The organism is Pseudomonas japonica (assembly GCF_013522925.1).
Classification (GTDB): Bacteria; Pseudomonadota; Gammaproteobacteria; order Pseudomonadales; family Pseudomonadaceae; genus Aquipseudomonas; species Aquipseudomonas japonica_A.
Map to the genome: position 1 here is coordinate 115,344 of NZ_JAAMQU010000010.1, position 57,671 is coordinate 173,014.

Annotated in this window: 48 protein-coding genes, 3 pseudogenes and 1 riboswitch (2 of these 52 cut by a window edge); of the genes and pseudogenes, 31 read left to right on the forward strand and 20 right to left on the reverse strand. The window is 64.6% G+C overall.

Translation table 11 applies throughout. The features are described from left to right. Positions 1-446: the start of an aldehyde dehydrogenase family protein gene (locus G7016_RS16880; protein WP_181116693.1), read on the reverse strand. Its footprint begins 1,039 nt before the window's first position; the window shows 446 of its 1,485 coding nt (coding positions 1-446); it begins with the start codon at positions 444-446; its stop codon lies off the left edge, out of view. A gap of 282 nt (positions 447-728) precedes the next feature. Here G7016_RS16880 and G7016_RS16885 point away from each other — a divergent pair, with 282 nt between their 5' ends. From G7016_RS16885 to G7016_RS16895, 3 genes are read left to right on the forward strand one after another with little or no spacing between them, the layout of a single operon-like run. Further along, positions 729-1,871, forward strand: a complete 1,143-nt coding sequence (locus G7016_RS16885) for a fumarylacetoacetate hydrolase family protein (protein ID WP_181116696.1) — start codon at positions 729-731, stop codon at positions 1,869-1,871. Continuing rightward, entirely contained in the window at positions 1,868-2,833 is a 966-nt protein-coding gene (locus tag G7016_RS16890; RefSeq protein ID WP_181116699.1) for a C-terminal binding protein, read from the forward strand. The genes G7016_RS16885 and G7016_RS16890 overlap by 4 nt, the downstream gene beginning before the upstream one ends. A 12-nt stretch (positions 2,834-2,845) precedes the next feature. After that, complete coding sequence (locus G7016_RS16895) at positions 2,846-3,607, forward strand: SDR family NAD(P)-dependent oxidoreductase (RefSeq protein ID WP_181116703.1); 762 nt, start codon at positions 2,846-2,848, stop codon at positions 3,605-3,607. Between the two features lie 30 nt (positions 3,608-3,637). Here the strand turns inward: G7016_RS16895 and G7016_RS25170 are convergent, their stop codons facing one another. Next, on the reverse strand, positions 3,638-3,904 hold the full coding sequence (locus G7016_RS25170) for a GDP-mannose 4,6-dehydratase (RefSeq protein ID WP_308812180.1): 267 nt from the start codon (positions 3,902-3,904) through the stop codon (positions 3,638-3,640). 59 nt (positions 3,905-3,963) lie between these two features. Between G7016_RS25170 and G7016_RS25175 the strand changes: the two are divergent. Then, positions 3,964-4,500 (forward strand): annotated as a pseudogene (locus G7016_RS25175) (hypothetical protein); the annotation flags it as partial. Further along, positions 4,497-6,097, forward strand: a pseudogene (locus G7016_RS16910) (ABC transporter ATP-binding protein). The pseudogenes G7016_RS25175 and G7016_RS16910, both read left to right, overlap by 4 nt. A gap of 18 nt (positions 6,098-6,115) precedes the next feature. Here G7016_RS16910 and G7016_RS16915 read toward each other — a convergent pair. After that, positions 6,116-6,967 carry an aldo/keto reductase family oxidoreductase gene (locus G7016_RS16915; protein WP_181116709.1) on the reverse strand — a complete coding sequence of 284 codons (852 nt, stop codon included), beginning with the start codon at positions 6,965-6,967 and terminating at the stop codon, positions 6,116-6,118. A 99-nt stretch (positions 6,968-7,066) separates the two neighbouring features. Between G7016_RS16915 and G7016_RS16920 the strand changes: the two genes are divergently transcribed. The 10 genes from G7016_RS16920 to G7016_RS16965 all read left to right on the forward strand — a co-directional run bounded on the left by G7016_RS16920 (position 7,067) and on the right by G7016_RS16965 (position 19,401). Next, a complete protein-coding gene (locus G7016_RS16920) occupies positions 7,067-8,014 on the forward strand; it encodes a LysR family transcriptional regulator (protein WP_181116712.1) in 948 nt (315 codons plus the stop codon). A 90-nt stretch (positions 8,015-8,104) separates the two neighbouring features. Then, entirely contained in the window at positions 8,105-9,418 is a 1,314-nt protein-coding gene (locus G7016_RS16925) for a chloride channel protein (protein WP_181116715.1), read from the forward strand. A 92-nt stretch (positions 9,419-9,510) separates the two neighbouring features. Next, positions 9,511-10,548, forward strand: a complete 1,038-nt coding sequence (locus G7016_RS16930) for a GGDEF domain-containing protein (protein ID WP_181116719.1) — start codon at positions 9,511-9,513, stop codon at positions 10,546-10,548. Between the two features lie 98 nt (positions 10,549-10,646). Further along, entirely contained in the window at positions 10,647-13,202 is a 2,556-nt protein-coding gene (locus G7016_RS16935) for a bifunctional diguanylate cyclase/phosphodiesterase (protein ID WP_181116722.1), read from the forward strand. 41 nt (positions 13,203-13,243) lie between these two features. Continuing rightward, positions 13,244-13,432: riboswitch (cobalamin riboswitch) on the forward strand. A gap of 118 nt (positions 13,433-13,550) precedes the next feature. Continuing rightward, on the forward strand, positions 13,551-14,558 hold the full coding sequence (locus tag G7016_RS16940; protein ID WP_375139703.1) for an ABC transporter substrate-binding protein: 1,008 nt from the start codon (positions 13,551-13,553) through the stop codon (positions 14,556-14,558). 8 nt (positions 14,559-14,566) lie between these two features. After that, positions 14,567-15,583 (forward strand): FecCD family ABC transporter permease, encoded by a 1,017-nt coding sequence (locus G7016_RS16945; protein ID WP_375139228.1) that lies wholly within the window; start codon positions 14,567-14,569, stop codon positions 15,581-15,583. Next, positions 15,580-16,353, forward strand: coding sequence for an ABC transporter ATP-binding protein (locus tag G7016_RS16950; RefSeq protein ID WP_181116728.1), 774 nt, complete (start codon positions 15,580-15,582; stop codon positions 16,351-16,353). The genes G7016_RS16945 and G7016_RS16950 overlap by 4 nt, the downstream gene beginning before the upstream one ends. Positions 16,354-16,488: 135 nt before the next feature. Continuing rightward, positions 16,489-16,914 carry a DoxX family protein gene (locus tag G7016_RS16955; RefSeq protein ID WP_181116732.1) on the forward strand — a complete coding sequence of 142 codons (426 nt, stop codon included), beginning with the start codon at positions 16,489-16,491 and terminating at the stop codon, positions 16,912-16,914. Positions 16,915-17,063: 149 nt separating this feature from the next. Then, entirely contained in the window at positions 17,064-17,969 is a 906-nt protein-coding gene (locus tag G7016_RS16960; protein WP_181116736.1) for a glyoxalase, read from the forward strand. A 16-nt stretch (positions 17,970-17,985) separates the two neighbouring features. After that, positions 17,986-19,401, forward strand: a complete 1,416-nt coding sequence (locus G7016_RS16965; RefSeq protein WP_181116739.1) for an alginate export family protein — start codon at positions 17,986-17,988, stop codon at positions 19,399-19,401. Between the two features lie 39 nt (positions 19,402-19,440). On the opposite strand, the gene G7016_RS16970 is transcribed toward G7016_RS16965, so the two are convergent. Next, entirely contained in the window at positions 19,441-20,856 is a 1,416-nt protein-coding gene (locus G7016_RS16970) for a Dyp-type peroxidase (RefSeq protein ID WP_181116742.1), read from the reverse strand. 471 nt (positions 20,857-21,327) lie between these two features. On the opposite strand from G7016_RS16970, the gene fes reads away from it, so the two are divergent. Further along, entirely contained in the window at positions 21,328-22,941 is a 1,614-nt protein-coding gene (fes, locus tag G7016_RS16975) for an enterochelin esterase (protein ID WP_181116750.1), read from the forward strand. A gap of 10 nt (positions 22,942-22,951) precedes the next feature. Here fes and G7016_RS16980 read toward each other — a convergent pair. Continuing rightward, a pseudogene (locus G7016_RS16980) lies at positions 22,952-23,179 on the reverse strand (catalase); the annotation flags it as partial. Between G7016_RS16980 and G7016_RS25620 the strand changes: the two are divergent. Then, positions 23,124-23,312, forward strand: a complete 189-nt coding sequence (locus G7016_RS25620; protein ID WP_375139231.1) for a hypothetical protein — start codon at positions 23,124-23,126, stop codon at positions 23,310-23,312. The pseudogene G7016_RS16980 and the gene G7016_RS25620 overlap by 56 nt on opposite strands. Here G7016_RS25620 and G7016_RS16985 read toward each other — a convergent pair. The 9 genes from G7016_RS16985 to G7016_RS17025 all read right to left on the reverse strand — a co-directional run bounded on the left by G7016_RS16985 (position 23,267) and on the right by G7016_RS17025 (position 32,170). Next, positions 23,267-24,265: an MBL fold metallo-hydrolase gene (locus G7016_RS16985; RefSeq protein WP_181116753.1), complete on the reverse strand. Its 999-nt coding sequence runs from the start codon at positions 24,263-24,265 to the stop codon at positions 23,267-23,269. The genes G7016_RS25620 and G7016_RS16985 overlap by 46 nt on opposite strands. Positions 24,266-24,417: 152 nt before the next feature. Next, positions 24,418-25,605, reverse strand: coding sequence for an ABC transporter substrate-binding protein (locus G7016_RS16990; RefSeq protein ID WP_181116756.1), 1,188 nt, complete (start codon positions 25,603-25,605; stop codon positions 24,418-24,420). Next, a complete protein-coding gene (locus G7016_RS16995) occupies positions 25,602-26,591 on the reverse strand; it encodes a CobW family GTP-binding protein (RefSeq protein ID WP_181116759.1) in 990 nt (329 codons plus the stop codon). Before G7016_RS16995 ends, G7016_RS16990 begins: the two co-directional genes overlap by 4 nt. After that, complete coding sequence (locus G7016_RS17000; RefSeq protein ID WP_181116762.1) at positions 26,588-26,887, reverse strand: hypothetical protein; 300 nt, start codon at positions 26,885-26,887, stop codon at positions 26,588-26,590. Before G7016_RS17000 ends, G7016_RS16995 begins: the two co-directional genes overlap by 4 nt. Before the next feature lie 66 nt (positions 26,888-26,953). Continuing rightward, complete coding sequence (locus G7016_RS17005) at positions 26,954-27,700, reverse strand: SDR family NAD(P)-dependent oxidoreductase (protein WP_181116765.1); 747 nt, start codon at positions 27,698-27,700, stop codon at positions 26,954-26,956. Positions 27,701-27,709: 9 nt separating this feature from the next. Next, positions 27,710-28,477, reverse strand: coding sequence for an SDR family oxidoreductase (locus tag G7016_RS17010; RefSeq protein ID WP_181116768.1), 768 nt, complete (start codon positions 28,475-28,477; stop codon positions 27,710-27,712). Positions 28,478-28,490: 13 nt separating this feature from the next. Next, a complete protein-coding gene (locus G7016_RS17015) occupies positions 28,491-29,816 on the reverse strand; it encodes an MFS transporter (RefSeq protein WP_181116953.1) in 1,326 nt (441 codons plus the stop codon). 54 nt (positions 29,817-29,870) lie between these two features. Next, on the reverse strand, positions 29,871-30,752 hold the full coding sequence (locus G7016_RS17020) for a polysaccharide deacetylase family protein (RefSeq protein ID WP_181116771.1): 882 nt from the start codon (positions 30,750-30,752) through the stop codon (positions 29,871-29,873). Between the two features lie 77 nt (positions 30,753-30,829). Next, positions 30,830-32,170, reverse strand: a complete 1,341-nt coding sequence (locus G7016_RS17025; protein ID WP_181116773.1) for an amidase — start codon at positions 32,168-32,170, stop codon at positions 30,830-30,832. 295 nt (positions 32,171-32,465) lie between these two features. On the opposite strand from G7016_RS17025, the gene G7016_RS17030 reads away from it, so the two are divergent. Both G7016_RS17030 and G7016_RS17035 read left to right on the forward strand, forming a co-directional pair. Beyond that, entirely contained in the window at positions 32,466-33,470 is a 1,005-nt protein-coding gene (locus G7016_RS17030) for a GntR family transcriptional regulator (RefSeq protein WP_181116776.1), read from the forward strand. 67 nt (positions 33,471-33,537) lie between these two features. Next, a complete protein-coding gene (locus G7016_RS17035) occupies positions 33,538-34,050 on the forward strand; it encodes a VOC family protein (protein WP_181116779.1) in 513 nt (170 codons plus the stop codon). Here G7016_RS17035 and G7016_RS17040 read toward each other — a convergent pair. Beyond that, positions 34,034-34,777, reverse strand: coding sequence for an IclR family transcriptional regulator (locus G7016_RS17040; RefSeq protein ID WP_181116782.1), 744 nt, complete (start codon positions 34,775-34,777; stop codon positions 34,034-34,036). The genes G7016_RS17035 and G7016_RS17040 overlap by 17 nt on opposite strands. A 147-nt stretch (positions 34,778-34,924) precedes the next feature. On the opposite strand from G7016_RS17040, the gene G7016_RS17045 reads away from it, so the two are divergent. From G7016_RS17045 to G7016_RS17060, 4 genes are all read left to right on the forward strand, one after another. Beyond that, positions 34,925-36,424 (forward strand): MFS transporter, encoded by a 1,500-nt coding sequence (locus G7016_RS17045; protein ID WP_181116955.1) that lies wholly within the window; start codon positions 34,925-34,927, stop codon positions 36,422-36,424. Beyond that, positions 36,421-37,452 (forward strand): HlyD family secretion protein, encoded by a 1,032-nt coding sequence (locus G7016_RS17050; RefSeq protein ID WP_181116785.1) that lies wholly within the window; start codon positions 36,421-36,423, stop codon positions 37,450-37,452. The genes G7016_RS17045 and G7016_RS17050 overlap by 4 nt, the downstream gene beginning before the upstream one ends. Then, entirely contained in the window at positions 37,449-38,846 is a 1,398-nt protein-coding gene (locus tag G7016_RS17055; RefSeq protein ID WP_181116788.1) for an efflux transporter outer membrane subunit, read from the forward strand. Before G7016_RS17050 ends, G7016_RS17055 begins: the two co-directional genes overlap by 4 nt. A gap of 94 nt (positions 38,847-38,940) precedes the next feature. Then, complete coding sequence (locus G7016_RS17060) at positions 38,941-39,273, forward strand: hypothetical protein (protein ID WP_181116791.1); 333 nt, start codon at positions 38,941-38,943, stop codon at positions 39,271-39,273. Positions 39,274-39,336: 63 nt separating this feature from the next. On the opposite strand, the gene G7016_RS17065 is transcribed toward G7016_RS17060, so the two are convergent. The 5 genes from G7016_RS17065 to tpx form a co-directional block, all read right to left on the reverse strand. After that, a complete protein-coding gene (locus G7016_RS17065; protein WP_181116794.1) occupies positions 39,337-40,794 on the reverse strand; it encodes an efflux transporter outer membrane subunit in 1,458 nt (485 codons plus the stop codon). Beyond that, on the reverse strand, positions 40,791-43,898 hold the full coding sequence (locus G7016_RS17070) for an efflux RND transporter permease subunit (RefSeq protein WP_181116797.1): 3,108 nt from the start codon (positions 43,896-43,898) through the stop codon (positions 40,791-40,793). The genes G7016_RS17065 and G7016_RS17070 overlap by 4 nt, the downstream gene beginning before the upstream one ends. After that, complete coding sequence (locus tag G7016_RS17075; RefSeq protein ID WP_181116800.1) at positions 43,895-47,083, reverse strand: efflux RND transporter permease subunit; 3,189 nt, start codon at positions 47,081-47,083, stop codon at positions 43,895-43,897. The genes G7016_RS17070 and G7016_RS17075 overlap by 4 nt, the downstream gene beginning before the upstream one ends. Beyond that, positions 47,080-48,378, reverse strand: a complete 1,299-nt coding sequence (locus tag G7016_RS17080) for an MdtA/MuxA family multidrug efflux RND transporter periplasmic adaptor subunit (RefSeq protein WP_181116803.1) — start codon at positions 48,376-48,378, stop codon at positions 47,080-47,082. Before G7016_RS17080 ends, G7016_RS17075 begins: the two co-directional genes overlap by 4 nt. Positions 48,379-48,543: 165 nt before the next feature. Further along, a complete protein-coding gene (tpx, locus tag G7016_RS17085) occupies positions 48,544-49,044 on the reverse strand; it encodes a thiol peroxidase (protein WP_181116805.1) in 501 nt (166 codons plus the stop codon). A gap of 311 nt (positions 49,045-49,355) precedes the next feature. On the opposite strand from tpx, the gene moaA reads away from it, so the two are divergent. The 8 genes from moaA to G7016_RS17125 form a co-directional block, all read left to right on the forward strand. Next, positions 49,356-50,354 carry a GTP 3',8-cyclase MoaA gene (moaA, locus tag G7016_RS17090; RefSeq protein WP_181116808.1) on the forward strand — a complete coding sequence of 333 codons (999 nt, stop codon included), beginning with the start codon at positions 49,356-49,358 and terminating at the stop codon, positions 50,352-50,354. Positions 50,355-50,484: 130 nt separating this feature from the next. Then, entirely contained in the window at positions 50,485-51,444 is a 960-nt protein-coding gene (locus tag G7016_RS17095; protein WP_181116810.1) for an AAA family ATPase, read from the forward strand. 8 nt (positions 51,445-51,452) lie between these two features. After that, entirely contained in the window at positions 51,453-52,418 is a 966-nt protein-coding gene (locus G7016_RS17100) for a DUF58 domain-containing protein (protein ID WP_181116812.1), read from the forward strand. Further along, positions 52,415-52,927 carry a DUF4381 domain-containing protein gene (locus tag G7016_RS17105; RefSeq protein WP_181116814.1) on the forward strand — a complete coding sequence of 171 codons (513 nt, stop codon included), beginning with the start codon at positions 52,415-52,417 and terminating at the stop codon, positions 52,925-52,927. Before G7016_RS17100 ends, G7016_RS17105 begins: the two co-directional genes overlap by 4 nt. Further along, positions 52,920-53,981 carry a vWA domain-containing protein gene (locus G7016_RS17110; RefSeq protein ID WP_181116816.1) on the forward strand — a complete coding sequence of 354 codons (1,062 nt, stop codon included), beginning with the start codon at positions 52,920-52,922 and terminating at the stop codon, positions 53,979-53,981. The genes G7016_RS17105 and G7016_RS17110 overlap by 8 nt, the downstream gene beginning before the upstream one ends. Further along, positions 53,978-55,699: a VWA domain-containing protein gene (locus G7016_RS17115; RefSeq protein WP_181116818.1), complete on the forward strand. Its 1,722-nt coding sequence runs from the start codon at positions 53,978-53,980 to the stop codon at positions 55,697-55,699. The genes G7016_RS17110 and G7016_RS17115 overlap by 4 nt, the downstream gene beginning before the upstream one ends. Positions 55,700-55,701: 2 nt before the next feature. Then, positions 55,702-57,315 carry a BatD family protein gene (locus G7016_RS17120; protein ID WP_181116820.1) on the forward strand — a complete coding sequence of 538 codons (1,614 nt, stop codon included), beginning with the start codon at positions 55,702-55,704 and terminating at the stop codon, positions 57,313-57,315. A gap of 14 nt (positions 57,316-57,329) precedes the next feature. After that, a protein-coding gene (locus G7016_RS17125) for an exonuclease SbcCD subunit D C-terminal domain-containing protein (protein WP_181116822.1) crosses the window boundary here: on the forward strand, positions 57,330-57,671 show its start. It continues 891 nt past the right edge of the window; 342 of the gene's 1,233 nt are visible here — the first part of the coding sequence; the start codon lies at positions 57,330-57,332; the stop codon falls past the right edge of the window.

A 57,671-nucleotide genomic window follows, 5' to 3' on the forward strand; every position in this document is an offset into this window, starting at 1 on the left:
TCGCGCACCACCAGGCTTTGGAACCCGGGCTGGTCGTTGGGTACGATCTCGCCATGTACACGGGTGGCCTCTTCGGCATAGAAGTGGCACGCCTCGGCAAGCTTGAGTATCTCGCCCTTGGCTTCGTTGACGGGCTTGCCCTGCTCCAATGTCATCACTTGCGCCATGTCAAGGGCGTCCGCCGCGATCAGGTCACCCAAGCGGTGCAGGGCCGTGGCACGCGCCTTGGGCAGTTGCCGGGACCAGCCGCGAAAGGCGGTGCGGGCCGCTGTCACGGCATCATCCACTTCATCGGCCGTGGCAGCCGCGATATGGCCGATCACCTCTCCGGTAGCCGGGTTCTCTACCGCCAGACGCTCGCCGGTGCCTTGGCGAAACTGGCCGTTGATGAACAATGCGCCGTCAAGCGCGGTAATCGAATCGAACAGAGCATTATTGTTATTCATGAGTCTCCGTCGCCGTCCTCTGTGGAATGGGCCAGTGATGCAACCGAAAATATAGTATTGCTAGCTTTTTGCAAGCGGGTTTTGGTGGCCGATGTGCCCGCCGCCAGCCAGACCACAGCCGCCAAACCTTCTCGAAAATCGTATATATCTCGAATAATCAGCGGCTTATCGCTTCAAATGGTGCCAAACCCGCTACATCCTCTATCTTTGCGTTACAACACTGCTTGACCGAATTCAAAATCGAAACGTAGCATTGCTAGATACCAACAACGAGAAACGTCGATGCTGCCCACCTCCCTTAACAACGCGAAACTGGTCGGCCGGGTCTGGCTTCCCGGCAAAGGCCCTTCAGTGGTTATCCTGCGTGAGAACGTGCTGATCGACGTGACCCCTACGGTGGTCTCGATGGCGGATTTCCTTGATAACGATCCCGCCCAGCGCTTCGATGCCCTTACCGGAGATGCCGTGGGCACCGTCGAGCAGTTGATTCTCGATGCCGAACAGATGGGTTATCACTCGCAGCGCCCGTGCCTGCTGGCGCCGTGTGATTTCCAGGCGCTCAAGGCCTGCGGCGTAACCTTCGCCAGAAGTATGGTCGAGCGAGTGATCGACGAACGCACGTCCGGCGATCCGGCCCGCGCCGATGAACTGCGCGAACGCATCGGCACGCTGATCGGAGGCACCTTGTCCAATGTGCAGGCGGGCTCGCAGAAGGCAGCCGAGGTCAAGGCAGCGCTGATCGCCGAGGGCTTGTGGTCTCAATACCTTGAAGTGGGTATTGGCCCGGACGCCGAGGTATTCACCAAATCGCAGCCCATGTCGGCGGTCGGCTACGGTGCTCAGGTGGGGGTGAATCGGATCTCGCAATGGAACAACCCTGAGCCCGAAGTAGTGCTGGCGGTGGACAGCCAAGGCACCATCAGAGGGGCCACCCTTGGTAATGATGTAAACCTGAGAGACGTGGAAGGCCGTTCGGCGCTGCTGTTGGGCAAGGCCAAGGACAACAATGCCTCGTGCGCCATCGGGCCGTTCATCCGGCTGTTCGATGACACCTTTACGCTCGGTGACATCGAGAACGCCACCTTGACCATGGCAGTCACTGGCGAAGACGGCTTCGAGATGACCGGCCGCTCCAACATGGCCGAGATCAGCCGCAAGCCCGCCGAACTGGTTGCCCAGACGCGCAGCGATTCGCACCAGTACCCCGATGGTTTCATGCTTTTCCTCGGCACCATGTTCGCCCCTACTCAGGACCGCGGCGAAAAAGGCTCCGGGTTTACCCACAAACGCGGCGATGTCGTGGAAATCTCCACGCCATTGCTGGGTACCCTGCGCAACACCGTGGTGTACGCCCACGAAGCGGCGCCCTGGACCTTCGGTACCCGGGCGCTGATGCGCAACCTCGCCAAGCGAGGCCTGCTATGAGCACGCCCTCGTTGAAGCTTGTGGTCACCGATCATGCCTTCGCAAACACCCACTATGAAAAAGCGGCTGCCGAGGCGGCCGGCGCCGAGTTTGCCGAGCACCAGTGCCGGTCCGAAGACGAGGCTCTGGAGGCGGTACGGGCGGCGAATGCCGTGGTCAACAATTTTGCGCCGATGACCCACCGGGTGATGCAGGCCATGGCGCCTGGCGCGGTGATCGTGCGTTACGGGGTGGGGGTGGATAATGTCGACCTCGCCGCCGCCAGAGCACTCGGGGTGCGAGTATGCAATGTGCCGGATTATGGCGTGGAAGAAGTGGCCGATCATGCGGCCGCCATGACCCTGGCACTGGCCCGCAAGCTGGACCACTTCGGCAAGGGGATCCGCGGCGGTGACTGGAAGATCGGCCAGATGGTCGATGGTTTACGTTCCCTGCGCGATACCACCGTAGGCCTGATCGGCCTGGGTCGAATTGCCCGTGCCTACGCGGCGCGCATGGCGGTATTCGGCTGCCGCGTCGTCGGCCACGACCCCTACGTGGACGAGGAGCAGGCACGGGCGGCTGGCATCCAACCCCTTTCGCGGGATGAAGTGATCGCCTGCGCCCATGTGCTGTCGCTGCATGTGCCGTTAACCCCTGAAACGCGCCACATGATCGGCGCCGATGCCATCGCGCGAATGCCTGATGGAGCGATCCTCATCAATTGCTCTCGCGGTGGCCTGGTAGATGAGGCCGCGTTGAGCGCCGCGCTGGTGAGCGGGAAACTGTCGGGCGCGGGGCTGGATGTGTTCGAACAGGAACCGCTTCCCGCCGACTCGCCTTTGCGCACGGCTCCGCACGGATTGCTATCGCCCCATGCTGCGTTTTTCTCTGACGCATCGGTCGACAAGCTGCAGCGGCTGGCCGCTGACGAGGCGCTGCGAGGCCTTCGTGGCGAGCCCCTTCGCTGCGCGCTGACCTGAGGAGAAAACCGGATGAACTACCGCGACAAACTCGACCTTACAGGGAAAACCGCGCTGGTCACCGGTGCCGGTCAGGGCATCGGCGCCGCCATCGCCGAGGCGCTTGCCGAAACCGGCGCGCGGGTGGTCTGTACCGACATCCTGCGCGAGCGCGCCGAAGCGACCGCGCGGTACCTTGATACCAAGGGTTACCACGCGCGTGCCGAGGTGCTGGATGTGACGGACACCGCCGGCATCAACGCCCTCGCTGATGCCTTGCCCGCCCTGGACATTTTGGTGTGCAACGCCGGTATCGTTTCCAATACGCCGGCCGAGGACATGCCAGACACGGAATGGGATCGGGTGATACAGGTGAACCTGACCGGGGTATTTCGTACCTGCCGGGGGTTTGGGCGGCGGATGCTTGCCGCCGGGCGCGGTTCGATCATCACTATCGGTTCGATGTCCGGGCAGATCGTCAACGCTCCGCAACCCCAGTGTCACTACAACGCGTCCAAGGCTGGCGTACACCACCTCACCAAGTCGTTGGCGGTGGAGTGGGCCACACGTGGCGTGCGGGTAAATGCAGTAGCACCGACGTACATTGAAACGCCTTTGCTGCACGGTCTGGAAAGCCAGCCAGGGCTGATTCAGAAATGGCTCGACATGACCCCCGCCGGGCGCATGGGCCAGCCCCATGAAGTGGCATCAGTGGTGCAGTTTCTGGCCTCTGACGCCTCTTCCCTGCTGACCGGCGCCGTTATCACAGCAGACGCCGGGTATACGTGCCTGTGAGGAACACCAGGGCGGCGGGTGCAGGCAGCCTTAACCCACCCCCTGCTCTTTCGCCGCCACCCTGCTCGCCGGCACGGGCCGGGCAGTTTCCTCGTAACCCATAGGGTTGGCCTGCTGCCAACGCCAGGCGTCGCGCATCATGGTGTCCAGGTCCCGTTTGGCCACCCACCCCAGCTCTTCGAAGGCCCGTGTGGGGTCTGCCCAACACTGGGCCACGTCGCCCGGCCGCCGCTCACATCGGTCCAGGGGCAGGCTTACCCCACTCACCCGTTCGAAGGCAGCGACCAATTCCAGCACGGAGTAACCCAGCCCGGTGCCCAGGTTCCACGCGCGAAGCCCGGCGTGTTGGCGATGCCGTGCCCTACTACTGCCCTGTCAACGAGATCTCCTTCTGGGCCTGGGCCGGAGGGGATGTCGCCTATTTCAATCCGGGCGCCACAGGCAGGGGCCTGGAACTCAAGCACCAACTGGTGCGCGCCAGCATTGCGGCAATCGAGGCGGTGCGGGCGATCGAGCCGAGGGCGCGCTTCGTGCAAGCTGACCCCCTGATCAACGTGCGCGCTGCACCGGGCCGGCCGGGTGATGCGGAACCGGCCGAGGGCGACACCCGCGAACCGTGGCTGGACTATATCGGCCAGCAGGTTGCTCAGGCCATGGCCGCTGGCGTGCCGCTGGAAGGCGTGTGCCTGTACCCGGTGCTTGATTACCTTGGCTGGGATGACGATCGCCATTGTCACACCGGCCTGTTGGGGTTCGCCGATATCCACGGTCACCGGCAGGTGCATGGCCCGTCCGCGGCCGCGCTCAAACGGATGGCGCAACGCTGCGGTATCGCCGCCAACCCGAATACCGCCGATCCATTGCCAGAAGAAGGAACTGCGGAGGTGTCATGAACAGGGGTATTCCGCCGCGCGGCGCAGGCCGGTTCCTGTGGCAGTACGTGTGTCGGCACCCGGTGGCCTATGGCAGCCTGGCGGTGTTCATTGTCGGCGGCGCCAGCTGCACGGTCGCCGTGCAATACGGCATGAAACTGCTGGTAGACACCATGAGCGAGGCAGGCCCGGCCAGTAGTCGCGTATGGATGCCGTTCGGCCTGTTCATTGCCTTGATCGCCGTGGAAAACGTGTTCTGGCGCCTGGGTGGATGGCAGGGCTGCCGCACCGTGGTGAGAAGCTGCGCGCAAATGCGCGTAGACCTGTTCAGCCACCTCACCGGCCACCCCATGCGCTACTTCGCTGAGCATTATGCCGGCGCACTGGGTAGCCGTATCTCCGCCACCGGCACCGCCGCTGGCGCGGTGTATGGCGCACTCATCTGGAAAATCACCCCCCCCCGTGCGTGGATTTCATCGGTGCGGTGGTGGTGCTTGCCACCGTCAGGGTTGAAATGGCCTTGGCACTGGTCGCGCGCGTGTTACTGGTAGCGGTGATCATCACGTATTTCGGCATACGCGGGCTGTACCTGGAAAAGGCACGGGTATTCCATGACGTATGCGTAGCGCTGATGGCGGGTGGGATGCTGGCGTGGGCCATCCAGTTATGGACCCGGCATCAGGTCACCGCCGGCGACGTAGTGCTGGTGAGCGCGCTGACCTTTCGCATTCTGCATGGCTCCCGCGACCTGGCCCTGGCGCTGGTGGACACCACCCAGCACTTGGGGGCGATCGCCGAAACCCTGAGCATTATCGCCCAGCCACATGGCCTGCCCGACCACGACATGGACTGGCCGGTGCGCCAGGGCGCGATCGACATCGACCAGGTGAGCTACGCCTACCCGGGCGGCAACGGGGTGCTGGACGGCGTGAACATACGCATCGAGCCAGGCCAGCGTGTGGGTATCGTCGGCCCCTCTGGCGCCGGCAAAACCACCCTGATCGGGCTGCTGCAGCGGTTGGATGATGTAAGCCGAGGGGCGATTCGCATTGACGGGCGGGACATTCGCGAGATGAGCCAGGACAGCCTGCGCCGCCTGATCGCGGTGGTGCCGCAGGAGCCGGCGTTGTTCAACCGAACCATCTACGAAAACATCCTCTACGGCCGCCCCGAGGCCACCCGCGAGGAGGTATATGCCGCGGCGCGCAACGCCTACTGCCACGACTTCATCGACCAGCTGCCCCAAGGCTATGACACGCCGGTGGGCGAGCGCGGGGTGATGCTGTCTGGCGGCCAGCGACAGCGGCTGGGCATTGCCCGGGCGTTTCTCAAGAACGCGCCAATCCTCATCCTCGACGAAGCCACCGCCGCCCTGGATTCGCGCTCCGAAGCCGTGATCCAGGCGGCGCTCACCGACCTCATGCAAGGGCGCACCGCACTGGCGGTGGCGCACCGCCTGGCGACCATCGCCGCGTTCGACCGGGTGCTGGTAATGCGCGCCGGGCGGGTGGTAGAAGACGGCCACCCTGACCACCTGCGCCGGGGCGGGGGGCTGTTCGAAGCGCTGTGGCAGGCGCAAACCATGCCCGAGGTATCGCCGGGGAACGAGGTTGGTTGAGCGAGATTCAGCCCGTGCTCAACCTATCGCTTCCAGCCGCGTCACCACTTCCGGCGCCAGCTGTAGTTGCCCTGCGGCGATGTTCTCCCGCAAGTGGGCCACACTCGACGTGCCAGGAATCAGCAAGATATTCGGCGAGCGCTGAAGCAGCCAGGCGATAGCCACCTGCATCGGTGTTGCGGCCAGTTCTCCGGCCACCGCCTCCAGCGCGGTGGACTGCAACGGGCTGAAGCCTCCCAGCGGGAAGAACGGCACGTAGGCAATGCCCTCGGCAGCGAGCGCGTCGATAAGCGGATCGTCGCCCCGGTTCGCCAGGTTGTAGAAGTTCTGCACGCAAGCGATGGGCACGATGCTTCGCGCCTCGGCTACCTGCGCGGCGGTCACGTTACTCACCCCGATGTGCCGGATCAACCCTTGGGCCTTGAGCTCGGCCAGCGTGCCGACCGCTTCGGCGATGGAGCCTTCTGCCGGGCTGTGCAGCCCGTGCATGCTGCGAAAATTCACCACATCCAGCTGTTCCAGGCCCAGGTGGCGCAGGTTGTCATGCACGGCCGCGGTCAGCTCGGCAGGGGAAAGCGCTGGCAGCCAGCCGCCTTGCGCATCGCGCCGGGCACTGACCTTGGTGACCAGTGTGAGTCCCTCCGGGTAAGGGTGTAGCGCCTTGGCGATCAACTGGTTGGTCACGTGCGGCCCATAGAAGTCCGAGGTGTCGATGTGATTCACCCCAAGCGTTACTGCCTCCTGAAGCACGGCAATGGCAGCGTACGGGTCCCGGGGCGGCCCGAACACTCCCGGGCCGGCCAGCTGCATGGCGCCGTAGCCCAGGCGGTTGACCTGCCGATCGCCCAGCACATAAGTGGTAGTGGTCATGGAACACGCTCCGTCAGCCAAGAGAGTGGCCACTATAGGCGGGAGGTGCCTGCGCGATAATTGGCTATAGTGCGCACACCCTGTACGGAGCGGCGAACAATGACGGTGGACCTCAACGACGTGCGCGCCTTTATCGCCATTGCCCAGGCGAAGGGCTTTCGAGACGCGGCAAGGCGCACTGGCGCCAGTGCGTCGAAACTCTCCGATGCCCTGCGCCGGCTGGAGGCGCACCTGCAGGTGCGGCTGTTGCATCGAAGCACGCGCAGCGTGGTGCTGACCGAGGCAGGCGCCAGGCTGCTCGAAGCGCTGGGGCCCGCGATAGCAGACGTCACCCGCGCACTGGACGCCGCGCGGGGCACGGACGAGCAGCCTGCCGGCACCTTGAAACTGAACGTGCCGGTGGTGGCCGCGCGGCTGATCCTGCCTCGGCTGTTGCCGGGTTTTCTGGCCCGCTACCCTGCCATCAAGGTTGAAGTGATCGCCGATGATCGCTTCGTGGACGTGCTGGCCAGTGGTTGCGATGCGGGTATCCGCTACGAGGAAGGGCTGCAGCAGGACATGGTGGCCGTGCCCATCGGCCCGCGTACCCAACGGTTTGCCCTGGCGGCCGCGCCCGCATACCTCGAACGGCACGGCATTCCGCAGCACCCCAACGACCTCGCGGGGCACGCTTGCCTGCGCGCCCGCTTCGCCAGTGGTGCCGTGCCCGCCTGGCTGTTCGAGCAGGATGGCCAACAGCTGGAGGTGGAGCCCGAAGGCCCGCTGGAGGTCCAGATCGGCGGTGCCGCCGAACTGCTGGTGGACATGGGGATCGCCGGCAGCGGGCTGCTGATGCTCTTCGAAGACTGGCTGCGCCCGCATTTTGCACGTGGGTTGCTGGTACCTGTGATGGAAGCCTGGTGGCCAACGTTCAGCGGGCCGTTTCTCTATTACCCGGGCCGCCGCCACCTACCCGCCCCGCTGCGGGCCTTCGTGGATTACATCCGCGCGCATGGCCCTGCGACAGGCGACCTGAAAACGTTACGCGAGAACCTGCCGCCCCTATGAAACCAGCGAGGCCAAACACCACCGTTTGGCGTTCACGGCACGTTTGGCTAGGCTTGCCGCACTTTTGCGCTGTTGTGAGGAACCCTGCCAGTGACTAATCCCATAACGCTCCTGCGTCGTCGTTTCGCGTCCCTGCGTTGGCGCACCCGTATCACCCTTTGGGCGGCCGCCACCGTGGCCGGGTTGCTGGTAGTGATGTTCGCTCGGCTGGCGGATATGGCCTTGGCACAATTCACCGAACAGACGGCGAACCGACCATGGCTGCCGTTCCTGTACACGCCGGTGGTCGGCATGCTTGTGGTGTGGCTGACCACGCGCTTGTTTCCAGGCGCCCAGGGCAGCGGAATCCCTCAAGTGATCGCCGCTACGCGATTGATACATCAGGGCAAACCGGTCGACAAGCTGGTTTCGCTGCGTATCGCGTTCGGCAAGATAGCGCTGGGGACACTGGCATTGACGGGGGGCTTTTCCGCGGGGCGCGAAGGCCCCTCGGTTCAAGTGGCGGCGTCCATCATGTACTTCTTTCACCGCTTCCTGCCCAATGCCCGGATTGTAAGGGCGCAGGATCTCATCCTGGCGGGAGGCGCGGCAGGCATCGCCGCCGCTTTCAACACGCCGTTGGCCGGTATTGCGTTCGCGGTCGAAGAGCTGGGGCGCAAGCTTGAAACCCGCACAAGTGGCGTACTGTTGAGCACCATCATCCTTTCCGGCCTGGTAGCCATTGCCTTGCAAGGTAACTACAACTATTTCGGCCATTTCAATATTCAAGATGTCGGCCTGGACATCGTGGCGCCCGTAGTGGTGATCGGGATCGGTTGTGGCCTGGCCGGCGGCTGGTTCAGCCGAATGCTGCTCTGGCCGCAACGGTACCGCCACCTCGCGGTGTGGGAATGGCGCCGGCTTCACCCCGTATGGTTCGCTGGTGGCTGCGGCCTGCTGGTCGCAATCCTGGGCTGGGCCAGTGCCGGGACGTCCTTTGGCAGCGGTTACGGCATTACCACGCAAGTGATCGCATCTCACGTCGGCCTGCCCTGGCATGCGCCCATTACCCGCTTTCTGGCCACAGTCGTGACCTATTTTTCCGGTATACCGGGGGGCATCTTCGCCCCATCACTGGCGGTTGGCGCTGCGATCGGCACCAACGCAGCTGCGCTGTTCAACCTCGCCGCCCAGCCCACCATTGCCTTGTGCATGGTGGGCTTTCTGGCTGCGGTCACACAGTCGCCCATCACCTCGGCGATCATTGTGATGGAGATGATCGACAGCCACGGCCTGGTGATCAGCCTTATGGCCGTGGCGCTGATTGCCAAAGCCGTCAGCGCACGGATGGGCCCTGAGTTGTACCAACAACTGGCCCGCGGTTTTGTTCACGCCGCCGAGCACGCGCCGCCGGCAATGCGATAATCGCCAGGCGGCGTGCCTATTCACTTCAAGCCGCCTCGCCTCAGGTCGATAACCCGTCAAGCAGCTACCTGCCTTTTCAGCGAGAGCGTTTGATGGACACCCTGTCGGCCAGTGACCGTGAGCATGTGCTCGAGAATGCCACCGCCCAGTTCTGGAAGCACATCGCGCCCGTGGTGAAGATTGCTTTCGGGATTCACGTGGTGCTGTTCGTGCTGTTTCTGGTGCTGGACCTGCGCCCGTTGTGGCTAGGGAACATAGCGAGCATTGCCGCCTATGTGGCCTGCCTGCGCGCTATCGGCCAGAAACGCTTTCAGCTGGCGGGCATGGTGATGTGTTCGGAGATCATCCTGCACGCGATGCTGGCGACCTGGGTGCTGGGCTGGGAAAGCAACTTCTACTTCTACCTGTTCTGCATCGTGCCGATTCTGTCGTTCAGCTTTCAAACCGCGCCGTTGCGCCGGATGCTGCTGAGCATGGCGATCCTGCTGGTGGCCATTGGCGGTTTCGCCCTGCGCCACCGCCTGGGAGGGGCCTACGCCGTCTCGCCCGTGTTGATGGAAACATTCGGCTTCATCAACCTGTTCACCGCCACAGCGCTGCTGCTGCATGCCACTGTGTTATCGGTACGCTACTCGCTGACGATGCAGTTCCATCAGTTTCATAGCGCCAACCGCGACAGCCTTACCAACCTGTATACACGCCGGCGGATACTCCAGCAGGCACGTCAGCTTCCGCAGAGCGTGCCGGTATCGGTGGTGTTGCTGGACGTGGACCATTTCAAGCAAGTCAACGACCGCCACGGCCACGACCAGGGCGACCGTGTATTGCAGCGGGTGGCCCTGGCGATCAGCGGCAGCGTGCGGGATACCGACATGGCCGCGCGCTGGGGCGGAGAAGAGTTCCTGGTGTTGATGCTTGCCACGCCGCTGGGCGAAGCGCGGAACGTAGCAGAGCGGATCCGGGCGCGCCTGAGTGATGCAGCCGATGCCCAGGCACTAACCGTGACCGCAACACTCGGGGTGGCGCAGCTCCGCCCGGGCGAGACGTTTCGTGAGCTGTTCAGCCGGGCGGACCAGGCCTTGTACCTGGGTAAACAGCAGGGCCGCGACCGGGTGATGCTGGCGGACTGACGTCGCCGTTGGTCGCGCAACGGCCATCGGCGCTGTAGCGCAACGGTGATACGGCCGATAGCCCGTTACAGCACTTTGCCACCTTTGAGCCGAGCCGTATGTCAACCGCCCTTCAGTCGTTCGAACCTCCGCGTTCCGGCAGCCATGCTCGGTTGGCCCGCCGTTCCGCCTGGCTGGTCACAGCCCTTATGCTGTGCCTGTTCCTGGGCGCCAGCAGCGTGGTCACCCAAGTGGCATCCACGCTCAACCACGATGAAATACAGCGCAACAAGCACCTGGCCAAGACAGCAGGCGAGGCCTGGATTACCAATATCACCTTCACCTTGCTGGACTTCGCGTTCTGGGACGAAGCCTACGAACACACCCACGGCAAAGTGGACACTGCGTGGACCACTCACCAGGTGGGCATGGGCCGCTCTCTGTTGTCGCAATATGGCCTTAACGGCGTGTTTATCGTGGATGCGCGGCAGGTCACCCGCTACGCTTTCGTGGCCGGCGAATTCGGTGATCGACAAGCCTCAGACTGGATCAAGGGTGACCTGTCGGCTCTGCTGGCGCAGGCCCGCGCCAAGGCTGGCCAACGCGCCGCAGTAACAGGGTATTTTCTCGTGGACGGTCGACCCGCCGTTGTCGCAGCCGCCGCTATCCAGCCGCTGTCCTACACACTGACTACGCCCACCAGCGAGCTGGCCTACCTGGTGTTCGTGGACGTACTAGGCCCGGTTTCGCTGCAGCGCATGGGCAGCATCTATGGCTTGCCTAACCTGCGCCAAGGCAGCGCGCAGTCGCCGGTCAGCCTCCAGCTGTCAGACGATCCGCCGGTGTATCTCACCTGGGACATCGCCACCCCCGGCGCCACCTTCCTCAGGATGGTGCTGCCGCTGGTACTCCTGACGTCGCTGATCTTCAGTGGCGGCGCCTGGTTGCTGCTGCGCCGCTCCATCCGCGCGGCCGAGCAGATCGACCGAGGCCGTGAAGCCATGCGCTTGAGCGAGGAACGCTTTCGCGATATCGCCGAGGGCGCCTCGGACTGGATCTGGGAAACGGACGCTACCCTGCGCCTGACGTACCTTTCAAGTCGCTTTCGCACCGCCACGGGCTTCGACACTTCGCAGTGGTTGGGCAAGCCGCTGCACCTGTGTCTGAACCTCAGCGCGGGTGTATTTGACACCTTGGCCTCGCAGCCTGAAGGCCATCGCCAGGTAATGCCCTGCGCCCATACCGATGCCCTTGGCGGCCAACGGCTGGGCAGCCTGCACGCGCGTGCCATCCGTGAGAATGGATGTGTGGTTGGCTATCGCGGCACCGTAAGCGACGTGACCGAGGAGGCCGAGGCGCAGGCGCGCATTGCCTACTTATCCGGCCATGACGCGCTCACCGGGTTGCCCAACCGCGGGCAGGCCTATCGGGTGCTTCAAACCCGGCTTGCCGATGGCACCTGTACCAGGGCGTTTGCGATCCTGTTCATCGACCTCAGCGGGTTCAAGCAGATAAACGATTGCCTGGGGCATATCGCAGGCGACCAGGTGTTGGTAAAAGTGGCGCGGCGCCTGGGTGAGGCCTTGCAACCCGACGATGTGCTGGCCCGGCTGGGCGGGGACGAGTTCCTGATCATCACCCCCAGGGTTACCCAGCACTGTTTGAGTGAGTTGTGTGAAGGTTTGCTGGGGGACTTCACCCCGCCGATCGTCACCGCCGAGCACGAGCTACGCCTTGGGCTGTGCATCGGCATCGCCCAGGCGCCGGTGGACAGCACCGATGCCGAGGAGCTGCTGCGCCTGGCCGATATTGCGCTGTATGAAGCCAAAAGCCGTGGCCGTCACGGCTGGCAGCTGTACAACGCCGAGATGAAAACGCGCATCCAGGAACGCCGGCAGCTGGAGCAGGACCTCAAGCACGCCGTTCAACACGATGAATTCACTGTGGTGTTCCAACCACGCTTCGATATCACCGGCGCGCGCATCCTCGGCGCCGAGGCACTGGTGCGCTGGCAGCACCCGGAGAAGGGCCTGCTCAGCCCCGCGGTGTTCATTCCGCTGGCGGAGGAAACCGGCCTCATCGTCGCCCTCAGCGACATTGTGATGCGCCGCGCCTGCGCGCTGGTGGCCAGCTGGCCGGAGCCGGTGTTTGTATCGGTGAACCTTTCGTGTATCGAATTCATGCGCAGCGACCTGGTCGCCCGCATCGAGCGAACCTTAGCGGCCACCGGGCTACCCGCCTCCCGGCTGGAGGTGGAAGTGACCGAAAGCGTGATGATCGACAATGCCGACGGGGCCCTGGCGTTGATGGTCCAGCTCAAGAAGCTGGGCGTGAAACTGTCCATGGACGACTTCGGCACCGGTTATTCATCGCTGAGCTACCTCAGCTGCTATCCGTTCGATGGCATCAAGATAGACCGCAGCTTTGTGATGAACCTCAGCGACCCCAAGGCCAACAACCAGGCCATTGTCAGCGCGGTGGTAGCCATGGGCAAAAGCCTGGGCATGGTGGTCACTGCCGAGGGTGTGGAAACACCCGAGCAACTCGAAGTACTTGCCACCCTGGGCTGCGACCAGGCGCAGGGTTACCTGCTCGGCCGCCCCATGCCTCCTGACGCCCTGGCGACCTTGCTGCTGGCGCAGCATGCCGTGGCCGCGCAAAGCGAGACCAGCTAATAACCGGCGAACTGCCTTGCGGTTGCCAATCCTTTCGTTTCGGTTACTATCGGCCCGCCGGTTTCCGAGAGGAACTAACAGGGAATCCACCAGGCCACGGCCTGAAACGGAACTGCCCCCGCAACTGTAGGCGGCGAGCGTGCTCTACACATGCCACTGGGAACACCCGGGAAGGCGTGGGCACGCCAGGACCCGCCAGTCAGGAGACCTGCCGGCCACCTATACAACCACTGACCGGCGGGGTGACCGGGAAGGGCATTTCCGTGACCCCGGGCCGTGGCCAGGCGGGGCTTGCGGCCATGTGCTTTCCAGCGCTTGCCGCGACGGCCCAACGCTGGAGACCTGCCGTTGAACATGCTCTGCCGCCCTGCCCTTACCCTGTTGCTCGCATTGCCAATGGCTGCCCTGGCCGCGCCGGTGCACTACCCGCTCACGGTTGAAAACTGCGGCAAGTCCCTCACGTTCACTCAAGCGCCCCAGCGCGCGGTGACCATCGGCCAGGCCGGCACCGAAATGCTCTATGCGCTGGGGCTGGGCGATCGCTTGGTGGGCACTTCGCTGTGGTTCGATCAGGTACAGCCTGAGTACGCGGCGCAAAACGCGAAGGTGGAACGCCTGGCGGACAACGAGCCAAGTTTCGAGGCCGTGCTGGCCAAGCGGCCACAGCTGGTGGCGGTGCAGTTCGAATGGATGGTGGGCCCTCAGGGAGCGGTAGGTACCCGGGAGCAATTCCACGACCTGAACATTCCCACCTACCTGCTGCCTTCAGACTGCGAAGGCAAGGACAACCTCAGGGGCGCAGACGGCACCCGCCTCGAAACCTTCGACATCGCAAGCGTATACAAGAGTGTGCGCCAGCTGGCCGAAATCTTCGACGTCACGGCACGTGGCGACGCACTGGTGGAGCAGTACAAGGCGCGGCTGGCCCAAGCGGTTATCCGTGCCAGGCAACACCCGGGCAAGGACGTTTCAGCGGTGGTGTGGTTTTCCAGCGCGGACCTCGCCAGCGATCCCTTCGTAGCCGGCAAGAAGGGCGTGGCCGACTTCATGCTGAGCACGCTAGGCATTCATAACGTGGTCGAGTCCAACGAAGAATGGCCCACCGTTGGCTGGGAAACGCTCGCCCGCGCCAACCCCAGCCTGATCGTGATCGCCCGCATGGATCGCCGCCGCTTCCCCGCCGATGACTATGAAAAGAAGCTGGCGTTTCTGAAAACCGACCCCGTTACTCGCAACATGGATGCGGTGAAAAATGACCGCATCGTGATACTCGACGCCGATGCGATGCAGGCTAGCACGCGGTTGTTCACCGGCATCGAGCAACTGGCCGAAGCCAGCGAGCGTTACGCCCGATGAGGCATGGCATGCTGGCCCTCGCCAGGCCCCTGTCGTGGAGCCTACCGCTGCTGTGCGGCGCATTGCTGCTGGCAACTGTCATCGGCGAGACCTCCCTGGACATGAGCGTGGTGCTGAAGGTGCTGGCCAACAAGCTCACGGGCGCTGTTTGGGCAGTGGACCCGATCGACGAAGGCATCGTATGGAATTACCGCTTGCCCCGCGCCCTGGTGGCCGGTGCTTGCGGCGCGGGCCTGGCGATCTGCGGGGTGATTCTCCAGGCATTGTTGCGCAATGCCTTGGCTGAACCCTACCTGCTGGGTATTTCCGCAGGCGCTTCCACCGGGGCGGTGATGGTGTCCGTGCTCGGCGTGGGCGGCGGCATCGTTTCGCTGTCGGCGGGGTCGTTCCTTGGCGCGCTGTTGGCATTCGGGCTGGTGGTTTTACTCGCCCGCTCCTCACGGCTGAGTGGCAGCGCGGGGTTGATCATCCTGGCGGGAATTGCCAGCTCGCAGCTGTTCAACGCACTCACCGCGTTCGTGATCGCCCGCTCGGCCAATGCCGAGCAAGCCCGCGGCATTCTGTTCTGGCTGCTGGGCAACCTCAGCGGCGTGCGCTGGCCCTCGGTGGGCCTCGCCGTGCCGGTCGCCGTATTGGGCCTGGCCTTATGCTGGTGGCAGCGGCGGGCATTGGACGCGTTCACCTTCGGGGCAGATTCGGCCGCCTCGCTGGGCATCGCGGTGGGCCGGGTGCAGGTGCTGTTGATGACCTGTGCGGCGCTGGTTACGGCCGTCATGGTGTCCCTGGTGGGCTCCATCGGGTTCGTTGGCCTGGTGATTCCTCACGCGCTGCGCCTGTTGGTGGGGCCGGGCCATGCCCGGGTGGTCCCGCTGTCTGCTGTGGCGGGCGCGGTATTTCTGATGGCGGCGGACGTGGTGTCGCGCACCCTCATCAAGGGTCAGGTATTGCCGATCGGAGTGATCACCGCGCTGATCGGAGCGCCGGTCTTCGCCGGGTTGCTGTTGTACGGAGAGCGGCACCGATGAACAGCGCTCCGCTGCTCGCCTGCCACGGCGCAAGCTTCCACCGCAACGGCGTGCCATTGCTGGCAGGTGTATCGCTCGAGGTCTACCCCGGCGAACGGCTGGGCATCGTAGGGCCCAACGGCTCGGGGAAATCCACCCTGCTCAAGCTGATGGCCGGGATCGCCATGCCCAGCACCGGCCACGTTCAACTGACGGGCCGGTCAATGGCTGACATGAACCGCCGGGATGTGGCGCGCCTGCTCGCGCTGGTGCAGCAGCACGCAGACACCCGCGAACGCATCAGGGTATGGGATGCGGTGGCGCTAGGGCGCACACCGTGGTTGTCGGCGCTGGCCCCGTGGTGCACCGAGCACGACCGGGCCGTGGCACAGGCGCTGGAAGCGGTAAACCTGGCGCACCTGGCCCAGCGGCCCTGGCACAGCCTTTCCGGCGGGGAACGGCAGCGGGCACATCTGGCCCGGGCGCTTGCCCAGCAGCCGCGGTTACTGCTACTGGACGAGCCCACCAATCACCTGGACATTCGCCAGCAGCTGTCGCTGTTGCGGTTGATCCACAGCCTGCCGGTCACTACGGTAATCGCCTTGCACGATCTCAACCAGGCGCTGGCCTGCGACCGGGTGGCGGTACTGGACGGCGGGCGGCTGGTGGCGATCGGGGCACCTGCGCAGGTGCTTAGCCCAGAGTGCCTTGCCCACACGTTCGGGGTGCACGGGCGATGGCTGGAAGACCCCGGGCAGCGCCCGGTGCTGGTACTGGCGCCGCTCGGCTGAACCGGTACGCACACTGTATCTCAAAAAGAGACAGTGAAGTTCATTTCAATAGGATTGTCCCCATCGCTACCGCTCCGTAAGCTTCTCTCCATCGCCGGCACACACGGCAAACCTTGAACTTACGGAGCGACACACATGACCATCACCACCAAAGACACCACCGCTACTGTTGGCCGCGTTCTGCTGGCCACTCTGTTCCTGCTCAGCGGCGCCGCCAAGGTTGGCGCACCGGCGGCAACGCTTGCGTACATCCAGTCCAGCGGCATGCCCTTCCCTACGCTGGGCTATGCAGGCGCCATTGGGGTAGAGCTGGGGTTGGCCAGCCTGTTGGTAATCGGCGCGCAAACCCGGCTGGTGGCTTTGCTGATGGCGGCCTTCGCGGTGGTTACGGCGGTGCTGTTCCATAACTCGCTCGGCGACCAGGGCCAGTTCATCAACTTCTTCAAGAACATCTCCATTGCCGGTGGCCTGTTGCAGGTTGCAGCCTTCGGCGGCGGCGCCCTCAGCGTCGACGGCTGGCTGGCCCGCCGCCGGGCTAACACCTCCCTGCAAGCGGTGTAGGCCTGGCAAAGCCAAGGAACAACGTGGCGCCAAGCCAAAAAAGCACAGAGGTACAAGCCGTACCCTCACCCGCGCTCTAGCCTTGCTTCCAAAGCCAAAGCCCCGGGGCAGAGCGCTCCCCTTTCCGAAATCCTGTTCAGGCGGTTCCCATGAAAGCATTTCGTTGCAAACCCTTGCTGCTAGCCCTGGCACTGACTGCCGCCGGCCCCTTGGCCGCCCAGGCGGCGCCTACCCCTGCCGTCGCCGTGGCGCCGCAATACGACACCAGCCATGTGTATGTGGCGCCTGCCGACGTGGACCGCTTCGTGCAAAGCTTTATTGGCACCTTCGGCGGCAAAAGCACCCCACAAGTGGTGGTGAACGTGCTGCCCGTGCCTAGCAGCACCACCTCCCAGCTTCTGCAAACCCCGGTAGGCACGGTGTCGCTGTTCGGCTTTACCACCCCGGTGCCCTACCCCTTCGGCCAGGAACGCAACGGTTATCTGGTGAAGGACATGGACGCCGCGTTGGCCGCTGCCAAGGCCAACGGCGCCGACGTGATCGTCCACGACTTCCCGGACCCGATCGGCCGCGACGCTGTGGTGCAATGGCCAGGCGGCGTGAATATGCAGCTGTACTGGCACACCAAGGTGCCTGATTACGCCGCCTTCCAGAGCGTCCCGGAGAACCGTGTGTACGTCTCGCCCGAGCGCGGTGACGCGTTCATCAAGTCGTTCGTGGGCTTCGCTCACGGCAAGGTTGTGGCCGATGATCGCCGCGCCGCGGGTGAACAGGTGGGCCAGCCAGGCAAAACGTTCCGCCGCGTGAGCCTGGCGTCGGATTTCGGCAAGATGACCGTGTTCATCACCGACGGCCACCTGCCGTATCCGTATGGCCACGACACCACGGGTTACGAAGTGGCGGACCTTTCGGCCACCCTGGCCAAGGCACAGGGTTGCGGCGCGACCGTGCTGGTGCCAGCCACCAAGCAAGCGGACCGTACAGGAGCCATGGTGCAGTTCCCCGGCGGCTACGTGGCAGAAATCCACCAGCTCACCAACCCTGGGAAAGCCTGAGCCCGTGGTACAGCGCATGAGCCAGCCCTTGCGGCGTGTCACCTGTTCATGGGCACTGGCGCTGCTGTGCCCGCTGGGCTGCGCTGGCGCCCATGCGGCAGAGGCCAGCGCCACGCCCGAGAGGCCCGCCTTGAAGGCCAACCGCTGGCAGGAGGATTGGTCTGTTCTGCAAAACCCCGACGTGGCCCGCGAGCCGCTGGACAGCCTCAAGTACATCCCGTTATCCGCAGACGACCCCCAGCGCTACCTGTCGCTGGGGGCTACCTTGCGGGAGCGCTTGGAGATGAACGACGCCAAGGATTTCGGCACCCGGAACGCTCAGCGCGACACTTGGCTGATCCAACGCTTGCAGGTGCATGCCGACCTGCACCTGAACGAACACTGGCGCGTGTTTACCCAACTGGAAGACGCCCGGGCGTTCAACAAGGCATTGGTAGGTGGCGCCGACCAGAACCACCTGGACCTGCGCCTGGCCTTCGCCGAATACGTGAACCACATGGGCGACTACACCTTCAAGGCACGGGCGGGGCGGCAGGACTTTGCCTTCGACTTGCAGCGGTTCATTTCCAGCCGCGACGGCCCGAACGTGCGGCAATCTTTCGATGCCGTGTGGGCCGATTGGGAAACCCCGCTGTGGCGCTTCATCGCCCTGGCCAGCCACCCGGTGCAGTATCAGGACGAACGCCACTTCGACGACAAGTCCAATTCGGACGTGGCCTTCCACATGCTGCGGGTGGAGCGCCTGCTTGGCGGCAAGAACGAACTCTCCGCCTATTACGGGCTGTACGAGGAGCGCGACGCCAGCTACCTGGACGCCGAGGGCAGCGAGCACCGCTCGATCTTCGATGCGCGCCTGGGCGGCAGCGCGGCGGGCTATGACTGGGACCTGGAAGCGATGCTGCAACAGGGCTCGGTGGGCGCCAAGGACATCCACGCCTGGGCTGCGGGCAGCCGCACGGGGTACACCTGGGCGTCACTGCCCTGGGCGCCCCGCCTGGGCTTGCAAATTGATGCCGCCTCCGGGGACCGCCACGCTGGCGATGGCGCCCTGGGCACCTTCAACCCACTGTTCCCCAATGGCTATTACTTCTCGCTGGCGGGCTACACCGGCTACAGCAACCTGTACCACGTGAAACCCTCGCTCACGGTAAAGCCGCTCGCGGGCCTTTCCGTGCAAGCGGCAGTGGGGCTGCTGTGGCGGCAAACGACCGAGGATGCGGTGTATACGCAGCCTAACCTGCCGGTGGCCAACACCGCGGGGCACGGTGGGCGCTGGACCGGTTACTACAACCAGCTGCGCACCGATTACGCCTTCAACAAGCACCTGTCCGGTGCGGTGGAAGCCGTGCATTACGAGGCCGGCCAGGCGCTGCGTGATGCCGGTGGGCATGACAGCAATTACCTGGGCGTGGAAATGAAGTTCATGTACTGACATCCCGCGCCCGGCCTTACAGCCGGGCGCGCCTGGGCGTCAGAGGTTCTTCAGCCCCTGCGGCGATGGCGTGTAGAAGTATTCGCCGCCTTTGAGATGAACGAAGCCGCTGAAATCCGACGGCGGCGGTATGGGAATGCCCGGCCATACATGATCGGTTTGGGCCACTACGGCGTTTACCGCCTGCATCTGGCCAATGATCGGGTCAATGCCAACGGGAGCATCTGCTTCACCGAGCTTTGGAAACTTGCGATCGTTGGCCCACCGCACCTGCATGAAGTGAAATTGCCTGGCGATGGAGGCCTGATAGCTCATGAACAGTAGCCCTACCCCGTCATTGGGTTTGTCCACGAACTCTGCGGTGTCCGGGTCTTGCATCCGCACCCCGTAGGGAATGCCGCGCCGGGCCATTTGCACGCTTTTGTCGAAAGGCTGCTTGCCGGGGCTGGAGCCTCTGGGGTTGGTCTTGCGGATATGCCCCTGGAACGGGCAGCGCTCGCCCTCCTCATCCTTGCTGTAATCGAAATCGTTGTTGACCGGGGCAGCTCTGGGCGCTGGGCTCATGGTGACCGGCACGCCATTTTCGAACCGCCCTACAACCTGGGCACCGGCGATTTCCTTGTTGCTCGGGACAGGAAATATACGCTTCTGGAGCGATTCCTCCGTCTGTTTGAATCCGGCCACGTCCTGTTCCAGCTTGCGAAACACGAACAGGCTCGCCAAACCTTCTTCAGGTGCAAGGGGGTCTTCGAACATGAATTGTTCCAGCGGCGATTCCGGGTCATACACGAAACGCTCTTTGCGCCCTTTTTCGCGCGCGAGATCGCTTTTGGTCATGAGTGGTTGAGAACGGCCGTCCACATAACCGAAGTGCTCGATGCCCTCCTTGGCCTTGTTGAAGTACGCCCGCCCTTCCTGGGTAAGTAGCACGGCGAAGCCGCTGCCTGTCTTCTCAAGGGCGCTTACGCTGCGCGAGGTTGCGCGGGCAAGGTCGTCTTCGTCGTCATGGGCCAGCAGCAGCAAAACATCCACGGGCGTGGAAAAGGCCGACTGCCACGAATCGGTGGTTTGTTGGTCCAGCACTTCGGTATCCGCCGCCATGCCGCCTTCGAAGAACTCGTCCAGGGGCGTGTCGTCTGCGTCCTTGAACGCTGCGGCCTTGCCCAGCTTCACCAACCCGGCATGGCTGATGAATACCAATTGCACCAGACCGCCCGGCTCACCCGTTTCCTTGAAGCGCTTGGTTTCCCGAAACTGCGTTGCGGAGTCGGTGACGTTGTAGTGGTGAAGAAACGTGCGGGCCTGGCTCACTTCCGTGACCTCGAGAAAGAGCAAAGCGATATGGTGGCGGCCATGGCCCTTGAGGATGTTGGCCTGCAGGGCCGAGAGAAAATGGCGGGTATCGGGGTGATCGATGTCGCTATCGTCGAGTGTTCTGTCCAGATGAAAAGTCATCAAAGCGCTCCTTGTCTTTCAGGCACATCAGGCCACAGTGCTCGCGCGCGCATGTACGCGACGTAGCAATGGCGTCGGTCAGGCGAAGGACTCGATAGTGGCCGCAAGGCAAGAGTTTCTGTGGGTGTCGGCCGGGGGCTGCGCGCTGTTCACAACGCGGCGCGCCAGGCATACGCAAAGGCTGGCTTCACGGAAACGATGACGGCAGTGGAGCGTCAATGTCTTTTTGTTGTTCGAGTCATGACGCCCCAATGTTGGGGGTATAGGCCTGCAAGGCGCGCCGTGCCAGGCCTTTGGTCGGATGGATACGGCCTGGCCAGCTTTGCGCAGAAACAGGCGATAAGCGGGCTCGATACCTTGCTCATCAGGAATGATTCCTGTTTACTCCTGCTCAGTCTTTGCCAGTGCCCCGCGCCATTGCGGCACTGGCGTTCAACGGCCCCAGTGCCCCGCAAGCATGGATTCCTGCAAATGCGCTTCCTTCGATTACTTCCACGCCTGGCCGCGCTGCCATTGGCCTGCACCCTTTCCGTGGCATCGGCCGATGCCCCACTCATTCCTGGCACTCCGGTAAGCGGCGACGTGCAAGCCAGTGCCGGCCAACACTGGCAGCTCACACTGCATAAAGGCGACCTGGTGATTGGGCACCTGAAGGGCGACGCCAGCCTGCGCCTGCTGGATGAGCAGGGGCAACCGCAACGCCTGCTGGTAGACGGCACCGACATGCTGCGCGACTTCATGTTTGTGGCCGACCGGGACGGCCCGGTCACCCTGCTCCCCGAGCGGGCTGGAGCGTGGCAGCCGACGCACTATGAACTCCAGATTTCGCGGATAGTGCCCCTGACCGAGCGGCATCCCTCTGCCGAGCCCATTGAAAGCCCGACGCTGCAGGCGCTGAAGGATTCCGTACTCAAGGGTGGCACCACCCAGGCTTTCTGGGCGGAGCGCGAGCGCCAAGGCACCCCCCTGGTAGAACCTGTGGGTGCGAAAGGCGACGCCATGCGAGTTACCTTCCTGTGGAGGGGGGCCAGTCATGGCGTAACCCTGTTCGGCGCGCCGTCCGGCGACCACGACGCCTTGGCGCAGCTGGCGGGCACCGATGTGTGGTACCGCAGTTATGTGGTACCGGCTGGCACTCGCATGAGCTATCAACTGGCGCCTGATGTGCCGCAACTGGACGAACGCTTCCCGGATCGCCGCCGCGCGGTGCTGGCCACCTTGCAACGCGACCCACTCAACCCACTCACCTTCGCCAGCGAGCCCGGCGACGACAAATACCGGCAGCGGTCGCTGCTCGTGCTTCAAGGCGCGCCCGCGCAGCCCTGGCTGCAGGCCGATCCACAGGTCGCCAAAGGTACGCTCGAACGGGTGGCAGTGGACAGCAAGGCGCTGGGCAACCGCCGCGATGTCTACCTCTACCGGCCGGCGGGGTGGCAGGCAGACTCCGCCGAGCGAGGCTTGCTGGTGCTCTTCGACGCCCAGGCTTACCTGCGCCAGGTGCCTACCCCTGCCCTGTTGGACAACCTGATCGCGGCCAAACGCATTCCGCCCACCGCCGCGCTGCTGGTGGGCAACCCCACGGCCGAATCCCGCGGGCATGAGCTGCCGCCCAACCCGCTGTTCGCGCGCTTTCTATCGGAAGAATTGTTGCCCTGGGCCAAACGCCAGGGCATTTCGGCCGAAGGCCACCGCACCGTACTGGCGGGCTCCAGCTATGGCGGGATCGCGTCTACCTATGCGGCGCTGCGCTACCCGCAGCAATTTGGCAACGTGCTCAGCCTCTCGGGCTCTTACTGGTGGAGCCCGCGCGGCGAGGAGCCTGGCTGGCTCACTCGTTTCGCCCGCGACGCTCAACCCGAGCCGGTGCGCTTCTTCATGCGCGCGGGCCTGTTCGAGCGCGGCCATGGCGGGCACATGGACCTCTTGGGCAGCAACCGCCACATGCGCGACGTGCTGGTCGCCAAGGGCTACACCGTGAACTATGGCGAGTACGCCGGCGGCCATGACTACGCCCAATGGGGCGGGGAACTGGCAACCGGGCTGGAGGCGTTGCTGGGCAAGCCCGGTCAGGCGCGCCCGGATTGATGCACCGGGCTCAAGGCACATCGGCCGCACGTGGCTCATGGATCGGGCAGCCACGGTGCTGCGCCCGAAACCCGGCGGAGTGTTCGTAGGCAGGCTTGCGCATCCGCATGATTCCCCCCAGTGGGCAGTGCGCCGCCAGGCCATGCCAGGAGCTGAAGGACATCCCGTCATCCACGGCGGCTATCCGCTCCGGTGCCCAGGCGGCTTGCCGCGGCACCTCTATGCGCGCCACGGCTACGGGCGCCTTGTCGGTGGTTTTCGCCAGTAGCTCCAAGGTTTTCAGGAAGGCCTTGGGCGTGGCCGCGGTGAAGCCTATCGCCTTGCGTCAGTTACCTGCCCACTCCACCACGTTCACGTCCTTGCCTATATAGATGCGCATGAGGTCACTGCCCAGAAGGACCTTGCCATTGGGCCAGGCCTTTTTCGCCCGGGTAACCAAGGCGTCGTCGCTGTTGGTTTCATCCTGCGGGCCAGGGCGGGAGATATGGGAGAACACCGCCAGCTTCGGCTCAGCCTTGGCGAATACTTCGCCCGCCTGTTCGGCAGTGGTGTGGTGGCCGACGTTCGCCTTGGCCCAGTCCTCGTCCACATGGTGCGTGGACACACCGCCTACCTCATGCACCAGCACATCGGCGCCCCGGGCGTTTTCGATCACCCGCTCGTCGTAACGGGTGTCCCCAGACAGCGCCACGGTATGGCCGTTGTACTGCACCTTGTAGCCGTAGCTGGGCTTGATCCGATCGCCATGATTGACCTCGAAAGCCGTGACCTTCACCCCCTTGCGCTCGAACACCACCCCGGGGCGGTTGAAGGTGTGGGCATTGATGCGCTGGGCTTCGGGCTTCACCTCGTTGTCGTCACGGCGAATGCGCAGGTCGGCCGACATCATCATTTCCATCCCTTCGACCAGGGTTTGCAGGCCGGGCGGGCCATACAGCTCAAAGGGCGCGGTACGGCGGTTTTGCGGGCTGGGCAGGAACCCCGTGGCCCAGAGGTCTGGCAGGCCGTTGATGTGATCGGAATGGAAATGGGTGAGGAAGGTTGCGCTGACCTTGCCCAGGGGGATGCCCAACTGAGACAGCCGAATGGCGTTGCCGCGACCGGCGTCGAACACCAGGTTCAGGCCATTGGCCTGTACCAGGGTGGAGTAGCCGAAGCGCTTGGGGTCCAACGTGGGGGTGCCGGTGCCCAGCAGGGTAACCACCATGTCGGCGTCCTTGGCCAACGTATCAGCTTGCGGCGTTTGCGGCACGGGCTCGGCATGGGCGACAGCACCCACAGCAAGGGCTGCGGTAAACACGGCAAGCAGCGAGAGGTGTTTCATGGGGTGATTACATCCTTTGTAGTGGGCTGACACGCGGGCCGGTTCGCTTCGGCGCCAGCACGCTAACGCTCGCGAGCGACGCAAGACAGTGTAATTTTCTTCGTGTGGCAGCGGTTTTGTTTATACGCCCCGGCCTACCCCGCCGAGGGGCATCAGTTGACCCGGCTGGCGCGTAGAAAATCCGCCCACTTGCGCACAAGGTAGTTGTGTTCGTCCATCACCGCGTTCCATACCCCGATGTGGCCCATGCGTTGTGCATAGGCGCCGCCTTCTCGAACCTCGCCCGGCTCGATCAGCGGCTCGCCGTCACTGCCCGGCAGCGCTTCGGCCGCCGGCTTGCCGTCGTACCAGTAATCCCATTCGGCGGGGGATAAATGATCGCGGGCGCGCGGCGGATTGGAAATGTAGAAACCCTGACGTGCCATCACCGCGCCGGGCCAACCGGAGAGCCACCAGTTGAGGTAGGCATAGGCCGCATCCTTTACCCGCCCTTCGAGACAGCGCGATAACGAGAGCCCGCCGAACCAGGCGCGATAGCCTTCCTGGGGTGCGGCCAAGCGATACTTCAGGCCCGCGCGGTGCAGGCGCATCAAGGTAGGCGACCACAAGCTCTGGATATGCACATCGGGGCCAAGCATCAGCTCGCCAGCTTCGCGGTCGTCCGACCAGAAGGCCGCAAAGTGCCCTTGACGCTGGCGCTGGATCAAGCACCGGGCCAGGGTGTCGATCTCATCCAGGCGCAGGTTGCCGATGTTGTCAAAGTGCGCCAGCCCGCTGGCCTGCACAGCCAGCGCTGCGTCCAGTGCGCCAATCGCGGCGTCACTTTGCAAGGCAGCGTGACCACACCAGCCTTTGGCCAAGAGCCACGCCCAGCTTTCGGTTTGGCCGGCGAGCGAAGGCGGAAGGTGCTCCGGACGGTAGGCAAAGCTGTCGGCGTTGTGGGTGAGCGGCAGCATGCTGATGAAATCGCTGCGCTGGCTACCCAGGCTGCCGTCGTGTTGCACGAACAGCCGGTCGCACGGCAGGCTGCCCCGGGCCAGGCGGTCGTTGGAATGCAAACGGCCCAGCTTGGGCAGGTCGTTGATCTCGTCCCACAAGGCCACGCGGCGGGTATCGATTGGCTGGATGGCACGGGCTGGCCATACGAAATCGACGTTATGAAACCACTGGTCATAGAGGTCGTAACTGTGCGGCGCCATCACCGCAATGCGCTGGGCCGCCTGGATTTCATGGATGTGATATTCCAGGCGGATGCCCAGTTCTTGCTCAGCGCGCACACGAATGGTTTCGAGCAGCGTGACCGATGTACCTAATACGCGCAGCGTGATCGGTTGGCTCATGCCGCTTGGCCAACCTCACCTAGAAAGGCCCGGCAGGAGCGGCGCAGTTGATGGGTGTCCAGGCCTCGCACGATGAACACCAGCCGTGACCGCGGCGCACCACCCGGCCAGGCCTGCAGGTGCACGGGGGCATGCAGGCAGTGCTGTACGCCATGGATAACAATAGGTTGCGGGGAATCAATCACGTCGAGCAGGCCCTTGACCCGAAGAATACGTTCGCCGTGGCATCTTAACAGCATGGACAGCCACACCCCAAAAGCCACCCAGTCCAGCGGCCGGTCGAATTCGAGGCAGCAGATTTGAGCGGTGCCGTGGCGGCTGTCGTCTACCGCGCCGAACAGCTGCCAGCCCTGCACTTCGGCAGCCGGGTCGCTGCCTCGCAGGCCTTCGCCGAGCAACAGCTGATCGCCCGCCACGATGTGCTGGGTCAATGCCTGGCTGGCGGAGGGGTTGAGCGCGGCCAGCCGGGACTGCACGCTCGCCAGGGTAGCCGGCTGTACCCGATCACTCTTGCTCAGCAGCAGGCGGTCGGCTGCCGTCACCTGGGTGAGCCATTCGGGGTGCAAACGTTCTTGCAGTTGCGCCTGCTCGGCATCCACCACGGTCACCAGCAGCCCCAGGTGATAGCGGCCACGCAATTGAGGATCGCGCAATAAGGTGGCGACAATCGGCGCGGGGTCGGCCAAGCCGGTCGTTTCCAGCAGCACCCGGCGAAACGCCGGGATCTCCCCGCGCTCGCGCCGGGCGTGAAGGTCGAGAAGGGCCTGACGCAGGTCCCCGTTCACGGTGCAGCACACGCAACCGCCGGCCAGCAGTACGGTGCCCGGCGCCACTTCTTCCACCAGCAGGTGGTCGATGCCGACATCGCCGAACTCATTGATCAGCAGCGCGCTGTCGCCGAGGGTGTCGCCGGCCAGCAGCCGATTGAGAAGCGTGGTCTTGCCGCTGCCGAGGAAGCCGGTGATCACGTTCACCGGCAGGCTCATGAGCGAGCCTCCAGGGCTTCAAGAATGCGTGGGTCGAGCGGGTCCAGCGGTTTGCCGATCAATGCCTGCGCCTGTTGCCACAGGTCTTCAAGCCCGGTGGCAAGGGCCTGACGCCCCGTGGCCCCTTGCAGCAGATAGGAAGCGCCCTGCACGTCGCTCACGGTGACCCGGAAAGGTGCAATCACGCGATTGATCGCGGCGATACGGCGCAGCCGCTCACGCCGCCGGGGCAAGCTGTCCCCCAAGGGGTCGCTCCAGTGCCCGTCCTCGCCGATCAGCCCACATAAACCACACATGGTTGTCCTCCTTTATAAACACCAGCCTATGCAGGCCTGTTCCCGGGTTTCACCCGGCCCTACGGCTCACGGCATCACATCCCCGGAGTTGGGCCCCAGGGTCTGGCCAACGAACAGGTTGCCGCCGGGCTCGGAGGCTAGCAGCACGGCCACAGGGGCAACCTCCTCGGCCCGGCCGAAGCGCCCTAACGGCAACTCCTTCGCCTTGGCGGTTTTCCAGGCCTGGCTGATTCCCTCCACCAAGGCGGTGTCGATCGGGCCAGGGGCGATCGCATTGACCAGTACATTGTGCTGGCTTACTTCCAGCGCCAGGGACTTGGTAAAGCCGATCACCCCGGCCTTGGCCGCAGCGTAGTGGCACAGCTCCGCCCCGCCCTTTATCCCTAGTTGCGAGGCCACATTGATGATGCGGCCCCAGCGCTGAGCGAGCATGTGCGGTAGCGCGCGCTGGCTGGCGATGAACACGCTGGTAAGGTCTACACGAAGCATGTCGTCCCACATCTGCTGGGTAAGGTCCACGCACGGCGCCTGGGTGAGCATACCGGCGTTATTCACCAGGATGTCGATGCCACCAAACGCCATCAGGCAGGCATCAACCCCCGCTTGCGCGCCTTCACGCAGGCCCACGTCCGCCATGCACTCCACCACTTGCGCGCCCATGTGACGGCATCGCTCGGCAACTAGCGCCAGTCGATCACCGTCGCGGTCACACAACACCAGCCGCGCCCCGGCCTCTGCATAGGCCTGGGCGATGGCCGCACCGATGCCACTGGCGGCACCCGTGATCACCGCGCGGCGGTTATTCAAGTTCATGGCTCGCTCCTATTCCGGCCAACGGACGGTAAGCCCGCCGTCGACGATGATGCTTTGCCCAGTGATGTAGCTGGCAAGGTCGCTTGTCAGGAACCGCACCAGCTCGGCGACTTCACTGGCCTTGCCTACGCGCCCCAGCGGAATGCCCCGCGCCGCCTGCGCCAAGCCCTCGGGCCCCAGCGAGTTCTGCGCGTCCAGTGACTGCGGGGTTTCGATCAGCCCCGGAATCACCGCGTTGCAGCGGATCCCCCGGCTCGCCAGCTCCACGGCAAGCGAGCGACACAGCCCCGGAACGCCGGCCTTGGCGGCGGCATAATGGGCGTGGTCCTGCCAGCCGTAGACGCCGCCAGCAATGGAAGAAACCGCCACCAACGCACCGGCGCCCTGCATGTGCCGCACGGCGCTGCGAAACGTGCGCATCACCCCCGTGAGGTCTACGTCGAGCATGCCGTTCCAGGCCTCGTCAGTCATTTCCAGCAGGGGGGCGCGTCGTAACAGCCCGGCGTTGGCCACGGCGTAATCGAGCCGGCCAAAGCGTTCAACGCCGGCAGCTGCCAGCGCATCCAGCGAGGCGCCGTCGGTGACGTCCGCGGGCAACATCAGGCATTCACCGCCTGCAGCGGCTACCTGCTGGCGGGTGTGTTCGGGGTTGTGGGGGTCTCCCGGGAAATAGCCGCCTACCACATGCACGCCGTTACGCGCATAGGCCACAGCAAGGGCCTGGCCAATGCCGCTGGCGGCGCCGGTGATCAGCGCCACAGGTTCAGAGTTGCTCATATGGGTTCTCCGATCACTTGATGTGGGTGGGGTCGACGTGGCGCGCCGCCCACATCACCACTCCGGACAGGAAGCAGGGCAAGGCACCGAACCACAGCGCCGCGCTGTGCCACTCGCCGCCTGCTGACAGCACGCCGGTAATGCCCAGGCCGGCCAGGATCGCCCCAACCGGCCCCATGGCATGAACGATGGCGCCGCCGGTTGCGCGGATGCTGGTGGGGAAGCTTTCGCCCATGAAGAACAGCATGGCCGAGTACGGACCGGTGAGGAAAAACAGGCCCAGGCTGTAAAGGGCGACCACGATGCCAAGCTGGCTTGGCGCCTGCACCATCGCGAAAAAGCTGACGCCGCCCAACATCCAGCCGATGGCCACAGTGTTGCGCCGGCCAATACGGTCACCCAGCCAGCCGTGGAACAGGTAGCCGATGAAGCCCACCAGGTTCGACAGCACCAGAATCCACAGGGAATTTTCGAACGACAGGCCGTGCACGCTCACAATTACCGACGTACCCAGCACACTGAACACCTGGATCGCCGACCAGTTGAGGAGGATCGCCAGGCTCAACACCAACGTCGGGCGCAGCGCGGCGCCACGGAAGGCCGCGGCCACACCGGCCTTGGCGTGATCGTCGTAGTCCACTTCATGCGCGCGGGCCAAGGCCCTGGCTTCGGCCTCCTGCCCCGCCTTGCGCAGCGTCTGGATGCGCTGATGGACCTGGAACTGCGGGCTCTCCTTCAACTTGCGCGCCAGCACGGCAATCACAAACGCTGGCACGGCGGCGAAGATAAAGCACCCTTGCCAGCCGATGTGCGGCAGCAGCAGCGCCGTGAGCCCCGCGGCGATCAACGCCCCTACCGGCCAGCCGCTTTGCACCAGGCTATACACAAAGCCCTTGCGCTTGACCAGGCGAGGGTCGTCGGAAGCTGCGTAGATCTCGGTGAGGTAGGTAGCGTTCACGCCCTCCTCCGCATACCCAAGGCCGGCCACTGAACGTACGCCGATCAAGGCGCCCTTGCCCATCCCGGCGCATACGGCGGTAAGCGCGGAACACAACGCCGCCCCGCCAATGGTGAACATGATGCCGCCGCGGCGGCCGATACGGTCTACCAGCGGCCCAATAGCAAAGGCCACCACGGCGCCACCGACGGCGACCCAGGTGGCAATCTCGGCCTGCTCCGCTTGGCTCCAGCTGAAATGCCCACCCATCACCGGCAGCAGCGTGCCGAACAGGATGAAGTCATACACAGCGAATACCCAGGCAAAGAAGGCAATCCAGGTGGCGTAGACGACATCCTTGGACGCCAGCGGAACCGGCGCCCAACTGTCCGACGGTGGCATGTGCAACGGCGTAGCGGTTTGCGTGGTCATGGTGAGGGTCTCGATGAAGGGGAATCAGCGTTGCCGGGGCTGGCGGGAAACAAAGTCGTCGGCGATTTCGTCCATGGTGACGAAGCGCACGCCTTCATGGCCGCGGATGTACTCGATCAGCCGCTCCAGCATCAGCAGCACCTGTGGCCGGCCAGAGACATCCGGGTGGATGGTGATGGGGAACACGGCATAGTCCATTTCGCGGTACACCCAGTCGAACTGGTCGCGCCACATCACCTCGATGTCGCGCGGGTTGACGAAGCCATGGCTGTTGGGTGCTTTCTTGATGAACATCATTGGCGGCAGGTCGTCGAGGTACCAATTGGCGGGGATTTCCACCAGGTCGGTTTCCTGGCCGCGCACCAGCGGCTTCATCCAGGTGTCGGGGTGGGCGCTGTAGTCGATCTTCGTCCAGCTGTCCTTCACCCGTACGTAATAGGGGGTGAAGTCGTTGTGCATCAGGCTGTGGTCGTACTTGATGCCTTTTTTGAGCAGCAGCTCGTTGGTGACGTTGCTGAATTCCCACCAAGGGGCCACGTAACCGGTCGGCCGCTTGCCGGCCAGGGCGGTAATCAGCTCGATGGCTTTATCGAGCACCACCTCTTCCTGCTCGGGAGTCATGGCGATAGGGTTTTCGTGGCTATAGCCATGGATGCCGATCTCGTGGCCCGCCGCAGCCACCGCCTTCATTTGCTCAGGGAAGGTTTCCACCGAGTGCCCAGGGATGAACCAGGTGGTGCGCAGCTGGTATTTGTCGAACAGCTTGAGCAGCCTCGGCGCGCCCACTTCCCCGGCGAACAGCCCGCGGGAAATATCGTCGGGCGAATCCTCCCCACCGTAAGAGCCTAGCCAGCCAGCAACCGCATCCACGTCCACACCAATGGACACCAGAATTTCTTTTGCCATCGTTCAGTCCTCAACGTGCCCGGTACGGTGGTTCGGGTGCGAAGGCCGGGCCCCGCGCCCCTACAGGCGATCAGGGGTCAGCTGCCGCGCACCAGGGGTTCAATAGCCAGCGCGGCGCGCAGCAGAACGGCGTCGTGCCCGCTGGGCGCGGCCAACAACAAGCTGGTGGCCAGGCCTTCGGCGTTTACCCCGCTGGGCATTGCAACGCCGGGCATGTCCAGCAAGCTCCCAGGCATGGTCAGGCGCAGGGTGGCCAGGTTCGTTTGCACGAACAGTTCTTCATCGGCTTCCAGGGGCGCAAGTAGCGGCGCTACGTGGCCCACAGTGGGGGTGATCAGCAGCGCGCCGTCCAATTCATCGGCCATTTGTTGGCGCAGATCGCGGGCCGCCTGGTACAGCCTGATCTGCTCGCTGGCCGGAAAATGTCGGGCCCTTTCGAGGCGCTTGCGTACTCGCGGGTCGAGTTGATCGGCCGCAGGGCTGTCAAGCAATGATTGATGCAAGGCAAAGGCTTCGGCGCTGCCCAACCAGCCTCTGGTTTCGATCAAATGCAGCGAGGCGTGCAAGGTGTGGACCGGCCGCTCCTCAATCACCGCGCCAGCGCTGGCCAGCCGCTGCAAGGCGGCGAGCAGGTTATCGCGTACCGCCGGTTGAATGCGGCTGTCGCCTGGTACGTTCGGGTCGAATCGCAGTCGCAAGGCCCCGAGCGAAAGCGGCTGGTCCTTCACCCCGCCGCCCAGGAGCGTGTCCACACAGATCACGTCCCGCACACTGCGCGCCAACGGCCCGAGCGCATCAAGGGATCGCGCCAGGGGAAATACTCCAGTGGCCGCATAGCGTCGACGGCTGCTGCGGTAGCCCACCAGGCCATTGAGCGCGGCGGGTATGCGGATCGAGCCAGCGGTGTCGGTGCCCATGGCCAACGGCACCACGCCTGCAGCGACCGCGATGGCCGAACCTGAAGACGAACCACCGGGTACCCGGGCAGGCTCGCCGTAAAGGGGGTTCACCGGCGTGCCGAAGTGCGGATTGAGGCCCAGCCCGGAGTACGCGAGCTCGCTGAGGTTGGTCTTGCCTACGTTCACCAGGCCGGCACGGGTGAGCTGGCTCACCAGTGTGGCGTCCTGGTTGGCAGGTGCCAGCCCACCTCGCGCCACGGCGCCGGCCGTGGTCACAGTACCGGCCAGGTCGAACAAGTCCTTCCAGGCAATCGGTACGCCATCGAGCGGCGATAACGGTTGCCCCGCCGCCCAACGAGCGCTCGCGGCTGCAGCTTCACGCCGCCCACGTGTTTCAGTGAGCGAAATAAAAGCTGCGGGAGCCTGCCGGGCGCGCGCCAAGGTGGCCTCAAACGCCAGGTCGGGCGTACTAGCCCCTTGAGCGAAACCTTCAGCCAGCGCAAGCGCATCGATGAACATGCGATCTCCATAAACGTATACATTTATATTTTGTACGTTTTTGATATAGCAGCGTTCATGCCAAGGTACTGGGTGCGTCAGTCAAAATCCTGGTATCACCTGACCTTGAGCGGCCTAGGTGATAGATACATCGGGATCCACACAAATGTATATAAAAGTAAATGATCCATTAATGAGCATTCCTGTAACACCCGCACCACAAACCAACACGGTGACCTGTTACCGCAACCCTGGCCTGTGAGTCAGGCCACACTGTGAGACAATCCCCGCACGCTGTGACCTGGAACCTGTGCCCATGCCCAACGCTGCTTCTCTGGAAGACCGCTCTGCTTCACGCTACGAAATGATCCGCGACACGCTGCGCGGCGCGATCCTTACGGGCCAGGCAGTGCCAGGGCTGGTGCTGGTGGAAGCGCCGCTGGCGCAGCTGTTCGGTACCAGCCGAGTGCCTGTACGCCAGGCGCTCAACCTGCTGCATGAAGAAGGTCTAATCCGCAGATTCGAAGGCCGCGGCTACCTGATCGATGCCTTGGGCACCGATGCCCCTCCCCTTCGCCTGGCGCTGACTCGCCAGTTGTTGGGCCTTGAAAGCCACGAGGAATTGATCGACACACGTTCGCTGGGAGAGCGGGTTTACGACGAGTTGTCGGGTACGGTCACGCGCTTTATGGTGTTCGGCCATTACCGCATCGACGAACAGCTTGCGGCTCAGGCCCTCAATGTGAGCCGCAGCGTGGTGCGCGAAGCGCTCATGCGGCTGCGTGACAAGGGCCTGGTGGAGAAGGAACCCTACGCACAATGGTTGGCCGGCCCACTCACCGCCCACGCGGTAACTGAAGACTACGAACTGCGCGCCCTGCTGGAGCCCGATGCGCTGCGCCAGCGCGCCAGCGCCCTTCCACGCGCTGAGCTGCAGGCCATGCTCGACCGTATCACCGCCGCGCAGCAGGCTGGCGCCGAGGCTAGCCGCGCGGCCATCGAGCAGATCGAGCAGGACCTCCACGTTACGTGTTTGGCTGGCCTGCCAAACGCCCGCATGGCGGGCATCATTCGCCAGTGCCAGATCCCCATGAGCATCGGCCGAGTGCTGCACGAGGCGCTGAGTACCAGCATCGACGAGGCCATGCTGATCGAGCATCGCCTGGTGATCGAATCCTTGTTACACGGAACGGTGGATTCGGCCGCGCTGAATCTGCGTGAGCACCTGCTCAGGGCGCGAGAGCGCACCCTGCAGCGGCTTAAAGTGCTATCGGTACTGCCCGAGCCGGAATTACCCAGGTATATGGAGCGGTTGGCGTAGGCCTCGGGGAACCGCACCGCCAACCACCCACTAAACTTGTGCTTCCACCCAAGCGGAGCACACGACCATGGCCAGCAAAAATACCGTTTGCTTGTGGTACGACGGCACAGCCCTCGATGCCGCAACCTTTTATGCCGATACCTTCCCGAACAGCGCCGTGGGCGCGGTCTACCATGCGCCTGCCGATTTCCCCGCCGGTAAGCGAGGCGATGTGCTTACGGTCGAATTCACGGTGTTGGGCCTGCCGTGCGTGGGGCTGAACGGGGGGCCGGCGTTCCAACCCACTGAGGCGTTTTCTTTCCAGGTGGCTACTGAAGATCAGGCCGAAACCGACCGGTTGTGGGATGCCATCGTGAACAACGGCGGGCGGGAAAGCGCCTGCGGCTGGTGCAAGGACAAGTGGGGGGTGTCCTGGCAGATCACCCCGAAAGTGCTGCTCGAGGCGATCACCCATCCGGATACCAGCGCCGCCCAGCGAGCGTTCCAGGCCATGATGGGGATGGGCAAGATCGACATCACGGCGATCGAGGCGGCGGTCAGGGACGATTCGCCTGCTTCTGGCCTCACTCCTCCTGCGTAATCAGCGCCTGGCATTCGAGCAAGGCTTGCTTGTGCGCTGCCTCGTTGGCGCGGATGCGCGCCGCTGGCCCCACCAGGCTCAGGCCGTACATGCCCTGAGCCGTGGCCAGCCCCACCGCCATGGCACCCACGCCGGGCATGTGTTCCTCGTAGTCGCAGGAAAACCCGGTGGCCCGAACCTCGCTCAACTCCTCGATCAGTTGATCGAGCGAAAGCGTGTTAGGCGTGAGCTGGCGTATGTTGCCTTCCAGCAGCTCGCGCACGGCCCGCTCGGGCATCTGCGCCAGGATCACCTTGCCGCAGGAGGTGGCGTAGATACTCAGCAAACTGTTGACGCCCGGCGCGACCCGCAGCTCCTGACTGGACACCACGCAGTGCAGGATCATCAGTTCCAGCCCGCTGGCGTGGGCCAGCACGGCCGTTTCCCCGGTGCGCTGCGACAGGGCCTCAAGGTGCGGCCGGGCGCGGGCGGTGAGGTCCAGGTGGCTGCGCGCGGCCAGGCGCATCAACGCCGGCCCTAACCGTACACCGGTGCCACTACTGGTTTCGAGCAGCTGTTCCACCGCCAGCGCATCCACCAGCCGCTGAACGGTCGAGCGTGGCAATTCGATACGTTTGGCGATGGCGCCAAGGCTCAAGCCTTGGGGTTCAGCCTCGAGGCAGCGAAGAATGGCGGCGGCGCGGGAAATGACCTGGATACCCCCACGTTCGGCATCTGACAGTGACACGGCATTGCTCCTTGTATTGCTGGCCGGTACACTGTACCGAAATTTCCTACGTAATGCCTTTTCTTTTCTGAAGGACCCTTCGTGAGTTCACCCACTCCTGCTACGGCCCCCGCTACAGCACCCGCTGCTGCGCCCGCGCCCAAGCCAATGCCTGCGCCCGCGCCGTTCACCGGCCGCCTGGCCCTGGGCCTGGTCGGCGTATTGATCGCCGCGCTCACGTCCGGCATCAACGATCGGGTGACGGACATTGCCCTGGCTGACCTGCTTGGCGCCTATGGCCTGGGCCATGACGAAGGGACCTGGTTCAGTTCGGTGTATGCCGCCGCCGAGGTTTCGGCCATGCTGCTGGCCCCCTGGTTTGCAGTTACCTTCTCGCTGCGCCGGTTCGCCGTGGTCGCCACGGTCGCGTTTGGCCTCCTTGGCGTGCTGGCGCCCCTTGCGCCCAACTTTTCTACCCTGCTGTTGCTGCGAGTGCTGCAAGGGCTGGCTGGCGGCGCGCTGCCGCCGCTGCTGATGACCGCCGCGCTGCGCTTCCTGCCGTGGCACATCAAGCTCTACGGGTTGTCGGCCTATGCGCTCACAGCTACGTTCGGCCCCAACCTGGCGCTGCCGCTGGCGGCCCTGTGGACCGAGAACGCCGATTGGCGCCTGCTGATGTGGCAGATCATCCCACCGTGCCTGCTGGGCAGCGCCTTGATCGCCTACGGTTTGCCGCAAGACCCGCTGCGCCTGGAGCGCCTGCGCCAGTTCGACTGGCGGGGCGCGGTGCTGGGGGCTGGTGGGCTGAGCCTGTTGGTGGTGGGCCTGACCCAGGGCGAGCGGCTGGACTGGTTCGAATCGCCGTTGATTACCGCGTTGCTGCTGGGGGCTGCGGTGTGCCTGCCGCTGTTCGCCTTGAACGAGTGGTTCCACCCCCTGCCGCTGTTCAAGCTGCAACTGTTAGGGCGGCGCAATTTCGCTTTCGGCATCGCCACGCTCATGCTGTTCATGTTCCTGGGGCTGGCGGGCAGTGCCATTCCTTCGGCCTACCTGGCCAACGTGCAGGGCTATCGACCCCTGCAAACCATGCCACTGGCACTGACGATCGCGCTGCCTCAGTTGCTGGTGGCACCGTTCATTGCCTTTGTGATCAACCGTAATTGGGTGGACGCCCGCTATGTGATCGCCGCAGGCCTGGTGCTGCTGAGCACCGCTACCCTGCTCGCCTCGCAGATCACCAGCGTGTGGATCCGTGACGACTTCTACCCCCTGCAAGTGCTGCATACCTTCGGCCAGCCCATGGTGGTGGTGCCCCTGCTGATGCTGGCCACCGGGGTGATTCACCCGCTGGAAGGCCCCTTCGCCTCCGCCATGGTCAACAGCCTGCGCGGGCTGGCATCGGTGGTGTCCGGGGTGGTGCTGGAAAACTTCATCACACATCGCGAACACCTTCACTCCAATACCTTGCTCGACCAGGTCGCCAGCCGGTTGCCCTCCCTGCCAGCCGAACAGGCGGTGCAGATCGCCGGGCGGGTTCGGCAGCAGGCGTTCACCCTTACCTACGCCGACGCCTGGCTGGCGCTGATCACCATCGCCCTGGCCTTGGTGCTGATCCTCGTAACGCTGCCCGTGCGCGCCTATCCACCGCAACCTCCGGTACCCACATGAAACATAGAACTTCCCTTTCCCTGGCCGTGTTGGCGGTCGTTGCCTGTGTGGCTTACGGTGGCTGGCGCTTGATGGCCACGGGCTCGCTCGAGCGGACCGATGACGCCTACATTCGCGCCGATTCGGTGCTGGTGGCGCCCCGCCTGGCCGGGCAGATCGTCGAGGTGGCAGTTGACGACAACCAGAAGGTCAAGGCTGGCCAGCTGCTCGCACGCCTGGATGACAGCGAATACCTGGCTGCACAAGCGGCGGCCCGCGCCAACGTGGCGGGCGCCGAAGCGGAGTTGAAGAACCTGGAAGCTGGTATTCAGCGTCAGGCCGCGATCATCACTCAGGCCGGCGCTACCCTTCGCGCCACCGAGGCCTCGCTCAAGTACGCCCAAGCCAATGCCCAGCGCTACCTGAACCTGTCCAACAGCGGCGCTGGCACCCAGCAAGAGCGCCAACGCTCCGAAGCCGAACTGCTCGGCGCCCAGGCGGCCCGCGACCGCGATGCCGCCGCTCAGGTGGCGTCCGCGCGCAGCCTGGACGTGCTCAAAGCCCAGCACGAAGTGGCCCAGGCCACGCTGGAAAAAGCCCAGGCGGACCTTCGCCAGGCCGACCTCAACCTCTCCTGGACCCGCATCGTGGCGCCGCAGGATGGGCTGATCGGCCAGCGCTCGGCCCGCGTGGGTGCGTATGTTGCCCTCGGCACGCCGCTGATGGCCGTGGTACCGGTGGATGACCTGTACGTGATCGCCAACTTCCGTGAAACCCAACTGGAGCACATGCGCGCCAACCAGCCGGTGAACATCCGCGTCGACAGCCACCCCAACGTGCCCTTCCATGGGCATCTGGAGAGCCTGGCCCCCGCCACCGGCTTGAGCTTTTCGGCCATCTCGCCAGACAACGCCACCGGCAACTTCACCAAGGTGGTGCAGCGCATTCCGGTGAAAATCCGCTTCGACGACGCCCCTGAAGCCTTGCAGCATTTGCGCGTGGGCATGTCGGTAGTCGTGGACGTAGACGTAAGCGGGGGCGGCGAATGAACCGCTGGGCAGTGATAGCAGGCGCGGCCATGCTGGCAGGCTGCAGCGTGGGGCCGCAATTCGAACCTCCGCAGGCCGCGTTGCCGGCGCAATGGGACGCCGCGCAAAGCCAGGGCAACCTCAACCCTCAGTGGTGGCGGCAGCTGGGCGATGAGCAGCTGAGCAGCCTGGTTGAGCGCGTCGCGAGCGGTAACCTGGACGCCCAGATCGCCGCCAACCGCCTGGAGCAAAGCCGACTGTTGCGTGGTATCAGCGCTGGCGATCGCCTGCCTACCGTCAGTGGCCAGGCCGGCTACAGCCGTGAGCGCAACAGTGGCGAGGGCCTGAGCGACCCGTCCGGCCAGAACGGCCAGGCGCCGTTCGAACTCTGGACACTGGCGGCAGATGCCAGCTGGGAAGTGGACCTCTGGGGGCGGGTGCGCCGAGCAGTGGAAGCCGCCGATGCACAGGTAGCCATCAGCCGCGCCGAACGCGACGGCCTGTTGCTGAGCCTGGCGGCGGAAACCGCCAGCGACTACCTGCAACTGCGAGGTGTACAGGCGCAACTGGCAGTCACGCAGCAGAACCTGGAAATTGCCCGTCAAAGCCAGCAACTTACCCAGACCCGTTTCGAAAACGGCGTGACCACTCAACTGGACGTGGCCAACGCTGCCGCCCAGGTGGCCACGGTGTCAGCCCGGGTGCCGGTGCTCGAGGCGCAGCGCGCTCGCCTGATCAACGCGCTGAGCGCCCTGCTCGGGCAGCCGCCGCGGGCGCTGTTTGCTGAACTGATAGAGCCCCGGCCGCTGCCGCAACCGCAAGACGCCATCCCCTTGGGCCTTCCCTCGGAGCTGGCTCGGCACCGGCCTGATATCCAGCGCAGCGAGGCCGCCTTGCATCGGGCGGTTGCGGCCACCGGCGCCGCCCAGGCGGATTTCTACCCGCGGCTCACACTCGGTGCCAGCTTTGGCACCCAAAGCTTCAGCGGCAATGACCTCAACGACTGGGGCGCCCGCGACTGGTCGTACGGCCCCAGCCTGTACCTGCCGATCTTCCAGGGCGGCCGGCTTACCGGCACCCTGGCCCTGCGTGAACACGAACAACAGGCGGCGGCCATCGACTACCGCCGCACCGTGCTCGCTGCCTGGCATGAAGTGGACGATGCGCTGAACGACTACGCCGCCGAACGCCGGCACCACGACGCACTGCAGGAGGCCGTGCAGCAGAACGACCGCGCGCTGGACGTGGCCCGCCAACGCTACAAGGAGGGTGCAATCGACTTCCTCAACGTGCTCAACGTGCAGCGCGCGCTGCTGGAAACCCAAAGCGCGCAGGTGTCCAGCGCCACCCAGAGCGTGCTGGACCGGGTGCGGTTGTACAAGGCATTGGGTGGGGGCTGGCCTGAGGGAAGCTAGCCTTCCAGGGGGTACCGTCCGTCGCCCACCGGGCACCCTTAGCGCAGCGTCGTACCCAAAGAAGGGTAATCCCCACAATTGCGGAGATTCACCCATGAACATAAGAACACTGACCGGCCTGGTATTGGCCGGTGTGCTGGGCGCCACCTCAGTGGGCGCGCTGGCGGCGGAATCCACTAAAACAACGGCGCCCAACAGCGGCAACACCACCAACCCGTCTACCACTGGCGGCGGCAATGGCAGCGATGCCGGCGGCATGGGCCAGAGTACCCCGGGCACCCCAGGTACTGGCACCGGCGGTATGAGTAACGGTACCGGCGGCGGCGCGGACGGTGGTGGCGCAGGCGACGGTGGCGGGTCCAGTGGCGGCGGCAGCGGCGCCGGTGGTTCGGGTGGCGGCTCGGGCGGCGGTGGCTCGGGCGGCTAATCCTCACCTGCTATGACAGCCCGGCCGTTAGCCTTGCGCAACGGCCGGTTTTTTATGTCTGGTTCATGGCGGTGGTACAGCGCCGTCCCAGCCACCACCCAAAGCCACAACCAGGTTGACGCTGGCCAGCAGCCGGCTTTGCAGCAGGTTCAGCGCGCTGCGCTCGTTGCTCAGCGCGGTCGCCTGTACGGTGACCACGTCCAGGTAACCGATCAGCCCGGCCTTGTACTGGTTGGTGGTCAACCGCAGCGAGTCCCGCGCGGCTGCCAATGCCTCGTCCCGTAGCACCGCTTCGTTCTCGTAAACCTTCAGTTGGCTCAGGTAATCCTCCACTTCACGCATGCCATCGAGCACCGTTTGCCGGTACTGGGCTACGGTCTGGTCGTAGGCGGCTTGGGTGCGGTCCACTTCGGCGGAGCGCTGCCCTCCATCGAACAACGTCAGGGCCAGCTCAGGCCCCACTGACCAATAGCGGTTGGGCAGGCTTAGCCAGTTTGAAGACGTGCTCGAGCTGTAGCCCCCGCTCATGCTGAGGGTGAAATCGGGGTAATACGCTGCCTTCGCTACGCCGATCTGGGCATTGGCCGCGATCACCGTGCGCTCGGCGGAGGCGATGTCCGGCCGCCGCTCCAGCCACTGGGAAGGCACGCCCACGGGAATATCAGGCAGCGCTGGCACCGTAGCCACTTCGGCCAGGCTGAAATCGGCGGGAGGCTGGCCCATCAGCACCGCGATGGCGTTTTCCAGTTGCGCGCGCTGCCATTGCAGGTCTACCAGTTCAGCCTGGGTACTCTTGAGCTGGGTACGCGCCTGGGCGATGGCATCACTGCCCGCTACCCCGGCGCGGTATTGGTTCTCGGTAAGCTGGAGGGAGCGCTGATAGGTTTCGACGGTGGCCTGCAGCAAGCGCTTCTGCTCGTCCAGCACGCGGACCTGCAGGTAGTCCTGAACCAGTTCCGACTGCAGGCTCAGGCGCATGGCGGCCAGGTCGGCAAAGCTGGCGCCGGCATTGGCGGTGTCGGCTTCCAGCCCGCGGCGCAGTTTGCCCCACAGGTCCGCCTCCCAGCTCACCCCCAGCTGCGCGTTATAGGTATCACGGATACCGCTGCTGGCATTGCTCAGGCTCGAACCGCTGCTACCACTGCCCTGTGCTGCCCGGGTTTTGCCCACATTCAGGCCCACGCTGGGATAGAACGCGCCCCGTGCGCTGCGCACCAGTGCCTGGGCTTGCCGATACTGGGCCTCGTACTGGGCCACCGTCTGGTTATTGCGATCGAGGGTGGCCACCAACGCATCGAGTTGCGGGTCCTGGTAGATAGCCCACCATGCGCCGCGTGCCTGATCGTCAGCCGGCGCGGCCTGGCGCCACCCTTCAGCCTGCTTGAACTGGGCCGGCGTTTGCAGGCTGGGCCGCTGATAGTCCGGGCCCACGGCGCAGCCAGCCAACCAGCCAGCACAGCAGGCAATGGCCAGCAGGCGCAAAGGTAAGGCTCGTGGTTGAACGGTGGGAAGTGCGGTCATAGCGGTCTTTCCAGGGCAGCGTCGGTGGTCACGCCGCGCCAGCGGTTATAGCGGTGGCGCAAACGGTCGAGGGCGAGATAAACCACAGGAGTGGTGTAGAGGGTAAGCACCTGGCTCAGCAGCAGCCCGCCAATGATTGCAAGGCCCAGCGGCCGACGCATTTCGGCGCCGTCCCCGCTGCCCAGCAACAACGGCAAGGCCCCGAGAACTGCCGCCAGTGTGGTCATGAGGATCGGCCGCAGCCGCAGCAGGCAGGCCTGGCGGATCGATTCCAGCGGCGCCAGCGCCTGCTCGCGCTCCAGCTGCAACGCCAGGTCGATCATCAGGATGGCGTTCTTTTTCACCACACCAATAAGCAGGAACAGGCCCAGCAACGAGATCAGGCTGAATTCGCCACCCGTGAGATAGATCGCCAGCAATGCCCCTACCCCTGCAGACGGCAGCGTCGAGAGAATGGTCAGCGGGTGGATATAGCTTTCGTACAAAATACCCAGGATCAGATACACCCCTACCAGCGCGCCAAGGATCATCCACGGCTGGCTTTTTTGAGAGTCCATGAACGCATTGGCGTTGCCGCCCGCTTTCACGATCAACTCATCGGGGATGCCCAGCCCGGCCAGACCACGCTCGATGGCGGCGGTGGCGCGGTCCAGCGGTACACCTTCGGCAAGGTCGAACGAAATGGCCTCCGACGCGAACTGCCCATCGTGGCTCACGCTGTCATCTGCCAGGCTGTTCTCGTAGCGCGCAATCGAAGCCAGCGGCACCCGCTTGCCGCTGCTGGTAATCACCTGAACCTGATCGAGGGTGATCGGGTCCTGGGCATAGCGCGGGTCGATCTCCATCACCACCTGGTACTGGTTGAGGCTGTCGTAAATCGTGGAGATCTGCCGCTGGCTGTAGGCATTGTTCAGCACGGTCATCACCGTGTTCATGTCCACCCCCAGGCGCTTGGCCTGGTCGCGATCGACCACCAGCGTCACTTGCGCCGTACCGGCACCATCCCGGGCGTCGATGGCGGTGAGCTCGGGCAGAGAGCGGAACAGCGTCACCACCTTGGGGAACCATTCACGCAAAACGGCCAGGTCGCCGCTCTGGATGATGTATTGGTATTGGGAGCTGGCGTTGTCCCTGGCACCACCGAATTGAAGGTCCTGGTCGGCGAACAGCATCAACCGCCCGCCAGGGATCTTCGGCACCGTATGCCGCAGGCGCTCTATCACTTGCTGGGACGACACCCTGCGCTCGGCCAACGGTTTGAGGCGCACCAGGATGGTGGCGTTGTTGGTGCCGTTATTTCCGCCCAGGGTGGCGGCCACACTGAGCACGGCAGGGTCGGCCAGGATAGCGTCGCGGAACTGGTGCATCTTGGGTTGCATCACTGTGAAGGACAGCCCGTCGTCGCCACGGATGAAGCCCATCAACTGGCCGGTGTCCTGCTGCGGCATGAACGTCTTGGGCACTACAACGTACAACGCCACGTTCAACACAATGGTTGCCAGCAACGACAGCAGTGTGAGCACAGGATGGCGCAATACCCAGCCCAGGGTTCGGCCATAGCCGGCCATCAAGCGCTCGTTGGCAGCCTCGCTCCAGCGCTCCAACCGGCTTTTCGGGCCTGGTGCTCGCGGCTTCAGCCAGCGGGCGCAAAGCATGGGCGTGAGGGTGAGGGACACTACCAGCGACACCACCACTGCCGCGGCGAGGGTGATGGAAAATTCGCGGAACAGGTTCTCGATGATCCCGCCCATGAACAGGATGGACAGGAACACCGCTACCAGCGAGAGGTTCATCGCGAGCAGGGTGAACCCCACTTCCTTGGCGCCCTGATAGGCCGCCCGCAGCGGTGCCACGCCTTCGTCGATATGCCGGGAGATGTTCTCCAGCACCACGATGGCATCGTCCACCACCAAGCCTGTAGCCAGGATAAGCGCCATCAGGGACAAGTTGTTGAGCGAGAAGCCGTAGAGGTACATCACCGCGAAGGTGCCGATCAGCGACACCGGCACGGCCAGGGTGGGGATAAGCGCTGCCCGGCCATTGGCCAGGAACAGGAACACCACCAGCACCACTAGCACCACCGCGATCAGCAGCGTGCGCTCGGCTTCGTGCAGGGTGGCCTTGATCACCGTGGTACGGTCCATGGCCACATCCAGCTGCACATTGGCGGGCAGCAGCGAGCGTAACGCCGGCAGGTGCGACTTGATCGCCTCCACCGTCTCGATGATATTCGCGCCCGCCTGGCGGTTGATCACCAGCAGTACCGCATCCTGGCGATTGTAGAAGCCGCTGTTGTAGCGATCTTCCACACTGTCGCTCACCCGGGCCACGTCACCCAGGCGCAGGATGGCGCCGTCCTGCTGGCGGATCACCAAGGGGCGATAGTCCTTGGCCTGCTCCAGCTGATCGTTGGCCTGCACCTGCCAGGCGCGGTCCGCGTCTTCCACGAAGCCTTTGGGCTGGCGCACGTTGGCATTGTCGATGGCCGAGCGCACGTCGTCCAGGGCAATGCCGTACTGGTTCAACCGCGCGGGCTCGAGTTCGATCCGCACCGCCGGCAGCGAGCTGCCCCCGATCTGCACCTCCCCTACCCCGCTCACCTGGGCGAGCGTCGGCGACAGGATGGTGGATGCCAGGTCGTACAGGCGGCCTTTTTCCAATGCCGGGGACGTGAGCGCCAGCACCATCACCGGCGCCTGGGAGGGGTTGATCTTTTTGTAGGTGGGCATGCTTTTCATGCCGCTGGGCAGCAGATTGCGCGAGGCGTTGATCGCCGCCTGCACGTCCCGGGCAGCGCCGTTGATGTCGCGGCCTTGCTCGAACTGCAGGATCACCCGGGTGGACCCCTGGCTCGAGCGGCTGTTCATGCTGGTCACCCCGGAGATCGCCCCGAAGGCTCGCTCCAGCGGCGTGGCCACCGAAGAGGCCATCACCTCGGGGCTGGCGCCGGAAAGGTTGGCGCTGACCACGATCACCGGGAAATCCATCTGCGGCAGCGGAGCCACCGCCAGCTGACCGAAGCTCACCCCGCCCAACAGAATGATCGCCAGGCTGAGCAGCAAGGTCGCCACAGGGCGACGGATGAACGGGCCGGAGAGGTTCACGCACGCACCTCGGTGCTGCCGCGGCGGGTGAAGCGTCGGCTGGTGCGGTCAAACCACAGGTAGATCACCGGGGTGGTAAACAGGGTAAGCAATTGGCTCACCAACAGCCCGCCTACCATGACCAGGCCCAACGGCTGGCGCAGTTCGGCGCCGGAACCGGTCGCGAACATCAGCGGAACTGCGCCAAACAACGCGGCCAGCGTCGTCATCAGGATGGGCCGGAAGCGCAGCAAGGCTGCTTCGAAGATCGCATCCTGCGGTGCCAGGCCCCGCCCGCGCTCCGCCTCCAACGCGAAGTCGATCATCATGATGGCGTTCTTTTTCACGATGCCGATCAGCAGGATGATGCCGATGATCGCGATCATCCCCAGGTCCTTGCCGCTCAACAGCAACGCCAGCAGCGCGCCCACCGCCGCCGAGGGCAAGGTGGACAGGATAGTGATCGGGTGGATGTAGCTCTCGTACAGCACGCCCAGCACGATGTACATGGTGATCACCGCTGCCAGTACCAGCAGCAAGGTGCTGGAGAGCGAAGCCTGGAACGCCGCGGCCGCGCCCTGGAACTGGGTTTGCACGCCCAGCGGCATGCCGATGTCGCGCTGCACCTGCTCTATTACCTGCACCGCCTCGCCCAGGGATACGCCGTCGCCGAGGTTGAATGACAGCGTGACCGCCGGGAACTGGCCCAAATGAGAGATCGCCAGCTGAGCCTGCCGTTGCTCGATCCGCGCCAGGCTGGACAGCCGCACCTGGGTACCGGTGGTGTCGGTGCTGGTTTCAGTGGTGCTGTTTGTCGACGAGCCGGTGCCGCTGGCCATCTGCATGTCGCTAGTGGTGCTGGCGCTGGTGCTCGAGGACGCTTTCACATACAGCTGTTCGAGCGCTTGCGGCCCGATTCGCCCGCCATCGGCCGATTGCAGCACCACCCGGTACTGGTTGGCCTGGGTATAGATAGTGGAAATCTGCCGCTGGCCGAAAGCGTCGTACAGAGCATTGGTGATGTCCGACACCTTCACGCCCAGGCGCATGGCGGCGTCGCGGTCGATGTCCAGGTACACCTGCAGGCCCTTGTCCTGAAGGTCGCTGGCCACATCTTTCAGTTCCGGCCGCTCGCGCAAGGCATCCACCAGGGTACCGGTCCACTCCGCCAGCAGTTCGGCGTCCGGCGAGGCCAGGCTGAACTGGTACTGGGTGCGGCTGACCCGGTCTTCGATGGTGAGGTCCTGCACCGGTTGCATGAACAGCCGCACCCCCACCAGCCGGTTCACCTCCGGCTGAAGCCGGGCGATCACCTGTTCCGCGCTGAGGTCACGCTCGGCGTGCGGCTTGAGGTTGATCAACAGGCGGCCACTGTTGAGCGTGGCATTGTCGCCGTCCACGCCGATATAGGACGACAGGCTCTGCACTGCCGGGTCGCGCAGGATGATCTCGGCCAGCGCCTGCTGGCGCTCGCTCATGGCCTGGAAGGATATCGCCTGGGGTGCCTCGGAAACCGCCTGGATGAACCCCGTGTCTTGCACAGGGAAGAAACCCTTGGGCACGATCAGGTACAGCACCACGGTGAGTGCCAAAGTGGCCACGGCGACCAGCAGGGTCAGCGGCTGGTGCCGAAGTACCCAGGCAAGCCCGGTGGAATAGCGGGCCACCAGCCAATCCAGCCACGCACCACTGGCGCGGTAGAAGCGCGACTGCTCACCCTCCGGCGGTTCGCGTTTGAGCATGCGGGCGCACATCATCGGCGTGAGGGTGAGCGACACCACCAGCGAAATCAGAATGGCCACGGCCAGGGTGATAGCGAACTCGCGGAACAGCCGGCCAACCACATCCCCCATGAACAACAGGGGAATCAATACGGCGATCAACGAGAACGTGAGGGAAATGAGCGTGAAACCGATCTGCTTGGCGCCCTTGATGGCCGCCTGCAGGGGCGTTTCGCCCTCCTCTATATGCCGGGCGATGTTCTCCAGCATCACGATGGCGTCATCCACCACAAACCCCGTTGCGATGGTAAGCGCCATCAGCGTGAGGTTGTTGACCGAGAAGCCCGCCAGGTACATCACGCCAAAGGTGCCGATCAGCGACAGCGGCACGGTAATGGAGGGAATAAGGGTCGCACTCAAGCGGCGCAGGAACAGGAAGGTGACCAGCACTACCAGCGCCACGGCGAACAGCAGCTCGGTTTGCACATCGTGCACCGAGGCGCGAATGGTCTGGGTGCGGTCGCTGAGCACGGTCACGTCCAGCCCGGCCGGCATGCTCGCCGTCAGGGTAGGCAGCACGGCTTTTATACGGTCTACCACGTCAATCACATTGGCGCCGGGCTGGCGCTGGATGTTCAGCAACACCGCCTGGTTGCGGTTCGCCCAGGCCGCCAGGCGCTCGTTTTCCGCGCCATCGGCGATTTCGGCCACGTCGCGCAAGCGCAAGGGCGCGCCGTTCTTGTAAGCCAGAATGAGGCTGGCGTATTCCTCGGGCGAGCGCAGCTGGTCATTGGCGTCCAGCATGGACACTCGCGTGGGCCCATCGAAGTTGCCCTTGGGCTGGTTCACGTTGGACGCACCGATGAGGGTGCGCACGTCCGCCAGGCTGAGCCCAGCGGCCGCCAGCGCCTGCGGATTCACCTTGATGCGCACCGCGTGGCGCTGGCCACCGGCAATGCTCACCATGCCCACGCCGCCAATCTGGGCGATTTTCTGCGCCATGCGGGTGTCCACCAGGTCGTTGACCTTGGGCAATGGCAGGGTGCGTGAGCTGATGGCAATGGTGAGTACCGGCGTGTCGGCAGGGTTGACCTTGTTGTACACCGGCGGCGCGGGCAGGTCGTTGGGCAGCAGGTTGTTCGCCGCGTTGATTGCCGCCTGCACTTCCTGCTCGGCCACGTCCATGTCCAACGCCAGGCTGAAGCGCAGGGTAATGACCGATGCGCCGCCCGAGCTGGTGGATGCCATCTGCTCCAGCCCCGGCATCTGCCCGAACTGGCGCTCCAGCGGGGCGGTCACCGCGCTGGTCATCACCTGCGGGCTGGCCCCGGGATAGAGGGTCATCACCCGGATGGTGGGGTAGTCGACCTGCGGCAACGCGGACACGGGCATCAACCGCCAGCCAATAAGCCCGGCCAGCACGATCGCCAGCATGCTCAAGGTGGTAGCGACGGGCCTGAGAATGAACAGGCGAGAAAGGTTCATGCGCCAGCCTTGCTCGGGCCAGCGGCTTCACTCGGCGTGGTGCCTTGCAGGTGTTCCCCGGGGCTTGTCGGCAACGCGCGGTTGTCGTTCACCACTTCCACCTCACTGCCGTCGCGCAGCCGGTCGGTGCCTTCGAGCACAATACGGTCGCCCTTGGCCAACCCGCTTTCGATCACCGTGGAATTGCCATCGCTGGCGCCCACCTTCAGTTGGCGCACCCGCACCTTGTTCTCCCCTTCCAGCACGTACACGAAGGTACCATCGGTACCGAACTGGATTGCCGCGCTGGGTGCCAGCACCACCTGGTGCAGGGTGTTGACCAGCAACCGCACGTTCACGAACTGATTGGGGAAGAGCCGTTCGTCCTTGTTGTCGAAGCGGGCCTTGAACTTCAGGGTGCCGGTAGAGGTGTCGATCTGGTTGTCCGGGCTGGCCAGCACACCACTGGCCACCAGCTCGCGGTCGGCCCGGTCCCAGGCCTCCACGCTCAGCTTCTGCCCGTTGCGGTACTGGGCAAGCACGGGGTCGATCTGGGTTTCGGGCAGGGTAAAGGCGATACTGATCGGCTGCATCTGGGTGACCACGGCCACGGCGGTGCTGTCGTTGGCGGCCAGCAGGTTACCGGCATCGAGCTGACGCAGCCCTACCCGGCCTGACAGCGGCGCGCGAATATCGGTGAATTGAAGGTTCAGCCGAGCATCTTCCACCGCCGCGGTGTTGGTTTTTACCGTGGCCTGGTATTGCGCCACCAGCGCTTCCTGGGTGTCCAGGGTTTGCCGGGCGATGCTGTCCTGAGCGAACAGGTCCCGATAACGCTTGAAGTCCACCTGGGCATTTTTAAGTTGGGCCTGGTTCTCTCCCAGCGTGCCCTCGGCCTGCTGCAGGGCGATGCGGTAGCTGCGGGGGTCGATCTGCGCCAACAGGTCACCGGCTTTCACCGCCTGCCCTTCCTGGAAATTCACCTTGACCAGCTCACCGGCTACGCGGGTACGCACGTTTACTGTATTGAGCGCGGTAACCGTGCCCAGGGCCTTGAGGTACACCGGGAACTCCCCCACGGTTACCGTGCCCACCCGCACGGGAGTTGGCCCGGCCGCATCTCCGCCAAAACCGGGGCGCATCGGGTTGCCACCTGGCCGGCGGGCATGGCCCTGGGCCTTGGCTTGCTCCTGCCCGGCCGGGGCCTGACGGTGATTCCAGTACCACAGGGCGGCGCCAGCCAACGCCAGCAGCAATAGCGCCAGCAAGGCGCGTTTCATCAGAGGGGAACGTGTTTGCTGCGAACGATCTACCATGGTGCGGCTCAGCTTTCCTTCAGGACGCTGAACGATAAGCACTTGGGCGTGTTTCGCAAAGCGCATTTACCGGTCTTTTACGTATTGGCAACAAGACGTTACCAAACCGTACAAGGTAATGGCAGGCGGTGGCGACGCGGCGAACAGGCCGCGCCGCCGGAGGGCTTACTTCAGAACAGCCAGCGCTGCCTCGTAGTTCGGCTCCTGGCCGATTTCCGGGACCAGTTCGCTGTGCAGGACTTTGTCCTGCTCGTCGAGCACCACCACGGCGCGCGCGGTAAGGCCCTTGAGCGGGCCTTCGGCAATGGCTACGCCGTAGGCTTCGATGAACTCACGGCCGCGCAGGGTGGACAGGTTAACCACATTGCTCAGGCCTTCGGCACCGCAGAAACGTGCCTGGGCGAACGGCAGGTCGGCGGAAATGCACAGTACCGCGGTGTTTTCCAGGGTGCTGGCCTGCTCGTTGAACTTGCGCACGGAAGTGGCGCAGGTGGGCGTGTCGACGCTTGGGAAGATGTTCAGCACCTTGCGCTTGCCAGCGAAGTCGGCAAGGGATTTGTCGCTGAGGTCCCCGGCAACCAGAGAGAATGCCGGCGCCTGGCTGCCGGCCTCGGGAAGCTGGCCGTCGACACGGACCGGGTTGCCCTTGAGGGTCACTTGAGCCATGGACTGTTTCCTTCTATAGGAGGTGGATGGGAAGCGGCGAGTTAACCATGAATAGCCGGGTACCACCATCGCCGGAATGTAGCCGGATCTGACAGCCCGGGTACACCTGCGCCGCTTCGGACAGAACCCCCGCCCATCAAGGCGGTCTATCAGCCCATTGCAACCAGCAATTAGACGCTCGCCCCTCCGGGTCGTAACCTGTTCGTGCAAGGGATGCTGTTTCGGTTGGCCTGGCGTACCCTGTAGGGGTGCAGGCCGTAGCTGATTCCCGAGGCCGTGGCCAGGCGGCACACTTTCCAAGCGAGGCGCAGATGGCGCAGCGGTACCTCACCGACAGTTTTGCCAGAAGGGTCGACTACCTGCGGATGTCGGTCACGGATCGCTGTGACTTCCGTTGCGTGTACTGCATGGCCGAAGACATGCAGTTCCTGCCGCGCCAGCGCATTCTCACCCTTGAAGAGCTCCACGAGATGGCCCGCGCCTTCGTGGCGCTGGGTACCCGCAAGATTCGCCTCACCGGTGGCGAGCCGCTGGTGCGCGCGGGCATCGTGGAGCTGTGCGCGAAGATCGCCGCCCTCCCCGGCCTGCAGGAACTGTGCATGACCAGCAATGGTTCACAGCTTGGCCGGCTCGCCCAGCCACTGCGTGACGCAGGTCTGAGCCGGCTGAACATCAGCCTGGACAGCCTCGATCCCGAACGCTTCCGCGAGCTCACACGCACCGGCGACCTGGCGCAGGTGATCAACGGCATTGATGCGGCCAACGCAGCGGGCTTTACCCATACCAAGCTCAATTGCGTGGTAATGAAAGGCCGCAACGATCATGAGATCAACAACCTCGTGCAGTTCGCCATCGACCGCGGCCTGGATATCAGCTTCATCGAAGAAATGCCCTTGGGCACCATCACCGAGCACAGCCGTGCCGAGGCTTTCTTTTCCAGCGACGACGTGCGCGCCCGTATCGGCGAACGCTTTACCCTCATGCCCGCCACAGACACCACTCACGGCCCGTCGCGCTATTGGCGGGTGGCCGAGGCGCCGAACAGCCGTATAGGCTTCATCTCGCCGCACAGCCATAACTTCTGCGCCACCTGCAACCGGGTGCGGCTTACCGTCGAGGGGCGGCTTTTGCTGTGCCTGGGCAACGAGCACGCGGTAGACCTCAAGGCCGTGCTGCGCGCCAACCCTGGCCAGCCCGAGCGGCTGGAACGGGCCATTGTGGAGGGCATGGCGCTGAAGCCGCTGCGCCACGAGTTCAAGCTCAATGATGATGTGCAGGTGGTGCGCTTCATGAACATGACCGGCGGTTGAGCCCAGCGGGGCGGGCAAGCGCAACGGAATATCCTTTAAGGCCCGGCTGCATTAAAATGATGGCCCTCGACACCCCGCCGGGTGCCCGCTTTCCATGCCAGCCGCCTCAAGGCCATTCAGGAACCCACCGATGGAACATCGTGAAGCGCTGATCGCGCTGCGCACCTTTCTCTCTACCCAGATCCTCGGCCAGGACAAACTCATCGATCGCTTGCTGATCGTGCTGCTTGCCGACGGCCACATGCTGGTGGAGGGCGCGCCGGGGCTGGCCAAGACCAAAGCCATCAAGGAGTTGGCCGAAGGGGTGGAAGCCCAGTTCCATCGCATCCAGTTCACCCCTGACCTGCTGCCTGCCGACATCACTGGTACCGAGATCTATCGCCCGGAAACCGGCAGCTTCGTGTTCCAGCAAGGGCCGATTTTCCACAACCTGGTACTGGCCGACGAAATCAACCGGGCACCGGCCAAGGTGCAATCGGCGCTGCTTGAAGCCATGGCTGAACGCCAGGTGAGTGTTGGCCGCAGCACTTACGACCTTTCGCCGCTGTTTCTGGTGATGGCCACGCAGAACCCCATTGAGCAAGAGGGTACCTATCCCCTTCCCGAGGCGCAGCTGGACCGGTTCCTGATGCATGTGAAAATCGGCTTCCCCGACGCATCGGTGGAACGGCGAATTCTCCAGCAGGCCCGTGGCGAAGCCCTAAATGGCGAAACCAAACCTGAACGCCGGGTAAGCCAGCAGGCGATCTTTGCCGCGCGCAAGGAAATTCTCGGCCTGTACATGGCCGACGCGGTGGAGGAGTACCTGGTGCAGTTGGTGATGGCTACCCGTACCCCGGCAAAGTACGACGCCGAACTCGCCGAATGGCTGACGTATGGCGCCAGCCCGCGGGGCTCGATTTCCCTCGACCGCTGCGCCCGGGCCCATGCCTGGCTGGCCGGGCGCGACTTCGTCAGCCCCGAAGACCTCCAGGCGATAATCTTCGACGTGTTGCGTCATCGCATCATCCTTTCCTTCGAAGCGGAGGCCGCCGGGGTGGATCAGGATCGCGTTATTCAGCGAATTCTCGACGTGGTCGCGGTGGCCTGAGCCAGACCATGAACAGCCACCCACGGGCCGCACCAGGCATCACCGTTACCCTCGCCGAACTGATCGAGATGCGCCATCGGGTGCGCGAGGTGCAGCTGTTTTCCAAGCCCGGCCAGCGCAGCCCGTTGATCGGCCTGCACCACTCCAAGTTGCGTGGGCGCGGCGTGGATTTCGATCAGGTGCGCGTGTACCAGGCTGGGGACGACGTACGTAACATCGACTGGCGGGTAACAGCGCGCACCCAGGAGCCCCACACCAAGCTCTTCCATGAAGAGCGGGAACGGCCGATCTTCATCCTGGTGGAGCAAAGCCGGCAATTGTTCTTCGGTTCGGCCAGTGCGTTCAAATCCACCGTCGCGGCGCGGGTGGCAGCGCTGTTTGGCTGGGCCACGCTGGAACACAACGACCGCATCGGCGGGTTGGTATTCGGCGACCTTGAGCACTACGAGATCAAACCCCGGCGCAGCAAGCAAAGCCTGCTGCAACTGCTCGACCGCCTGGCCCGGGTAAACGCCGCACTGACCACTGACAGCGCCCCGGCCGCGGACCCGCTGGGCATCGCGCTTCGCCGGGCGCGGGAAGTATTGCGCCCCGGCAGCCTGGCGATCGTGATCTGTGATGAACGCGCCCTGAGCGATGCCGCCGAGCAGCAATTGACCCTGCTGGCACGGCATTGCGACCTGCTGCTGCTGCCCATCAGCGACCCCATGGACCACGCACTGCCGGCCGCTGGGCTGCTGCAGTTCGGCCTGGGTGAAGCGCACCTGGAAATCGACACCAGCGACGCGCAGCTGCGGCGCGATTATCAGGCACTGGCCGAGGCACGCCAGGCACGCTGGGAACGCCTTGGGCAGAAGCTGGGTTTGCTGGTACTGCCGTTGAGCACCCGCGCCGACGCCGTGGACCAGCTACGCGAGTACACCATCGCCAGGCCCCGGCCCGGCATGCAGCCCGTGGCGAGCCCCGTACAATGAACCCGTTGGCACGGCTGCAGCCGTTGATCGAACCGCCGGCCGTTGGCGCCTGGCCGCTGGCCGCAGGCTGGTGGGGGTTGGCGGCGCTGCTGGTGGCGGCGGCAATCACGGCGCTGTGGTACTGGCGCAGGCAACCCTTGCCCGAAGAGCCCCCTTTGGAGGTGCCCGTGCCTGCGGCCGATAACGCCGTGGACCCGGTACGCCTCGAAGCATTGGCCGAACTGGCACTCATGCCCCGCCCTTACGACGGTGCGCCAGCCGGTGCCTGGCTGCAGCAACTCAACGCCCTGCTCAAGCGTGTGTGCCGCAACCATTACCCCGGGGCCCACAGCCATACCCTCAACGGCCGTAAATGGCTGGCGTTCCTGGACAACCGTTGCCCCGCCGCGGGGCTTACGCGCTGGATGATCCTGGTAGAAGGGGTGTACCGGCCCGAGTGCAAACTCGACGACAAAGCCATCAACGGGTTGTATCAGGCGGTTGAAATCTGGATTCGCAAACATGCTTGAGTTCGCCTGGCCGCTGATCTTTCTGCTCGCCCCCCTGCCCTGGCTGCTGCGCCGGGCCTTGCCGCCCGCCGACAGCGGGGAACAGGTGTTGCAGGTAGGCTTTCTCGATGACCTTGCCAGCCTCAGCCGGCGCCGTGCGAGCCGCGGCCTGCCTGGCTGGCGCCAGCAACTGCCTTACGCTTTGGTGTGGGGGCTGTTGCTGCTGGCGACCGCCCGCCCGCAGTGGCTGGGCCCGCCACTGCCACTGCCTGCCAGCGGCCGCGACCTGCTGGTGGCGGTGGACGTGTCGGGCTCCATGGATTACCCGGACATGCAGTGGCAGGGCGAAAACGTAAGCCGGCTAGCCCTGGTGAAGCACTTGCTGGGGGATTTCCTGGAAACCCGCGAGGGTGACCGGGTAGGTCTTATCCTGTTTGGCAGCCGGGCCTACGTACAAGCGCCACTCACCTTCGACCGGCATACCGTGCGCACCTGGCTGGACGACGCGCAAGTGGGGATCGCCGGGCAAACCACCGCGATCGGCGACGCTATCGGCCTGGCGGTCAAACGCCTGCGCCTGCGCCCGGCAGACAGCCGGGTGCTGATCCTGGTGACCGACGGCGCCAACAACGGTGGGCACATCCAGCCGTTGGTCGCCGCGCGCCTGGCCGCTAGCGAGCAGGTGCGGATTCACACCATCGGCATCGGCGCCGACCCGCAAGCGACAGCGGCGAACGCTGCTCTGGGGCTGAACCCGACCAGCGACCTGGACGAAACCGCGCTGCAGGCGATCGCCAGCGCGACTGCTGGAGAATACTTCCGGGCGCGGGACGGCCGCGACCTGCAAGGGATCGGCGAGGCGCTGGACCGACTCGAACCGGTGAATCAGCAGCCGACCCGTGTGCGCCCGGTCGATGAGCTGTATCAGTGGCCCCTGGCGGCGGCTGTGGTGCTGGTGGCATTGATGGTCTGCCAGCGCTTGTTGCCATTGCTGCGCCGCTACGCCTGGCTGCGATCGCTACGCCTGCCTGCCGCCTGGCGCAGCCGGGTTGGGCGTTGGAGGCAGCGCTCATGATTGAATGGTGGCCACACTGGGCACGCCCGGGCTGGCTTGCCGCCTGGCCGGTACTGGCCTGGCTGTGCTGGGCCTTGTGGCTGCGCCGCCGACGCAGCGGCCGCTGGCAGGCGTTGTTACCGCGCGCCTTCCACGGTACGTTGCTGCGCGGAAGCCCGAGCGGCCGCCGCGAGCGAACACCACGGGTATTGCTGGGCCTGGCCGCGGCGCTGGCCGGGCTGGCGCTGGCGGGCCCTGGCTGGGAGCGTGAGCAACAGATCAGCCAGCGGCCAGACGACCCGCTGGTGATCCTCCTTGAACTCACGCCGCACATGCTTGCCCGCGATGCGTCGCCGGACCGCCTCGGCCAGGCCCGGCGCAAGATCCTCGACCTGTTGCAGCATCGGGCCGACGCGCAAACCGCGATCGTGGTGTATGCCGGCAGCGCACACACACTGGTGCCGCTGTCCAACGACCAAGCCACCAGTAGCAACCTGCTGGCGGCACTCAAACCCTCTCTGATGCCAGAGCCCGGCCAACGCGCCGACCTGGCCGTGCGTCAGGGCCTGGACCTTCTGGCACAGGCCGGCCAAGGCTCCGGCCGCTTGCTATTGATAACCTCCAGCCTCACCGAGCAGGAACTGCAGGGGATAGACCACTGGCTCGGCCGGCGCGCACCGCCGTTGCTGGTGCTCGGCGTCGGCAGCCCTGAAGGGGCCCCTGTGGCGTTGGAGAACGGTGAACTGCTCAAGGGTGATGACGGCGGGATCGCATTGCCACGCCTGGATATACCCGCCCTTGCGGCGGCCGCGAGCCATGGCCACGGCCGCTATGAAACCGCTCGCCTGGACAATCATGACCTGCGGGCCCTCGGCCTGTTCGACGCGCCTCATACGCCGATGGCTGCCGATGACGGCCCAGCGCACCCACTGGACCGTTGGGCCGACCAAGGGTACTGGCTGTTGCTGCCATTGCTGGCCATTGCCGCCCTGGCCGGGCGCCGTGGCTGGCTGCTGTGCCTGCCGCTATGGCTGTGCCTCGGCGGACTGCCAACTCCCGCCTACGCCTTCAGCCTGGCCGACCTGTGGTGGCGGCCGGATCAGCAGGGCCAACGGCTGCTGGCGCAGGGGCAACCTGCACTGGCCGCCCAACGGTTCAGCGACTTTCGCTGGCGGGGTGTAGCCCTGTACCGCGCCGGCCAATATGCCGAAGCGGCCAAGCAGTTTGCCCAGGGTGACAGCGCGGCCGACCATTACAACCGCGCCAATGCGCTGGCCCTGGCGGGCGAACTGGATGCCGCGGTGGAAGCCTACGAGCAGGCGCTGGAGCGCCAACCCGCCTTGACCGCCGCGCGCAGTAACCAAACCTTGGTGAAGGCGCTGCTGGATGCCCGCAAGGCCGCCGCCCCGCCCACCGAAAGCTCCGCGGCCCAAGCCTCGCCTTCCCAAGGCGAGGCGACCTCCGGTCAAAGCCAGGCCAACCCCAGCGATCCCAAGGCGCCGCCCACCGCCCCGCCAGGGCCAGATACGGCTGGCCAGGCGACTATGGCAACCAGTGGCGGAACGGGCGAAAGCGATACCCCACCCAAAGGCACCAGCAGCCTGGCCAGTACTGGGGACTACCCCGAGGACGAGGCGCGGGAATCCCTGGAGCAATGGCTGCGACAGATCCCCGACGATCCGTCAGAATTGCTGCGGCGAAAATTCTGGTACGAACAGCAACAACGGCAGGAACAATAACGATGAGTCGGCTCTGTGCCTTTCTATTCTGCAGCTTGATCGCATTGCTGCCCCTTGGGGCGTCGGCGAGCGTGCTGGTGGCCAGTGTCGATCGAACTCGCCTGGCAGTGGGCGAGTCTTTCGAGCTCACCCTGCAGACCAATGACGTGACCCTGTTCGGCCGGCCGGATACCACGCCACTGCAAGCGCAATTCGACGTGGGCGATGTGCGCCAGGTGAACCAGCCGGCCAGCCTCGCGGATGACCGTGGCGCCAGCACCCGCTGGATCATCACGCTGGTGGCTCGCCAAAGCGGTACCCTCACCCTCCCTGGCTTGAGCCTGGGCGAGTTGCGCAGCCAGCCGATTGTGCTTCAGGTGCTGGACGCCGACACCCCGATCGCCGCCACCGCCGAGCCGGTGTTCATCGAGGCGCGGCTGGACCAGGACCAGGTGTACGTGCAGGCGCAGGTGATCCTTACGCTCCGGGTATACCACTCTGTTGCCCTCTACGACGACAGCACCTTCGCCACACCACAGCTGGCCGATGCGATCGTCGAACCCCTGGGTAATCGACGCACCTACGAGAAGGTCATCAATGGCGTGCGCCATGGGGTGATCGAAACACGCTATGCGATTTACCCCCAACGCAGCGGCCAGCTCATCCTGCCCGCGCTGCTGTTCACCGCTACCTCGGTGGAAACCGACGATACCGGCAAGCCCAGGGCGGGCGCGCAGCTTCGCGTGCGCTCTGCGCAGATCACCATAAGCGTTATGGGCAAGCCTGCGGTGTATCCGGCGGACGCCACCTGGCTACCGGCACGCAGCCTGACCGTCACCGAAAGCTGGAACCCGGCACCCGAGCAAGCCCGGGTCGGCGATTCACTCACCCGCACCCTCACCCTTCGCGCCGAGGGGCTTTCAGGCGCGCAGCTACCACCGTTGCCCAGCGCGGAGCTACCGGGTATTCGCCGCTACCCCGACCAACCCCAGCTCAACGACCAGGGCACCGAGCGCGGCCTGGTCGGCAGCCGCCAGGAGCGTGAAGCGCTGGTGCCGGTGCGGGCGGGCGATACGGAGCTGCCGCCGGTGGAAGTGGTGTGGTGGAACACCCGTGAAGACCACCTGGAGCGTACCAGCCTGCCGGCCCGCACCCTGCAGGTGACCGAGCGCGCCACCATGCCCGTGGCGGACAAGCCCGCGGCGGCCGCCCCCCTGCCTCGCCTGCTATGGCCCTGGCAGGCGGCCACGGGGGTATTGTTGTGCACCAGCCTGTTGGGCTTCGGCCTATGGTGGCGTGCGCGCTCGCAGCCTGCAGTGGCCCGGCTGGCCGCTGTAGGGCCCAGCCCCCGCAGCCTGCTGGACGACCTTCGGCGCGCCTGTGGCAACAACGACCCGCAAGCGTCTCGCCAGGCGCTGGATGCCTGGGCCCGCCAGCAACCGGAAACCCTGGCCCAACTGGCCGAACGGTACCCGCCGTTGTCGGACGCCCTGGATGGCCTCAACGGCGCGCTGTACAGCGAAGCCGGTCGTTACTGGCAAGGGGCACGCCTGTGGCAGGCGGTCAGCGCCATCCCGGCAAACAGCCGCCACGTCCCCGGGGCGGAAGAAAACCTTCCGCCGCTTTACCCCAAATAGTTTCGAGACTCCCCATGCGCGTGTTGCACACCTCCGACTGGCACCTTGGCCAAAGCCTTCACGGCCAGGACCGTGACCATGAACATCAGGCGTTCCTCACCTGGCTGCTGGCGCGCATCGTAGCGCTGGCCCCGGATGCCCTGCTGATCGCCGGGGACATCTTCGACACGGTCAACCCCCCGCTCAAAGCGCAGGAGCGCCTGTACGACTTCATCGTCAACGCCCACGAAGCCTTGCCTTCGCTCACCATCGTGATGATCGCCGGCAACCACGACTCCGGTTCACGCATCGAACTGCCCGCCCCGCTGATGCGCCGCTTGCGCACCCATGCACTGGGCCGCGTGCTGTGGCTGGAC

Excerpts from the sequence above, each read along its gene's own strand:
- G7016_RS16885 (WP_181116696.1), top strand. The coding sequence starts at position 729 with ATGCTGCCCACCTCCCTTAACAACGCGAAACTGGTCGGCCGGGTCTGG.
- G7016_RS16890 (WP_181116699.1), top strand. The coding sequence starts at position 1,868 with ATGAGCACGCCCTCGTTGAAGCTTGTGGTCACCGATCATGCCTTCGCA.
- G7016_RS16895 (WP_181116703.1), top strand. The coding sequence starts at position 2,846 with ATGAACTACCGCGACAAACTCGACCTTACAGGGAAAACCGCGCTGGTC.
- G7016_RS16915 (WP_181116709.1), bottom strand. The coding sequence starts at position 6,967 with ATGACCACTACCACTTATGTGCTGGGCGATCGGCAGGTCAACCGCCTG.
- G7016_RS16920 (WP_181116712.1), top strand. The coding sequence starts at position 7,067 with ATGACGGTGGACCTCAACGACGTGCGCGCCTTTATCGCCATTGCCCAG.
- G7016_RS16930 (WP_181116719.1), top strand. The coding sequence starts at position 9,511 with ATGGACACCCTGTCGGCCAGTGACCGTGAGCATGTGCTCGAGAATGCC.
- G7016_RS16935 (WP_181116722.1), top strand. The coding sequence starts at position 10,647 with ATGTCAACCGCCCTTCAGTCGTTCGAACCTCCGCGTTCCGGCAGCCAT.
- G7016_RS16945 (WP_375139228.1), top strand. The coding sequence starts at position 14,567 with ATGCTGGCCCTCGCCAGGCCCCTGTCGTGGAGCCTACCGCTGCTGTGC.
- G7016_RS16950 (WP_181116728.1), top strand. The coding sequence starts at position 15,580 with ATGAACAGCGCTCCGCTGCTCGCCTGCCACGGCGCAAGCTTCCACCGC.
- G7016_RS16955 (WP_181116732.1), top strand. The coding sequence starts at position 16,489 with ATGACCATCACCACCAAAGACACCACCGCTACTGTTGGCCGCGTTCTG.
- G7016_RS16960 (WP_181116736.1), top strand. The coding sequence starts at position 17,064 with ATGAAAGCATTTCGTTGCAAACCCTTGCTGCTAGCCCTGGCACTGACT.
- G7016_RS16965 (WP_181116739.1), top strand. The coding sequence starts at position 17,986 with ATGAGCCAGCCCTTGCGGCGTGTCACCTGTTCATGGGCACTGGCGCTG.
- G7016_RS16970 (WP_181116742.1), bottom strand. The coding sequence starts at position 20,856 with ATGACTTTTCATCTGGACAGAACACTCGACGATAGCGACATCGATCAC.
- fes (WP_181116750.1), top strand. The coding sequence starts at position 21,328 with ATGCGCTTCCTTCGATTACTTCCACGCCTGGCCGCGCTGCCATTGGCC.
- G7016_RS16985 (WP_181116753.1), bottom strand. The coding sequence starts at position 24,265 with ATGAAACACCTCTCGCTGCTTGCCGTGTTTACCGCAGCCCTTGCTGTG.
- G7016_RS16990 (WP_181116756.1), bottom strand. The coding sequence starts at position 25,605 with ATGAGCCAACCGATCACGCTGCGCGTATTAGGTACATCGGTCACGCTG.
- G7016_RS16995 (WP_181116759.1), bottom strand. The coding sequence starts at position 26,591 with ATGAGCCTGCCGGTGAACGTGATCACCGGCTTCCTCGGCAGCGGCAAG.
- G7016_RS17000 (WP_181116762.1), bottom strand. The coding sequence starts at position 26,887 with ATGTGTGGTTTATGTGGGCTGATCGGCGAGGACGGGCACTGGAGCGAC.
- G7016_RS17005 (WP_181116765.1), bottom strand. The coding sequence starts at position 27,700 with ATGAACTTGAATAACCGCCGCGCGGTGATCACGGGTGCCGCCAGTGGC.
- G7016_RS17010 (WP_181116768.1), bottom strand. The coding sequence starts at position 28,477 with ATGAGCAACTCTGAACCTGTGGCGCTGATCACCGGCGCCGCCAGCGGC.
- G7016_RS17015 (WP_181116953.1), bottom strand. The coding sequence starts at position 29,816 with ATGCCACCGTCGGACAGTTGGGCGCCGGTTCCGCTGGCGTCCAAGGAT.
- G7016_RS17020 (WP_181116771.1), bottom strand. The coding sequence starts at position 30,752 with ATGGCAAAAGAAATTCTGGTGTCCATTGGTGTGGACGTGGATGCGGTT.
- G7016_RS17025 (WP_181116773.1), bottom strand. The coding sequence starts at position 32,170 with ATGTTCATCGATGCGCTTGCGCTGGCTGAAGGTTTCGCTCAAGGGGCT.
- G7016_RS17030 (WP_181116776.1), top strand. The coding sequence starts at position 32,466 with ATGCCCAACGCTGCTTCTCTGGAAGACCGCTCTGCTTCACGCTACGAA.
- G7016_RS17035 (WP_181116779.1), top strand. The coding sequence starts at position 33,538 with ATGGCCAGCAAAAATACCGTTTGCTTGTGGTACGACGGCACAGCCCTC.
- G7016_RS17045 (WP_181116955.1), top strand. The coding sequence starts at position 34,925 with ATGCCTGCGCCCGCGCCGTTCACCGGCCGCCTGGCCCTGGGCCTGGTC.
- G7016_RS17050 (WP_181116785.1), top strand. The coding sequence starts at position 36,421 with ATGAAACATAGAACTTCCCTTTCCCTGGCCGTGTTGGCGGTCGTTGCC.
- G7016_RS17055 (WP_181116788.1), top strand. The coding sequence starts at position 37,449 with ATGAACCGCTGGGCAGTGATAGCAGGCGCGGCCATGCTGGCAGGCTGC.
- G7016_RS17060 (WP_181116791.1), top strand. The coding sequence starts at position 38,941 with ATGAACATAAGAACACTGACCGGCCTGGTATTGGCCGGTGTGCTGGGC.
- G7016_RS17065 (WP_181116794.1), bottom strand. The coding sequence starts at position 40,794 with ATGACCGCACTTCCCACCGTTCAACCACGAGCCTTACCTTTGCGCCTG.
- G7016_RS17075 (WP_181116800.1), bottom strand. The coding sequence starts at position 47,083 with ATGAACCTTTCTCGCCTGTTCATTCTCAGGCCCGTCGCTACCACCTTG.
- G7016_RS17080 (WP_181116803.1), bottom strand. The coding sequence starts at position 48,378 with ATGGTAGATCGTTCGCAGCAAACACGTTCCCCTCTGATGAAACGCGCC.
- tpx (WP_181116805.1), bottom strand. The coding sequence starts at position 49,044 with ATGGCTCAAGTGACCCTCAAGGGCAACCCGGTCCGTGTCGACGGCCAG.
- moaA (WP_181116808.1), top strand. The coding sequence starts at position 49,356 with ATGGCGCAGCGGTACCTCACCGACAGTTTTGCCAGAAGGGTCGACTAC.
- G7016_RS17095 (WP_181116810.1), top strand. The coding sequence starts at position 50,485 with ATGGAACATCGTGAAGCGCTGATCGCGCTGCGCACCTTTCTCTCTACC.
- G7016_RS17100 (WP_181116812.1), top strand. The coding sequence starts at position 51,453 with ATGAACAGCCACCCACGGGCCGCACCAGGCATCACCGTTACCCTCGCC.
- G7016_RS17105 (WP_181116814.1), top strand. The coding sequence starts at position 52,415 with ATGAACCCGTTGGCACGGCTGCAGCCGTTGATCGAACCGCCGGCCGTT.
- G7016_RS17110 (WP_181116816.1), top strand. The coding sequence starts at position 52,920 with ATGCTTGAGTTCGCCTGGCCGCTGATCTTTCTGCTCGCCCCCCTGCCC.
- G7016_RS17115 (WP_181116818.1), top strand. The coding sequence starts at position 53,978 with ATGATTGAATGGTGGCCACACTGGGCACGCCCGGGCTGGCTTGCCGCC.
- G7016_RS17120 (WP_181116820.1), top strand. The coding sequence starts at position 55,702 with ATGAGTCGGCTCTGTGCCTTTCTATTCTGCAGCTTGATCGCATTGCTG.